Source organism: Mesorhizobium erdmanii USDA 3471 (assembly GCF_000472705.1).
Classification (GTDB): domain Bacteria; phylum Pseudomonadota; class Alphaproteobacteria; order Rhizobiales; family Rhizobiaceae; genus Mesorhizobium; species Mesorhizobium erdmanii.
In genome coordinates, this window is the sequence record NZ_AXAE01000011.1 from 1 (window position 1) to 56,904 (window position 56,904).

50 protein-coding genes and 1 pseudogene (1 of these 51 only partly in view) are annotated in these 56,904 nt (G+C 62.1%); 18 read left to right on the forward strand and 33 right to left on the reverse strand.

The features are described 5' to 3' along the window. Nucleotides 1-64 precede the first annotated feature (64 nt). Nucleotides 65-1,164 (forward strand): IS3 family transposase gene (locus A3AU_RS0105130; protein ID WP_154674525.1). Its coding sequence is split into 2 segments (ribosomal slippage): nt 65-317 and nt 317-1,164, totalling 1,101 coding nucleotides; the frame shifts between segments, so codons are not numbered across the junction. Nucleotides 1,165-1,302: 138 nt separating this feature from the next. Here A3AU_RS0105130 and A3AU_RS0105135 read toward each other — a convergent pair. The 9 genes and pseudogenes from A3AU_RS0105135 to A3AU_RS0105185 all read right to left on the reverse strand — a co-directional run bounded on the left by A3AU_RS0105135 (nt 1,303) and on the right by A3AU_RS0105185 (nt 13,835). Beyond that, nucleotides 1,303-1,632: a beta-barrel domain-containing protein gene (locus A3AU_RS0105135; RefSeq protein WP_027051828.1), complete on the reverse strand. Its 330-nt coding sequence runs from the start codon at nt 1,630-1,632 to the stop codon at nt 1,303-1,305. Between the two features lie 1,358 nt (nt 1,633-2,990). Next, complete coding sequence (locus tag A3AU_RS0105145; protein ID WP_027051829.1) at nt 2,991-4,361, reverse strand: sensor histidine kinase; 1,371 nt, start codon at nt 4,359-4,361, stop codon at nt 2,991-2,993. Further along, complete coding sequence (locus tag A3AU_RS0105150; RefSeq protein ID WP_027051830.1) at nt 4,351-5,022, reverse strand: response regulator transcription factor; 672 nt, start codon at nt 5,020-5,022, stop codon at nt 4,351-4,353. The genes A3AU_RS0105145 and A3AU_RS0105150 overlap by 11 nt, the downstream gene beginning before the upstream one ends. Before the next feature lie 679 nt (nt 5,023-5,701). Then, the gene (locus A3AU_RS0105160; RefSeq protein WP_154674526.1) at nt 5,702-6,094 is read right to left on the reverse strand and encodes a hypothetical protein; all 393 of its coding nucleotides are present in this window, start codon (nt 6,092-6,094) and stop codon (nt 5,702-5,704) included. Nucleotides 6,095-6,262: 168 nt separating this feature from the next. Next, nucleotides 6,263-6,690 (reverse strand): annotated as a pseudogene (tnpA, locus tag A3AU_RS1000000136775) (IS200/IS605 family transposase). 1,257 nt (nt 6,691-7,947) lie between these two features. Continuing rightward, entirely contained in the window at nt 7,948-11,214 is a 3,267-nt protein-coding gene (locus tag A3AU_RS01000000134935) for an efflux RND transporter permease subunit (RefSeq protein ID WP_051355281.1), read from the reverse strand. After that, complete coding sequence (locus A3AU_RS0105175; RefSeq protein WP_051355282.1) at nt 11,211-12,221, reverse strand: efflux RND transporter periplasmic adaptor subunit; 1,011 nt, start codon at nt 12,219-12,221, stop codon at nt 11,211-11,213. The genes A3AU_RS01000000134935 and A3AU_RS0105175 overlap by 4 nt, the downstream gene beginning before the upstream one ends. An 88-nt stretch (nt 12,222-12,309) precedes the next feature. After that, a complete protein-coding gene (locus A3AU_RS0105180) occupies nt 12,310-12,513 on the reverse strand; it encodes a YgaP family membrane protein (protein WP_027051833.1) in 204 nt (67 codons plus the stop codon). 29 nt (nt 12,514-12,542) lie between these two features. Continuing rightward, the gene (locus A3AU_RS0105185; RefSeq protein ID WP_027051834.1) at nt 12,543-13,835 is read right to left on the reverse strand and encodes an NAD(P)/FAD-dependent oxidoreductase; all 1,293 of its coding nucleotides are present in this window, start codon (nt 13,833-13,835) and stop codon (nt 12,543-12,545) included. Between the two features lie 125 nt (nt 13,836-13,960). Between A3AU_RS0105185 and A3AU_RS0105190 the strand changes: the two genes are divergently transcribed. Beyond that, on the forward strand, nt 13,961-14,290 hold the full coding sequence (locus tag A3AU_RS0105190; protein WP_032916921.1) for an ArsR/SmtB family transcription factor: 330 nt from the start codon (nt 13,961-13,963) through the stop codon (nt 14,288-14,290). A 115-nt stretch (nt 14,291-14,405) separates the two neighbouring features. Continuing rightward, nucleotides 14,406-14,735, forward strand: a complete 330-nt coding sequence (locus A3AU_RS0105195) for a rhodanese-like domain-containing protein (RefSeq protein WP_027051836.1) — start codon at nt 14,406-14,408, stop codon at nt 14,733-14,735. Between the two features lie 40 nt (nt 14,736-14,775). On the opposite strand, the gene cydX is transcribed toward A3AU_RS0105195, so the two are convergent. The 3 genes from cydX to A3AU_RS0105210 are packed head-to-tail and all read right to left on the reverse strand — an operon-like array spanning nt 14,776 to nt 17,684. Next, nucleotides 14,776-14,907 (reverse strand): cytochrome bd-I oxidase subunit CydX, encoded by a 132-nt coding sequence (gene cydX / locus A3AU_RS1000000137580; RefSeq protein ID WP_027051837.1) that lies wholly within the window; start codon nt 14,905-14,907, stop codon nt 14,776-14,778. Nucleotides 14,908-14,931: 24 nt separating this feature from the next. Then, complete coding sequence (cydB, locus tag A3AU_RS0105205) at nt 14,932-16,086, reverse strand: cytochrome d ubiquinol oxidase subunit II (protein WP_027051838.1); 1,155 nt, start codon at nt 16,084-16,086, stop codon at nt 14,932-14,934. Between the two features lie 23 nt (nt 16,087-16,109). Further along, on the reverse strand, nt 16,110-17,684 hold the full coding sequence (locus tag A3AU_RS0105210) for a cytochrome ubiquinol oxidase subunit I (RefSeq protein ID WP_027051839.1): 1,575 nt from the start codon (nt 17,682-17,684) through the stop codon (nt 16,110-16,112). Nucleotides 17,685-17,825: 141 nt separating this feature from the next. Here A3AU_RS0105210 and A3AU_RS01000000134940 point away from each other — a divergent pair, with 141 nt between their 5' ends. Together A3AU_RS01000000134940 and A3AU_RS01000000134945 are read left to right on the forward strand one after the other, a co-directional pair. Next, complete coding sequence (locus A3AU_RS01000000134940) at nt 17,826-19,430, forward strand: ABC transporter transmembrane domain-containing protein (protein ID WP_161633492.1); 1,605 nt, start codon at nt 17,826-17,828, stop codon at nt 19,428-19,430. Next, nucleotides 19,427-21,061 (forward strand): ATP-binding cassette domain-containing protein, encoded by a 1,635-nt coding sequence (locus tag A3AU_RS01000000134945; protein ID WP_051355285.1) that lies wholly within the window; start codon nt 19,427-19,429, stop codon nt 21,059-21,061. Before A3AU_RS01000000134940 ends, A3AU_RS01000000134945 begins: the two co-directional genes overlap by 4 nt. Before the next feature lie 54 nt (nt 21,062-21,115). Here the strand turns inward: A3AU_RS01000000134945 and A3AU_RS0105225 are convergent, their stop codons facing one another. The 3 genes from A3AU_RS0105225 to A3AU_RS0105235 all read right to left on the reverse strand — a co-directional run bounded on the left by A3AU_RS0105225 (nt 21,116) and on the right by A3AU_RS0105235 (nt 25,288). Further along, nucleotides 21,116-23,170 carry an SPFH domain-containing protein gene (locus A3AU_RS0105225; RefSeq protein WP_027051840.1) on the reverse strand — a complete coding sequence of 685 codons (2,055 nt, stop codon included), beginning with the start codon at nt 23,168-23,170 and terminating at the stop codon, nt 21,116-21,118. A 458-nt stretch (nt 23,171-23,628) separates the two neighbouring features. Further along, entirely contained in the window at nt 23,629-25,104 is a 1,476-nt protein-coding gene (locus A3AU_RS0105230) for a hypothetical protein (RefSeq protein ID WP_154674527.1), read from the reverse strand. A gap of 1 nt (nt 25,105) precedes the next feature. Beyond that, nucleotides 25,106-25,288, reverse strand: coding sequence for a hypothetical protein (locus A3AU_RS0105235; protein ID WP_027051842.1), 183 nt, complete (start codon nt 25,286-25,288; stop codon nt 25,106-25,108). Between the two features lie 259 nt (nt 25,289-25,547). Between A3AU_RS0105235 and A3AU_RS0105240 the strand changes: the two genes are divergently transcribed. Beyond that, complete coding sequence (locus A3AU_RS0105240) at nt 25,548-25,913, forward strand: YybH family protein (RefSeq protein ID WP_027051843.1); 366 nt, start codon at nt 25,548-25,550, stop codon at nt 25,911-25,913. A 117-nt stretch (nt 25,914-26,030) separates the two neighbouring features. Here A3AU_RS0105240 and A3AU_RS0105245 read toward each other — a convergent pair whose 3' ends face one another. The 8 genes from A3AU_RS0105245 to A3AU_RS0105280 form a co-directional block, all read right to left on the reverse strand. Next, a complete protein-coding gene (locus tag A3AU_RS0105245; RefSeq protein WP_027051844.1) occupies nt 26,031-26,333 on the reverse strand; it encodes a DUF982 domain-containing protein in 303 nt (100 codons plus the stop codon). Between the two features lie 118 nt (nt 26,334-26,451). Further along, the gene (locus A3AU_RS0105250) at nt 26,452-27,438 is read right to left on the reverse strand and encodes an ABC transporter ATP-binding protein (RefSeq protein WP_027051845.1); all 987 of its coding nucleotides are present in this window, start codon (nt 27,436-27,438) and stop codon (nt 26,452-26,454) included. Between the two features lie 8 nt (nt 27,439-27,446). Further along, entirely contained in the window at nt 27,447-28,406 is a 960-nt protein-coding gene (locus A3AU_RS0105255) for an ABC transporter ATP-binding protein (protein ID WP_027051846.1), read from the reverse strand. Further along, nucleotides 28,403-29,374 carry an ABC transporter permease gene (locus tag A3AU_RS0105260; protein WP_027051847.1) on the reverse strand — a complete coding sequence of 324 codons (972 nt, stop codon included), beginning with the start codon at nt 29,372-29,374 and terminating at the stop codon, nt 28,403-28,405. The genes A3AU_RS0105255 and A3AU_RS0105260 overlap by 4 nt, the downstream gene beginning before the upstream one ends. Beyond that, complete coding sequence (locus tag A3AU_RS0105265) at nt 29,374-30,390, reverse strand: ABC transporter permease (RefSeq protein ID WP_027051848.1); 1,017 nt, start codon at nt 30,388-30,390, stop codon at nt 29,374-29,376. The genes A3AU_RS0105260 and A3AU_RS0105265 overlap by 1 nt, the downstream gene beginning before the upstream one ends. A 41-nt stretch (nt 30,391-30,431) precedes the next feature. Next, nucleotides 30,432-32,093, reverse strand: coding sequence for an ABC transporter substrate-binding protein (locus tag A3AU_RS0105270; protein ID WP_027051849.1), 1,662 nt, complete (start codon nt 32,091-32,093; stop codon nt 30,432-30,434). An 18-nt stretch (nt 32,094-32,111) separates the two neighbouring features. After that, nucleotides 32,112-33,011, reverse strand: a complete 900-nt coding sequence (locus tag A3AU_RS0105275; protein ID WP_027051850.1) for a proline iminopeptidase-family hydrolase — start codon at nt 33,009-33,011, stop codon at nt 32,112-32,114. A 39-nt stretch (nt 33,012-33,050) separates the two neighbouring features. Beyond that, the gene (locus tag A3AU_RS0105280) at nt 33,051-34,565 is read right to left on the reverse strand and encodes a leucyl aminopeptidase (protein WP_027051851.1); all 1,515 of its coding nucleotides are present in this window, start codon (nt 34,563-34,565) and stop codon (nt 33,051-33,053) included. 260 nt (nt 34,566-34,825) lie between these two features. Between A3AU_RS0105280 and A3AU_RS0105285 the strand changes: the two genes are divergently transcribed. Continuing rightward, nucleotides 34,826-35,728, forward strand: coding sequence for a LysR family transcriptional regulator (locus tag A3AU_RS0105285; RefSeq protein ID WP_027051852.1), 903 nt, complete (start codon nt 34,826-34,828; stop codon nt 35,726-35,728). Between the two features lie 191 nt (nt 35,729-35,919). Beyond that, entirely contained in the window at nt 35,920-37,377 is a 1,458-nt protein-coding gene (locus A3AU_RS0105290; protein WP_027051853.1) for an NCS1 family nucleobase:cation symporter-1, read from the forward strand. A 34-nt stretch (nt 37,378-37,411) separates the two neighbouring features. Here the strand turns inward: A3AU_RS0105290 and A3AU_RS0105295 are convergent, their stop codons facing one another. From A3AU_RS0105295 to tpiA, 5 genes are all read right to left on the reverse strand, one after another. Then, complete coding sequence (locus tag A3AU_RS0105295; RefSeq protein WP_027051854.1) at nt 37,412-37,951, reverse strand: DUF1697 domain-containing protein; 540 nt, start codon at nt 37,949-37,951, stop codon at nt 37,412-37,414. Nucleotides 37,952-37,972: 21 nt separating this feature from the next. Next, nucleotides 37,973-39,610 (reverse strand): CTP synthase, encoded by a 1,638-nt coding sequence (locus tag A3AU_RS0105300; protein WP_081709448.1) that lies wholly within the window; start codon nt 39,608-39,610, stop codon nt 37,973-37,975. 214 nt (nt 39,611-39,824) lie between these two features. Beyond that, nucleotides 39,825-40,952 (reverse strand): L,D-transpeptidase, encoded by a 1,128-nt coding sequence (locus A3AU_RS0105305; RefSeq protein ID WP_027051856.1) that lies wholly within the window; start codon nt 40,950-40,952, stop codon nt 39,825-39,827. Between the two features lie 212 nt (nt 40,953-41,164). Next, nucleotides 41,165-41,635 carry a preprotein translocase subunit SecG gene (secG, locus tag A3AU_RS0105310; protein ID WP_027051857.1) on the reverse strand — a complete coding sequence of 157 codons (471 nt, stop codon included), beginning with the start codon at nt 41,633-41,635 and terminating at the stop codon, nt 41,165-41,167. 167 nt (nt 41,636-41,802) lie between these two features. Continuing rightward, a complete protein-coding gene (gene tpiA / locus A3AU_RS0105315) occupies nt 41,803-42,573 on the reverse strand; it encodes a triose-phosphate isomerase (RefSeq protein ID WP_027051858.1) in 771 nt (256 codons plus the stop codon). 143 nt (nt 42,574-42,716) lie between these two features. Here tpiA and A3AU_RS0105320 point away from each other — a divergent pair, with 143 nt between their 5' ends. From A3AU_RS0105320 to A3AU_RS0105340, 5 genes are read left to right on the forward strand one after another with little or no spacing between them, the layout of a single operon-like run. Further along, nucleotides 42,717-44,609, forward strand: coding sequence for a peptidyl-prolyl cis-trans isomerase (locus A3AU_RS0105320; protein ID WP_027051859.1), 1,893 nt, complete (start codon nt 42,717-42,719; stop codon nt 44,607-44,609). Beyond that, entirely contained in the window at nt 44,606-45,616 is a 1,011-nt protein-coding gene (gene trpD, locus A3AU_RS0105325) for an anthranilate phosphoribosyltransferase (RefSeq protein WP_027051860.1), read from the forward strand. Before A3AU_RS0105320 ends, trpD begins: the two co-directional genes overlap by 4 nt. A gap of 3 nt (nt 45,617-45,619) precedes the next feature. Then, complete coding sequence (gene trpC / locus A3AU_RS0105330; protein WP_027051861.1) at nt 45,620-46,432, forward strand: indole-3-glycerol phosphate synthase TrpC; 813 nt, start codon at nt 45,620-45,622, stop codon at nt 46,430-46,432. A 2-nt stretch (nt 46,433-46,434) separates the two neighbouring features. After that, the gene (moaC, locus tag A3AU_RS0105335) at nt 46,435-46,917 is read left to right on the forward strand and encodes a cyclic pyranopterin monophosphate synthase MoaC (RefSeq protein ID WP_027051862.1); all 483 of its coding nucleotides are present in this window, start codon (nt 46,435-46,437) and stop codon (nt 46,915-46,917) included. Then, entirely contained in the window at nt 46,917-48,122 is a 1,206-nt protein-coding gene (locus tag A3AU_RS0105340; RefSeq protein ID WP_027051863.1) for a molybdopterin molybdotransferase MoeA, read from the forward strand. The genes moaC and A3AU_RS0105340 overlap by 1 nt, the downstream gene beginning before the upstream one ends. A 46-nt stretch (nt 48,123-48,168) precedes the next feature. On the opposite strand, the gene A3AU_RS0105345 is transcribed toward A3AU_RS0105340, so the two are convergent. Next, nucleotides 48,169-48,999, reverse strand: a complete 831-nt coding sequence (locus A3AU_RS0105345; protein ID WP_027051864.1) for an alpha/beta hydrolase — start codon at nt 48,997-48,999, stop codon at nt 48,169-48,171. 40 nt (nt 49,000-49,039) lie between these two features. On the opposite strand from A3AU_RS0105345, the gene A3AU_RS1000000138790 reads away from it, so the two are divergent. The 3 genes from A3AU_RS1000000138790 (at nt 49,040) to kynA (ending at nt 51,772) form a co-directional block, all read left to right on the forward strand. Continuing rightward, nucleotides 49,040-49,210, forward strand: coding sequence for a hypothetical protein (locus A3AU_RS1000000138790; protein ID WP_154674528.1), 171 nt, complete (start codon nt 49,040-49,042; stop codon nt 49,208-49,210). A gap of 103 nt (nt 49,211-49,313) precedes the next feature. Next, entirely contained in the window at nt 49,314-50,939 is a 1,626-nt protein-coding gene (locus A3AU_RS0105350; RefSeq protein WP_027051865.1) for an AMP-binding protein, read from the forward strand. Then, entirely contained in the window at nt 50,936-51,772 is an 837-nt protein-coding gene (kynA, locus tag A3AU_RS0105355) for a tryptophan 2,3-dioxygenase (protein WP_027051866.1), read from the forward strand. The genes A3AU_RS0105350 and kynA overlap by 4 nt, the downstream gene beginning before the upstream one ends. Nucleotides 51,773-51,840: 68 nt before the next feature. Here kynA and kynU read toward each other — a convergent pair whose 3' ends face one another. Genes kynU through A3AU_RS0105375 form a run of 4 tightly spaced genes read right to left on the reverse strand, consistent with a single transcriptional unit; the run spans nt 51,841 to nt 55,858 of the window. Continuing rightward, nucleotides 51,841-53,088, reverse strand: coding sequence for a kynureninase (kynU, locus tag A3AU_RS0105360; protein ID WP_027051867.1), 1,248 nt, complete (start codon nt 53,086-53,088; stop codon nt 51,841-51,843). Nucleotides 53,089-53,106: 18 nt separating this feature from the next. After that, nucleotides 53,107-54,030, reverse strand: a complete 924-nt coding sequence (locus tag A3AU_RS0105365; protein WP_027051868.1) for an ABC transporter permease — start codon at nt 54,028-54,030, stop codon at nt 53,107-53,109. A gap of 5 nt (nt 54,031-54,035) precedes the next feature. Beyond that, the gene (locus A3AU_RS0105370; RefSeq protein ID WP_027051869.1) at nt 54,036-54,815 is read right to left on the reverse strand and encodes an ABC transporter ATP-binding protein; all 780 of its coding nucleotides are present in this window, start codon (nt 54,813-54,815) and stop codon (nt 54,036-54,038) included. Between the two features lie 56 nt (nt 54,816-54,871). Next, on the reverse strand, nt 54,872-55,858 hold the full coding sequence (locus A3AU_RS0105375) for an ABC transporter substrate-binding protein (RefSeq protein ID WP_027051870.1): 987 nt from the start codon (nt 55,856-55,858) through the stop codon (nt 54,872-54,874). Between the two features lie 153 nt (nt 55,859-56,011). On the opposite strand from A3AU_RS0105375, the gene A3AU_RS0105380 reads away from it, so the two are divergent. Both A3AU_RS0105380 and A3AU_RS1000000139715 read left to right on the forward strand, forming a co-directional pair. Continuing rightward, the gene (locus tag A3AU_RS0105380; protein ID WP_027051871.1) at nt 56,012-56,785 is read left to right on the forward strand and encodes a GntR family transcriptional regulator; all 774 of its coding nucleotides are present in this window, start codon (nt 56,012-56,014) and stop codon (nt 56,783-56,785) included. Between the two features lie 32 nt (nt 56,786-56,817). Then, nucleotides 56,818-56,904 carry the 5' portion of a hypothetical protein gene (locus A3AU_RS1000000139715; RefSeq protein ID WP_154674529.1) on the forward strand. Its footprint extends 57 nt past the window's final position, so the window shows 87 of its 144 coding nt (coding positions 1-87); it begins with the start codon at nt 56,818-56,820; the stop codon falls past the right edge of the window.

Genomic DNA, 56,904 nt, shown 5'->3' on the forward strand with positions numbered 1-56,904 from the left:
TGACCTGAGACCCTGAATCTCCTCCAGTTTTTGGTAGAGTCCGTCTGATCGAGGAGACGGACGAATGAAGCGTTCACGGTTCACGGAACAACAGGTCATCGCGATTTTGAAGGAGCAGGAGGCGGGGATGAAGACCGCCGATGTCTGCCGCAAGCACGGGATCTCGGAAGCGACGTTCTACAAATACAAGGCCAAGTTTGGCGGCATGGACGTTTCCGATGCGCGCAAGCTGAAGGCGCTGGAGGAAGAGAATGCCAAACTGAAGAAGCTGCTGGCCGAGCAGATGCTGGACAACGCCATCCTCAAGGATGTCGCTGCAAAAAAATGGTGACGCCCGATGCCAAGCGAAGCGCTGTGGTCCACGCCTGCGATCAGCATGGGGTGAGCCAGCGTCGGGCGTGCAAGGCTCTTTTCGTCGATCGCTCGAGCGTTCGCTACAAAAGCATCCGGCCCGATGATGCTGTCTTTCGAGCCGCGATGAAGACGGTTGCCGCGCAGCGGCGGCGCTTCGGCTACCGGCGCATCCACATCATGCTTGAACGGCAAGGGATGGTGATGAACCAGAAGAAGCTACGGCGGCTTTACCGGGAGGAGAAGCTGCAGGTTCGCAGGCGTGGCGGCCGCAAGCGGGCCCTGGGAACGAGAAGGCCGATGATCGTGCCGGGCCGGATGAACGAGCGCTGGTCGCTCGACTTTGTCAGCGATGCCTTCACGGACAGCCGGCGGTTCCGGGTTCTGGCCGTCGTCGACGACTTCACGCGGGAATGCCTGGCGCTGGTCGCGGACACGTCGCTGTCAGGCGCCCGCGTGGCCCGGGAACTGGACGCCATCATCGCCCATCGCGGCAAGCCCTGCACGATCGTCTCCGACAACGGCACCGAACTGACCTCGATGGCCATCCTCAAATGGTGCCAGGAGAGCGGCGTCGAATGGCATTACATCGCGCCCGGCAAGCCGATGCAGAACGGCTTCGTGGAAAGCTTCAACGGCCGGTTCCGCGACGAATGCCTGAACGAAACGCTGTTTTCCACCCTCGCGGAAGCACGGGCGGCGATCCAGCTCTGGAAGGAGGACTACAACCGGCACAGACCACACTCAGCACTGGGCAACATCACGCCGAGCGAATTCGCCATGAAAATGGCACTGGAAAAACAGGCCGCATGAGGCCAGAAATGAAACCCCGGACTCTCCACTGAGCTGGAGCAAAGATGGGTCTCAGGTCACACGCGTCATCCATCATATCCATCAGCGGGTCGAGGAGGAACTCCAGCACCTGCCGATTGCCCGTCTTCATATCCGGGGTCAGCACGACTTCCCTCCCCTCGACGCGTATCGATGTCTCATCGAGGGCCAGCGCACCGGAAACTCCAGCGGCCCGGCGGTGTCGCCCGCGGTCTCTTCCTTCGCCATTGAGGCCTGTTGCTGTGTGCCGGCAGGGATAGCGTCATTGGAGAGGGTCAGCACCTTGCCGCTGAGCGTTCCATATGTCGTAAAGGGAAAGGCCTCGAGCTTTACGCACACATTATGCCCCTTATGGACAAACCCCTTGTCGCGGTTGAGCAGCATGGCCCCGATCTCAAGTTTCGTGCCATCCGGCACGACCACCATTAGTTTCTGGCCGGTCTGCGCCACTTCGCGCGACCTGCAACTGCCCGGACGCGACCGGTGGTTTCAGCAGGCTGACGCGTCCGAACAGTTCGGCCTTCCAGCAATCACCTTACATTGCCAACCTGATGATAATCTGACGGACTTCCGGTACCGACGAATTTTTTGATGCTGCGGTATAGGTGCGCTGTTGGCGCAATTTGGTCTATGCTGCCCAGCATACCGCCGCAGAAACTCTACTTGGCCTTGCTGTCGCACTGGGGGGCGCCTTTCCAGGCGGTTTGCAGCCTCCGCGTGCCACCTGCTTGCGCTCGCTTGACGATGGCGAGACCTAGACTTGAACCACACGTGTGGGCTTGGATACTAAAAGAGGGATCGAGCAGACAGTCGCGATGCACGTCCTGCCCGCTCCGCGGTCGACCACGCTGAGATCGCTGGCCGCTCCACCGCGATGCAAGTGCCATAAGGCGAGCCAATTGCGAGCGAGGTTGGCAAAAGCCTCACCAATAGCAGTGGCCTTTCCCATCGTCATGCAGGGCGTTCCAGGCGGCTCAGTTGGATAGGGCCTGCCCTCGGCGATGGCCAGAGTTCGCGTTGCGGCGGTTATAGCGGATGCGGTTTGAGGATCATATCGTCCCCTCCTGGCAGGCTGGCAGATGACCAGCACCGGATGGGCCGCAGATCCAATAGGGGACCGGATGTAGAGTTATCATGATAATTGCGACGATCAGGTTCATCCTATTCCCCCATATTTTCTGCATGGGCAGCCTACACTACGTATCTGACGACAACCTGACCAGCTTCTAATTGCGGATACTTTTATTGCTCAGACCGCTGCCCTTACGTGCAATCTACGCGGTGCTCGAGACTAGCCGGAACAGCGCACCCACATTGGGGCCGTTTTCAGCCCCCACCCCACCACCACGCTGGCGTCGTTGCCGGTTTGGGAGATAGGGTCTGGCCGCTGCCTGCCGGCGTTTTATCGCAGCGCTGATACCAGACGAAGCCAGGGATTCCATCTGGCCCTTTTGAACGGCCCCCCGGCGTCGAGAAGACGAACTTTCGGCCGTGGTTTGTGTCGAACATATCTTACCGGCATGGAAATCGCATTTAGCCGGCTGCTCGTTAGGGCACCGCCGGCTCGGCGGCTTCTGCGGATTCCGGGGAACTGACACGCGTTCCAAACTGACAAAAAAAGGGCTCGCCCTATGAAGGGCAAGCCCTGGCCGTAAAGTCACATTGTTGGGTGTGCACTCGGCGGCTTGCGGAAACCTTTACAAGACGAAGCTGACGACCACCTGACGAACTCTGGAGTGCAGGGCGTTTTTTCTTCAATTGCCTTCAGAAGGTTAATATCTGGCCAGCAATTGTTACCTGATCTCCGGCTACGCCCTGAAGAGAAGCCGAAACAGTGCGCCACCCTCCTGCCGATTTTCAATCTCCACAGCGCCGCCATGCTGGCGCATGACCTCGTCGACGATGGCGAGGCCGAGGCCCGAGCCCCCCTTGTCGGCCTGGGTGGTAAAAAACGGCTCCAGCACGCGGTTGCGATGCCCGTCGGGAACGCCTTCTCCTTTGTCGGCTACATCGATGATCGCCGGCCGCTTCACCACGATATCGACGCAAGTGCCGGATGCGGTGTGGCGCAGCCCGTTGCGGATAAGATTGGCAAGCGCGTCGCGAATGGCGAGAGCATCCCCCGTCGTCGAACAGGGCGTTTCGGGCGCCTCATAGGAAAGGCTCTTGCCCTCGGCGATGGCGAGGGGCGCCATGGCAGTGACGGTCTGCTTTGCGACCGCCCTTAGATCCAAGGGAAAGTGAGGCTGAGCCACGGAAACAAGGCGAGATAGTTGCAGCAGTTGCTGGATCAGACTCTGCATGCGTCGGATATCAGCCCGCAGTGCTGGATCCGGATGCGATGGCCCGCCCTGCTCTATCCGGGCGGACAGCAGCGCCAGCGGCGTCAGCAATTGATGCGCCGTATCCGCAGTGAAGCGGCGCTGGCTGGTGATGGCCTGCTGCAGTCGGCCCGCCGCCTCGTTAACGGCTTCGGCGAGGTCGCGCAACTCGATCGGAAGGTCGGCCACTCCAAAGCGCGCGGCGGGGTCGGCTGGCCCGATCCTGTCCGCCTGTCGGGACATTCGACGCAGCGGCGCGAAGCCGTAACGGATGATCGTCAGGGTGGCGCCGAACGACAGCAAGCAGATCGGAATGGCGGCGATGCCGGCATCGCTCAGCAGCCGCCATTCGACGTTGCGCAGCAAGGCGTCCGCCATCGATGCCTGTTGACCAACGATGAGCAGGAGCGGTTCATGGCGCGACCCTTCCACCGGCTCCGACAGGAAGTAGAAGGCATTGGCAGGGCCATCCCTCGCAGTCGTATCGCTTTCACCAGGTGCCAGAGCCCGGAGGAGCGATAAACCGAAACGATCCTGCAAGGTCCTGGAGGACGTCACGACCAGCTCGCCAGCGGCATTGCGCAGCGCATAAAACCAGGTTGGCTGTTCTGCCTGGTAAAGGGCCGTACGCTCCGTGGGAAGTGCCGCAGTGGGGGCCGTTCCCGTCGTAAAATGTAGGGCCTGCCTTATTTCCAGTGCCCGCCTTTGCAAGCGCAGCAACCGAGCTGTCTCGTCGATATTGGAGAGCTGGTAGCCGATCAGGCCAGCGCAGGCCGCCGCGAAGAACACGAACAGCAGCGAGAGCTGGAGGCTGAGACGGATGCCGATTGAACCGAACAGGCGCTCACTAAGGCGCAAAGCAATAACCGATACCGCGAACGGTGTGGATATGATGGTCGGCCCCGAGATTGCTCAACGCACTCCGCAGCCGATAGACGCTTGCTTCTATGGCGTTGGGCGAGGCGCCTTCCGCGAAGCCGAACAGCTTGGCATCCAGGGCCTCGCGGGTGACGACCTGCCCCAAGCGGACGACCAACTGCTCTAGGAGCATGCCTTCCCGGCGGGCGATCAACAGTGGTTTGCCTGCGATCATTGCCGAACGCGTTGCCTTATCCAAGACGATATTGCCGGCCGTCAGGATCGAGGCGGCCAACTGTGGCGGGCGACGAAGCAGCGCTGTAGCACGCGCGACAAGCTCAGCGGCTTCGAAGGGCTTACACAAATAATCGTCGGCCCCGCGATTGAGTATGCTCACACGGTCATCGGTCCCGGAACGGGCCGTCAGGAACATCACTGGAATAGCCGATTTGGACCGGCGGACCAAATCAAGAAGCCGCACGCCGTCACCGTCGGACACGCGCCTGTCTAGCACTAGGAGGTCGTAGTCGGCTGCGCCTAATGCTTGGACCCCACCGGCAATTGTCTCGATGACATCCACCGCGTGCCCTGCCCGCTCCAGTGTGCTTTTAATATGCCGAGCCAGGATAGGCTCGTCCTCGAGAACCAGTAATCGCCCCAAGCCTACCCCCCGGTCGACGAGACATCGACAAAAACGTCCGCGTCGAGCGCATCCATGCCTTCGTGTTAGGCCCTTCCAAGCCGACGTCTACAGTGTCAGTCCCCGAAGCTTTCTGCTCGCAAACGCACAAGTCGTCTGTGCTGTCTGCGAGCATGATAAAACGTAACTACAAAGTCAACAGACCGATTGACCGTATACGATATTCTTGCGACGAAGTCATACTATGAATACGTTACTGACAAAATCAGGGCCCTTCCCCCACGACTGGAGGTCAGCATCCCTGACGCTTGCATTTCGAGGTGAAGGCGAGACGATGAGGCGTATGGCCGCCGAACAGCATAACGGGATTTCGTGCTGACGGTCACGACCAGCGCGGCAAGCGCGCCAGAAGGTCGAACCCCCCTGAGATTTCGCGCAATACCGAAACTATGACCCAATTTGTCCCATAAGCATATGCAATTCGGTCTGAGGCGCGACCCAGAAAAGTTCCAAAAGCCTCCAGGAAGCCCAGTCGGTTACAAATTGCTGAACCGATCAACGAACGCCTTGCGGAAGCCGACGGTCAGCTTGCTGTCGCCGAGAAAAGAGCGCGGCCCTAAACTCCACCAGCGGTCATCCAACATCTTCCTTCTTAGCGAAGGCCTAATCCCGCGATATGGATTGGCCCCAAGGCAGACATCTACCGGTAACTATCTGGGTCCTTGGCCTTCTCGGCTTGGCAATCGACCTTACTCAGAGCAGCCTTACGGTAAGCGCCTTCAAACACGCGGATAGCCCTCTCGAATTTGGCTGGATCAGGCGCCAAGTGTCTATCTAGCCCGTGGTACAAAAGAATGGAGACAGCCATCATGGCTTTTCCACTTTCGCTTGGTCTCAGCGCCCGGCATCTTTTCAATACACCATAGATGTTACCTGAAATTGCTGCAGCCCGATGCAATTTGCCATCTGCCATACGCCCCAAGTAATTGATGTTTTGCTCCTCTTGCCCGGCTGAAAAAGCCGATACTGTGAAGCACATTGATGCGATGAGCGTTAACAAAATGCGGCTCATAAATTTCGTTTCTACCTGCACTCAACTCGCCTACTAATCATCCGTTACCATAGCTTAGCATGAGCTTCAAAAGCTTGCCAACCGGCACCAGCGGGCATTACCACTGAATTCTCCACCGCCTGCAAGCGGTGGCTTCAAGTTACGGCTTAAAGCCAGATCGGTCCGCCCTTTGGCGGAGAGGGCGCTAACTCACGTCACGTTGAAGTAGTAGTCGGGCTCCGGTGGCGTCTGGTTCTTAATGTGCTCAACCCAGACCTCGTCGGTGACGTTCCCACTCGTTGCCGCCCAATAGCCCCTCGCCCAGAGATGCCGGCCCCAGTAGCGCTTGCGCAATGTCCCGAACTCGCTCACCAGTTTATGCGAACTGCGTCCTTTCAGGTATTACACGGCGCGCGATACCGGCAACCTCGGTGGGATCGACACAAGCATGTGCACATGATCTCGGTTGATCGACCCGTCATGCACTACCATTTCATGAACTTGTGCCGTCTCAGGCTGCGGTCACTGCACTGATTTCCAACGTCTCCACCAAGCACCGCGTAACGGCACTTCGTCACCCAAACCAAGTGATATTTACAATCCCAAACCGTATGGCTGCCGCGCTTGCACGCTTCCATCCAGCCAATCCACACTGCAAATCTCTGCGGGCCCTCCCTGCCGCCTAAAGGCGCCAGGTTTACAGATTCCCTATGGGGGACTCTAGAGCTCAGGTGCGAACCAGAGCCCGATGGACGAACTGTTTTTTGGTGGACAAGTTCGTCCCGGAAGTCCTGTAACGAAGCTTGCCGCGAGTCTTCTTCACCCCACAAGGTGCTTAACACGGCCGATGCTGCCCATCTTGATCCAAAAAGTGACCGTCGCTCGATACCGTTGGGCCCCCGCCCGGCGCGCTCCCGGACGTGCTTCCACAGCCGTTCAAGGGTGGTTGGCTTGAATATGAAAGCCGAGCCGACATACCGCCCTGTGGCCCATCAGCCATTAACGCGAAGGCGGGTTTTCTTGCCTCGCGCTCGAACTCGCCCGGACCATTCTTTCAAGGCGTCCAGCCATGCCGGGCAGCTCTACAAGTTAGTGGTCCTGAATGGCTCGCATTGGCCTTTCTCGTTTCGGGACCAAAATTCCGGCACCGTTCTTGCGCCCCAGAGGTTGCCTTCCATTAGTCCTGATCGGGACCAGGAAGTAAAACTTTCGCTGGGCTTGAGGTATCGGGGCACTCCGCCTGGCGAGTGTTCTTTCAATGCAGCAACCTTGCTGCCATTGGCCCTAGTCACACGTCAGTGAAATCTTGGCTATGCGGCCAGGCTCTGGCAACGATGACCGCTAGACCACGCCGATCACCCCAGCACGAGAGGTCTGAGCTGAATACGCCTTACCCAGACCTGGAGTTGACGGATACTCCTGCGAAGATTCGCGTCCGAGCTGCCAATTTAGCAAGGAAAAGGGCCCCCGGAAGGGGCTGTCGGCGGCTCTTTCGTGGGAACGAAAAAAGAAGAGAAGCAGAACTTTCCTGTGCAATTTTTGCACATGACGTCTCGTAACTGACTGATATTATTAAGCTATACTCCCAGTCCATCATCGGGGCCACGGCCACTTTATGATATTTATTTCTCATCATTTTTGTTTAACATCAAACTGTTAGAAGCTGCCGACTGCACACGAATTTACGCCAGGATACGCACGGCGCTGGGCGACCAAAACCGAGCGCCAAGTCAATCGCGGTGGGGCACCGACTAAGTCCCGTATCGCGCGCCTGAATACTTCGGCGAACTTATCGACCTTCATATCAACGACATGTGCGATGTAGGCAAGTCCCCTTGCCGCTCCAAGGCCGCGGCCCTCTATATGCTTCAAAGTCCCATATCAGCCGATCGAGTTCAGCCGGGAGCTGCGGTTGGTTCATTGGTCGTCGTAGGTTCTGGCGGCGCATCGCTGACCGTCTCCTGCTTCGAGCCGCCTCGAAGAGCAACGTAGATGGCGGGAATCACGAGCACTGTCAGCAGCGTCGACGAGGCGAGGCCAAACAGCAGCGAAATTGCCAAGCCCTGGAAAATCGGGTCGGTCAGGATGACTGCCGCCCCGATCATCGCTGCGATCGCGGTCAGCAGGATCGGCTTGAAGCGAATGGCGCCGGCCTCGAGCAAAACGTCGACCAGAGGCCTGTCGGTGCCCTTGGAGTGGCGAATGAAATCCACCAGCAGGATCGAGTTGCGCACGATGATGCCGGCAAGCGCGATGAAGCCGATCATCGAGGTGGCCGAGAACGGCGCGCCGAAGGCCCAATGGCCGAGCATGATGCCGATCAGGGTCAGCGGGATCGGCGTCAGGATAACCAGCGGCAGCCTGAACGAACCGAACTGCGCGACGACGAGAATGTAGATGCCCAGGATAGCCACTATGAAGGCCGCGCCCATGTCGCGGAAGGTGACCCATGTCACTTCCCACTCCCCGTCCCACAGAAGTGTAGGTTTGGATTCGTCGTCCGGTTGCCCGTGCAACGCGATCGTCGGTTTCGGCAGGTTACCCCAATCGGCCTTGGCAATGGCATCGTTGACGGCGAGCATGCCATAAACCGGCGCTTCGAACGCGCCCGCGAGTTCTCCCATTACCATCTCCGCGGGCCGGCCGTTGTGGCGAAAGATCGGGTAGGAGGCCGGCTCGCGCGTCACCCCCACGACATCGCCGAGTTCCACCACGTCGCGCGCGCCGGGCAGCGCGTTCGCCGGCACCGGCGTCGTCAGGGCGCGCTGATCGACCACGCCACCGCTCTTCGAGAGCGCCACACGGATCGCGATCGGTTGGCGGCCGCCGCCGCGGTGTGAGTAGCCGATCGTGGTGCCGCCATAGAGGTAGCTCAGCGTGTCGTATACGTCGGACTGCTCGACCTTGTAGTATTCGAGGTTGTCCTGATTGATCGCCAGCCGCACGCGCTGCGGCTGGTTATGGAAGCTGTCGTCGACGTCGACGATAAACGGGATGGAGGCGAACGTCTCGCGCACCTTTGCCGCGACCGCGCGGCGCGTCTCGGCGTCAGGCCCATAGATCTCCGCGAGCAATGTCCCAAGCACCGGCGGACCAGGCGGCGGCTCGACCACCTTGAGTACTGTGCCTTCTGGCATGGCAAGGCCTCTCAGCCGTTCGCGTAGATCGAGGGCGATGGCATGGCTTGGACGACTGCGCTCCCCCTTCCCCGCCAGGTTGACTGCGACGTCGCCCTGCTCGGGTCCGGAGCGAAGGTAGTAATGGCGCACCAGGCCGTTGAAGTTGAACGGCGCTGCCGTGCCGGCATAGGTCTGGAATGAAACCACCTCGGCCACGTCGGCGAGACGATCCACCACAGCCTGTAACAGCCGGTTTGTGTCTTCGACCGAGGAGCCTTTGGGCAGGTCCGCAACCACCTGCAATTCGGTTTTGTTATCGAACGGCAGGAGCTTCACCGTGACGTGCTTGGTGTAGATGAGCACCATGGAAGCCATGGTCGCGGCGCCGACGACAAGCAGGAAGGTCCATGACCGGAACCGCGACTTCAGGATGGGCCTTGCGACTGCGATATAGGCGCGGCCGAGCGCGCCACCGGGGCTACTGGCGTCATGGGCATGCGCCGAGCCTTGGCCCTTCTTGCCGAATTTCATCATCAGCCACGGCGTCAGCGTCACCGCGACGAAGAAGGAGAACAGCATTGCCGCAGAGGCGTTGGCCGGGATCGGGCTCATATAAGGGCCCATCAGGCCAGACACGAACAGCATTGGCAGGAGCGCCGCGACCACTGTGAGCGTCGCAACGATGGTCGGATTGCCGACCTCAGCCACGGCGTCGATCGCCGCCTGCTTGCGGGATCGCCCATCATCCATGGCCCAATGCCGGGCAATATTCTCGATCACCACGATCGCATCGTCGACGAGGATGCCGATGGAAAAGATCAGCGCGAACAGGCTGACGCGGTTCAGCGTGTAGCCCATGATGCGCGAGGCAAACAACGTGAGCAGGATCGTCGTCGGGATGACAACGGCCACCACCAACGCCTCTCGCCAGCCGATAGCGACTGCGACCAGCACGACGATGGAGATCGTGGCAAGGCCGAGGTGGAAGAGCAGTTCGTTCGCCTTCTCGTTCGCGGTCTGGCCGTAGTCGCGTGTCACGACCATCTGGACGTCCTTGGGGAATATTTCACCCCGCACCTGGTCGAGACGTTTGACGATCGTATCGGCGATGACAACGGCGTTCGTGCCCGGCCGCTTGGCAACCGCCAGCGACACGGCCGGGGCCCGTTCAAGTCCCTTGTCGGACTTGACGATGTTGGTGACCCGGTTCTCGGCCGGCGACGTCGCCAACACGATTTTGGCCACGTCGCGCACATAGACCGGCCGCGCGTCCCGCGCGGTCAGAAGCAGATTGCCGATGTCGGCGAACGTCTGCAGTGTCTGGCCGGCGATCAGCACCCGCTGCTTGCCTTCGTCACGCACCGTGCCGATCTGGAAGGATCTGTTGGCGCCGGCGACCTTGGCCGTCAACTGCTGCAGCGTGATGCCGTAAAGAGAGAGTTTTTCCGGATCCGGCTCGACCTGGATCTCTTCCGGCTGTTCGCCGACGATATAAGTCAGGCCAATATCCGGCAGCTTGGCGACCTCGACCTGAAGTTCATGCGCCAGCCGCGTGAGATCGGCCGAGGAATAGCGGCCGGCTGCCTCCGGCGTCGGTGTCAATGTCACCACCACAATCGCGACGTCGTCGATGCCACGCCCGACGATGAGCGGTTCGGGGATGCCGACCGGGATGCGATCCATATTGGCGCGAACCTTGTCGTGAACGCGCAAAACGGCGGCGTCGGAACTGGTTCCGACCTTGAAGCGTGCCGTCACCAGCGCGCCGTCGTCCACGGTTTGCGAATAAACGTGCTCGACACCGTCGATGCCCTTGATGATGGTTTCCAGCGGCTCGGTCACGAGCTTGACCGCATCCTCCGCCTTCAGCCCGTTGGCCGCGACATGGATGTCCACCATGGGCACGGAAATCTGCGGCTCCTCTTCGCGTGGCAGCGTGGCGAGCGCCACAAGCCCCAAGGCCAGCGCCGCCAACAGGAAGAGCGGCGTCAGCGGCGAGGCGATGAACGAGCGGGTGAGCCCGCCGGCAATGCCCAGTTTCATGGCAGGACGACCTTGTCGCCTTCGGCGAGGCCGGTCAGGACCTCGACCCGTGGCTGTCCGCCATCCTGGTATCGCTCGCCCAGCACGACTGCGACGCTGAGTGGTCCGTTAGCCGTAGCGACGGTGATGTAGTCGATCCCATGCACCGTGCTGACCGCCTGCGGCGGCACGCCGAGGATGGTCCGCTTCGCCACCGGGATAGACACCAGCGTACGCTCGTTGACAAAGAAGTTGCCGATGTCGGCGACCTCTACGTCGGCGATGACGCGGCCGTTCTCGATCTCCGGATAAACCTTGGCGATGCGGCCCTGGCGGGCCTTGATGAAGACGCCATCCGTACCGGCGCCGCGTTCGGCGATATCGACCTGGGCTCCCTGCGCGATCTCGGTCGCATGCCGCTCCGGCAGCGACAGTCGCAGATAGTATTGGCCCGAGGCCACCCGGGCGACCGGTTCGCCCGCCATGATCACAGAGCCGGCCGTCACCGGAACCGTCAGCACTCGACCGTCGGCCGGTGCAAGGGTGTCGCCTTCCTTGGCGCTCTGCTGGGTAACTGCCTTTTCGGCAACCGCGGCCGCCAGCTGGGCAGTGATGACGTCGAACTGGGTCTGAGCCGCATCGACCCGGCTCTGTGTGGCGGCACCTTTGGCCAGCAGATCCTGGGCGCGCTGCAGATCGGTCTTGGCATTCTCCATCTGGGAATTGAGGGCACCGATCTTTGCATCGGCCGCACGAAGCTGCAGAGCTATCTTGTCGTCGACGACGGTGGCGACCACGTCACCTTTCTTGACGACCTGGCCTTCCGTCACCCGCACCTGGGTGATGGTACCCGAAATGCGAGCGCGTGCCGGCACGATCGTGCGGCTCTCGACCTGGCCGAAGACAGCCTTCATTTCGGTGATGGTGGCGACCGCGACAGTGAAGTCCTCGGCTAGAGCGCCACCGCTGGCGAGCAGCGTGATGCCGAGCAGAAGCCCGTTGGCCAGGAAGAACCGTACGTATCTCATGGCAATGTGCCGCCCTCGGAACGAGTTGAAAGGACGGGAGGCGCGAGGGCACCTCCCGTATGGGACGCCAATCCTGGAAAGTCGGGGGCTACTTGAAGGCGACGCCGCTCTTGCAGCCGACTTTCTTGAAGACGATCGCCGCCGGGCACCAGCCCGTCACAGAAGCCTGCACCATATTGAGTCCGGCAAAGGCGGTTAGCAGGAACCAGTAGGGCGAATAGTAATAGCCGAGCGCGACGGAGATCAGCACCATGAACCCCGCGAACATTAGAACAGCCTTGTCGATCGTCATAATCTCGTCTCCTGAAATCTGCGCCGTGCCTATTCGGCAGGCTCCATGTGAATGGCCTTGAGCTTCTTGATCCCGAGCAAGTCGAGTGCCAGTCCCTCGTAGAAGGTCTCGCTCTTGCCCTGACGGACCTTGTGCAGGAAGTATTTCTCGAACCCCACTTTGGCTGCGTGCACCCATTTGCCCTGCGACGACCAGTTGACGTTGCGTGGCGGGATCTGCGGCTGCGCCACGAAGGCGATGCCTTCGTCGCCGAAGTCGGCCAGGCAGACCGCATTCCAGGTCGCGACAGCCCGCGGTTCCTCGCCGCGTAGCAGTGCGCCAATGTTTTCCGCCGTCGCCGTGACCATGGATTCGATCATGAAGCCGGTTTTTGGAACACCAACCGGCAGCGGCGTCTTGCCGACTGGAGGAATGGCGACGCAGACGCCGATCGAAAAGACGTTCGGATAAGTCTGGTTCCGCTGATGCTTGTCGATCGTGACGAAGCCGCGCGGATTGACCAGGCCCTCTATGTCCTTCACCGCCGGCACGCCACGGAAGGCCGGAAGCATCATCGAGAAGGCGAACGGCAGGTCGTGCTTGGCCCTCACCGAACCGTCCTCGTTAACTTCCTGCACATGCATGGTTCCAGTGTCGACTGACGAGACCTTGGCGTTCGTGATCCATTTGATGTGCCGATCGCGCATGGCACTCTCGAGCAGGCCCTTGGTGTCGCCGACGCCGTCCAGGCCGAGATGCCCGATATAGGGCTCCGGCGTCACGAACGTCATCGGCACCCGGTCGCGCACCTTGGCCCTCCGTAGCGCGGTGTCGAGGATGAAGGCGAATTCGTAGGCGGGTCCGTAGCAGGATGCACCCTGCACGGCGCCGACGATGACAGGGCCCGGATTACGGACGAGTTCATCGACCTTCGCCTTGGTGGCGGTCGCATGGTCGATATGGCAGATCGACTGAGTATATCCGGCAGGTCCCAGGCCGGGCACCTCATCGAACGCGAGGTCCGGCCCGGTTGCTATGATCAGGTAGTCGTAGTCGACAAACGTACCGTCATTGAGTTCGATCCGGTTTTCCTTCGGATAGACTTTCTTGGCGCCCTCGGATTTGAGCGCGATGTCGCGTCGTTTGAAAACTGCGGCGAGATCGACGGTGATGTCGTCGCGTTTGCGCCAGCCGACCGCCACCCAGGGATTGGAAGGCACAAAGGAATAGGACGTGCCGAGATTGACGACAGTGAGGCTGTCCTCGCGGCGCAGCTTCTCTCGCATTTCATAGGCCATGATGGTTCCGCCAAGACCGGCTCCAAGGACGACGATGTGTGACATGGGGTTCCTCCCGATGTTTCTCGTTCCAGCAATCTGACAGCAAGGCAGCAGGCTTGTGTTGATCTGGCTCAATTTGCCAAGGCCACGATTGTAGGTCGTTCCGTTCGCAAGCCAGGCTGATGGGCTTGCAATTAACATTCAAAGATTATAAATTCAAGAGTATGAATGTAAGAGAGATGATCCCGGCTTCGGGAAAGGCAGCGGATCTGCTCAGGAGCCTATCCCATCCCCAACGGCTTCTGGTCCTTTGCGCGTTGGGGAAGGATGAGCGCTCGGTGGCGGAGTTGCGCGAACTGCTGGGCATTGACCAGGTGCCGATGTCGCAGCAGCTCATGCGGTTGCGCGCTGACGGCTTGGTTGAATCGCGCCGCGATGGCACGACCGTCTACTACCGCATCACCCGGTCAGAAGTCCTGACAGTGGTCGAAGCGCTTCACTCGGCTTTCTGCTCGTGACGATAAGCGATGGCGAAGGACCTTCGCCGTCGCTCGCGTCGTCCAATTGAGCCGAAGGCCTCGAAGATCTCAAAGGCGGCACCAGGTCGGATCCGCAAGAAACAGGAGAATTACAATGTTTGGATTTGGAAGGCGGTCGACAGCCAAGACCCTGACCCCGACGCAAGTGCGCCAGATGGGCGATGCCGTTACGCTCGTCGACGTCAGGGAAGACGGCGAGTGGGCGTCTGGGCATATAGCCGGCGCCATTCATATCCCTTTGGGCAGGCTTCGGGACGAGATGGACCGCATTCCATCCGGCAAACCCGTCGTATTTTATTGCCACGCTGGCGGTCGGTCATCGCAGGCGATTGCCGTCGCCATGGCTGCGGGACAGCCGCACGATACGCATATGGGCGGCGGCATCAGTTCCTGGCGTGCCCAAGGGTTCCCGTCGTCAAGCTGATAGCGACGGGGTTTCCGTTCGGAGGTTTGATTTCGACGCCTCACGGTACTTCCAAGTGCTCAATCTGTTCGGAGGGCTGCGCACGAACCGCACGTAACTCATACCAAAGGGCATTCAGGATGCCGACCGTGGTGGCCAGTCCGAGGCCCAGGATCCAAGCGAAGTACCACATCGTTGCAAATCTCCAGTCTCTGATTCAATAAGCGGAGGAACCGGCGCCGCGCAAGGAAGCTTCGCTGACCTTCCCCCAAAGCACGCTGTAGACCCACGCCGTGTAGGCAAGTACGAGCGGAAGGAAGATCACTGTTGCGATCAGCATGTTGCGCAGCGTCGCCCGGCTTGAGGATGCGTCGAACACGGCAAGCGAATGGCCCGGATTCGTGCTCGACGGCAGGATGATCGGGAACATCGCCAGACCGACAGTCGCGATGATGCAGAAAATGCCAAGTTTCGACGCCAAGAAGGTGAGGCCTTCGCGTCGCGCCCTGAACCCGGCGGCGGCGAGCAGCGGCGCCACGATGCCGAGCACGGGCACCAGGCACAGAGCCGGCGTCGCGTAGAAGTTGCGCAGCCAGCCGTTCGCGTTTGCGATCACGGTCTTGCCAAGCGGATTGGACGGGCCATCCCAGACGATGGCGCTCGTGACCTCATAGCCGCCGAGCAGCCCGAGCCAAACAAGCACGCCGCCGCCGGCGAACAGGACAGCAGCGGCCAGCGCGGCCTTGCCGCCAATGATGCGGGCGCGGTCAGCCACCGGCCCTTCCGCCTTAAAGGCCAGCCACGCCGCGCCGTGCATGACAAGCATGGAAAGCGAAACAAGGCCGCAATAGAGCGCCACCGGATTGAGCAGGCCAAACAGGGTACCCTCGTAGGACGGGCGCAAGTCGGTGGAAAAATGGAACGGCACGCCTTTCAGGGCATTGCCCACCGCCACGCCGAAGACGAGCGCCGGGACGGCGCCGCCGATGAACAGCGCCCAGTCCCAGTTCGAACGCCAGCGGGCGTCTTCCCGCTTGGAACGGTACTTGAAGGCAACCGGTCGCAGGATCATCGCGAACAGAACTAGGAACATTGCGAGGTAGAAGCCGGAGAAGCTCAACGCGTAGAGCGCCGGCCACGCGGCGAAGATGGCGCCGCCACCGAGCACGAACCAGACCTGATTGCCCTCCCAGACCGGTCCGATGGTGTTGATGGCAACACGACGCTCGATATCGGTTTTTGCGACGAAAGGCAGCAATGCCCCGACACCCATGTCAAAGCCGTCGGTGACCGCGAAGCCGATCAAAAGGATGCCAAGCAGCATCCACCACACAATCCGCAGCGTTTCATAGTTGAAGAGAAAATCGATCATCGTCATTCTTCCTTGCAGGGGGCTTATCGGACGGCCGCGAGTCGGATCCGTGTGCGATCGCCAACGGGAAGCGCGATGTCCGCGCCGACAGCCGGACCTTTTGCTATCGCCTGCAGCATCAGCCGCACCTCGATCACGGCCAGCACCCCGTAGACGACGGTGAAGCCGAGGATGGTGATCAGGAGGTCAGGGATGCCGAGCTCGGACGTCGCCAGGAAAGTCGGCAGCGTCCCCTCGATGATCCATGGCTGCCGGCCAAATTCAGCAACAAACCAGCCGACCTCCGCGGCAATCCATGGCAGCGGCATCGCGATCAGCGCCATGCGCAACAGCCAGCGCGGCGCCTGCGTCTCGCGCATCGTGTGCCAGAGCGAGAGCGCAAAGACGGCAACCAGCAGGAAGGCGCACAACACCATCAGACGGAAAGTGAAGAAGATCGCCGGCACTTCCGGCACGGTCGACCATGCCGCCTGCTTGATCTGGTCGTCATTGGCCAGCCGCGGATCCTCGATGTAGCGCTTGAGCAGCAAGGCGTAGCCAAGATCCTTGCTTGTCGCGTCGAAGCTTGCGCGTGCCGCCGTGTCGCCATGGTTGACCTTGAGCTTCTCAAGCGCATCATAGGCGGTCAGCCCATTGCGGATGCGCCCCTCGGCCTTGTGGACGAGTTCGAAGATGCCAGGGATTTCCTTGTCGATCGAGCGTGTGCCGATAAGGCCCATGACCCAAGGGATATGCACGGCGAAATGGGTCGTGCGATCGCTCATGCTGGGAATGCCGAATGCGGTGAACGAGGCGGGAGCCGGCTCGGTCTCCCACATCGCCTCCATGGCGGCGAGCTTCATTTTCTGGTTGTCGGTGATGGCGTAGCCGCTCTCGTCGCCGAGCACGATGACGGACAGCGAAGATGCGATGCCGAAGGCCGAGGCGATAACGAAAGAACGCTTGGCGAGATCGACGTGCCGTCCGCGCAGCATATAGAACGCAGAGACGCCGAGCACGAAGACGGCACCGCAGACATAGCCCGCCGAAACCGTATGAACGAATTTAGCCTGCGCGACCGGGTTGAAGATGACGGCGACGAAGTCGGTTACTTCCATGCGCATCGTGTCGGGATTGAAGACCGAGCCGACGGGATTCTGCATCCAGCCATTGGCGATCAGGATCCACAGCGCCGAGAAATTGGTGCCCAGCGCCACAAGCCACGTGACTACGAGATGCGCGCGCGCCGAGAGCCTTTCCCAGCCGAAGAAGAACAGGCCGACGAAAGTCGCCTCCAGGAAGAACGCCATCAGCCCTTCGATTGCCAAGGGCGCACCGAAGACGTCGCCGACATAATGGGAGTAATACGCCCAGTTCATGCCGAACTGGAATTCCATGGTAAGGCCGGTGGCGACACCGAGCGCAAAGTTGATGCCGAATAACACGCCCCAGAACTTCACCATGTCGCGCCAGATGGTGCGACCGGTCATGACGTAGACCGTCTCCATCATCGCAAGCATGATCGACAAGCCCAGCGTCAGCGGGACGAACAGGAAGTGGTACATGGCCGTCAGCGCGAATTGCAGCCGCGACAGTTCCACGAGCAATGGGCTGGTCATGCGAGAACTCCATTAAAGCATCACCTCCGATAACTCCGTTCTGGTGCCGAGCCTTTGACGTGCATCAATTCGCTCATGGCCTTGGCATGAGATTGAACTGTCATGCTCAAGGCCACTCTGATTCGTCGCGACGAACGTCCAATGGCGGTAGCCAATTCCGAGGCGCTCACTGCGGGCAGGACGCTGTGCGTCGCGCACGGCCTGGCCGCCCCCGGCTTGCGTTCCGCCCTTGCATTGCAAGCAGCACGCGCCGTGCTGCGGCTTGCAATGATCGGCCTGGCGGCCATATTCGTGGGTGAGATGATCTCTGGCCGAGCCAACTGGCCGATGCTCGGCGCGGCCTTGGCCAGCGTTATCCTCGGCTCGTTGATCGGCCTGGTGGCCGACCGCGCTATTGCCAATACGGAACTGAAAGTCGCCAACGGCCTGCTTGAGGCGGTGCGCGGCGCCCTCGCCGCGGCTTCTCCAGGCGACATCCAGGCGATGCCACCCGGAACATTGATCGCAGGACTTCAACGCTATCCGCAAGCCGTGGCTGGCCTGGCGGTCGGACATCGCCTTGCGTCGATCATGCTGGGGTTGGGGCCCCTACTTGCCGCAGCCGCGATCATGGCCATCTCGTGGGAGGCGGCGTTGGCGCTCATCTTGCTGACCCCTGTGATGATTGTCTTCTTCGTCCTCATCGGCGGTGCGATCCGCAGCGGCGCCGAGGCGCAGGAGAAGGCCTTCGGTCGCCTCGCCGCCCAGTTTGCCGATCGCATCCGCACCTTGCCGACAATCTTGGGGAACCATGCGCTGATGCGCGAAAGGCGCAAGCTCGCGGCGCGGCTGGACACTTATGCCTCAGGCACGATGAGCGTGCTCAGGATCGCATTCCTCAATACCGGCATCATCGACTTCTTCTCGTCGCTGTCGATCGCAATCCTCGCCGTGTTTCTCGGCCTCGGACATCTCAAGCTCACCAGCGTCCCAGGCTTTGCCGGCCTTGAGCTCTGGCAAAGCCTGTTCATCCTCATGATCGCGCCGGAGTATTTCGTCCCGTTCCGCCGTTATGCCGAACAGTATCACGCCAAGGCTGAGGGCATCGCTGCGGCGACCGCGCTCGACACGCTTGTGCTGGCACGTCGTCAGCAATCCCCGGCTTTCGAAGCCGCCAAAGCCGCCCGCGACCTGGCCGATGCGACATCGCCCCTGCCACGGACCGGACTGGTGGCCATCACCGGACCGAGCGGATCGGGCAAGTCCACCCTGCTGCGCCATCTAGCCGGGATCGGCCCCGCGCCATCCATCGATCCGGAGGTCGATGCCCCGCCGGACGTCGCATGGTGCTCTACCGATATCTATGTACCGGAAGGCACGCTTGACGCCGCCATCGCGTGGCAAAACGGTCCCTGTTGCCGAACCCGGCTGCTGCTTGCAGCAGGCAATGTCGGCCTTCTCGACGACATGCTTCTGCCGGGCGGGCTTGATGCGTCGATCAAGGCTGGCGGTGAAAACCTATCTGGTGGGCAACGGCTGCGTATCGGCCTGGCGCGCGCACTGATTTCGGGCCGCGCTATCTTCGCCGACGAGCCGACCGCCAAGCTTGACCCCGCCAATGCCGCGATGGTGCGCCAGGCGCTCGTGGAGGCAGCGCGCACCCGGCTCGTCCTGGTGGCCACGCACGACAGGAGCCTGGCCTTGCTTGCCGGCAGAACGATCGACCTAGAGATGGGCAACAGGCAAACACGGGAGCGAGCCGGATGAATGATAGCACGTCTCCGATCGTCCCCGAAACCAAGACTGGCCCGCTGGAAGAAGCCAGCCGGCATAGAGTTCCGTGGCGGCTCGCCCTTGTTCTTGCGTTTGCCTCCCTGGCGGGCGGAATCCTGCTGACCGGCGTGTCCGTCTGGTTTCTCGGCGCTGTCGCGCTGGCGGGCCTGACGCCCGCCGCCTTGACGTTCAACTTCCATGTGCCGGCCGCATTCATACGCCTGTTCGCCCTGACGCGGACGGCGGCCAAATATGGCGAGCGCGTTGTCGGCCATCGGGCGGCGCTCACCGATCAGGTTCTGCGCCGCTCGACGTTGTTCGCCGCGATGGCGGCGGCACCGTCCGTGCGCAAGGCTGGCTGGCAGCTCGGCAATCAGGACCGTCTTGCCGACTATCTAGACGACGTCGAGGACGTGGATTATGCGCGCCTGCGCGTCAGCCTGCCGGTAGCGACGCTTGGCATGGCCATTCTATTGCTTATCGCCGCGACTTTATGGGTGGCACCGCTGGCGATGGCGCCGATCCTGCTCCTCATCGCCGTAAACATGTTCGGGGTGCGCGTCCTGGCAAGCCGAACCGACGCCGATCTGGCGGCCATGCGCCAAAGCAGGCAACAGGCCTCCCGCCTGCTCGGCTCCGCGATACAGGCCGTGGTGCCACTGCAGGGCGAACGCCGCTGGGGCCCGTTGCTCGACGAGCCGTTTGGCGGTTACGCCAATGCCCAGACGCGCGCGTTGGTGCTTCGCCACCGGCAGGCACTGCTCGACACGCTGGCCAACTGCCTTGCGCCATGTGCAATGCTCAGCATTCTGGTGTCCGCCTGGTTGTCAGGTCTGCGTGGCGAGGCACTGTTGCCGCCTGCCCTACTGGCCTTCGCCTGGCTGGCCGTCGCTGAATCCGTGCTGGGTGCATCGAAGATCGTCGTCGCCTTCGTACGCGAGAAAACTGCTCGGTCGGCTCTGGCTAAATGGAACACGCTGGACAGCGTAACGCGCCAGCATGTCGCGGAACGGATTTCGTCGTTGACGTTGGACCGATTGCCACGCCGCGCACCGGATGGCCGGCTGATCGGCAGGCCAATCAGCGCGACCCTCAAGGCCGGCAGGCCAACTGTCCTGCATGGCGCCAGCGGTTGCGGCAAGACCTCCCTGTTGAAACAGGTCGCTGGCTGGCTCGACGGCGGTGACGACTTCGTTCTGGGCGATGGCATCGAGCTCAACGTGGATGTGCGCCGCTCCATGAGTTGCTTCTGCGCCCACGACGCCACGGTTCTGGCCGACACCGTGCGCGAGAACCTGTTTGCCCCGCACGCCGGCGACGCTGAGTTGTGGCGCGCGCTGGACGCAGTCGAACTCCAGGGCCGGATCAGGGCCGCTGGCGGCCTTGATGGATGGATCACGCAAGATGTGCTGTCACTCGGTGAGGCGCAAAGGTTGAACCTCGCCCGCGCATGGCTTTCCGACAGGCCCGTCATGCTCCTGGACGAACCGACCGAGCATCTCGCGGCCGAACAGGGCCAGCGCATCCTCGACGCGCTGCTGCTGCGGCTGCGGCAACGCATCGTCATCCTTTCCAGCCATGACGAACTGGCACCGAGCGGAGCCACGGCGGTTAGGTTGCAATGACGGCGAATGGCTCCGGTTGAAGGGCCGGTACAACCGGCCCATTTTCAATCAATCCTACTCAACGGATTCCTCCTCGGCGGGTGCCGGGGTCTCATCCGGTAGGATTTGCGGTCCGACCCGGTCGGCAACGAGCATCGAAAGCATCATCTCGACGAGGCCATTGGCGGCCCCCTTCTCGCCACCGGTCGCGCCGATCTGGATTTGCGGCACAAGCGGCAGTCGGCCATTCTCGATCGCCTCGGCGAAGCGCATCAGAACCTGCGAGTTGAGCTGATAGTCCGGGCCGCCGAAGGCCGCGACCTTCTTCTGCGTGGCCTCGGCCTCCGCCAGGCCTACGGCGCGCACCCTCTCGGCATCCGCAAAACCGGTCGCCTTGATGCGTTCGGCATCGGCAAGCGCGATAGCCTTGATCATGTCGGCCTCGCCCTGGCCGGCGAGACGCACCTTCTCGGCTTCCGCCTTGGCAGTGACCTGAATGGTTTCCGCCTGCTGGCGGGTGCGGGCGAGTTGCGCCTTGCCCTCGTTCTCACTGATCTCGATGGTAAGAGCCGACGTCGTGATCTTGGCTTGCTGTTCGGCGAGCGCCTCCTTCTCTCGCAACGTGCGCTCCTGAATGGCCGCTTTCTCCTGCAATTTGTAAGTCTCGACCTTTTCGACTGCGATCTGGCGCTCGCGCAGCTGGATCAGGATCTGCTCTATACTGTTCCGGCCATTGGCGGCACGGGGCGTGCCGATCAACACTTCCTGCAGTTCGAGGCTGTAGGAATTGAATTTTTCGCGCATCTCCTCGCCCGATTTGCGCTGGATATCGCTACGCTCCTGCAGAAGCTGGATCAGCGTCTTTGTCTGGGCGATATTCTTGAAGTAGGCGGAAACCATCGGATCGAGCGTTTGTTCTACCAACCGCTTGATGTCACCGAAACGCTGCACCACAAGCGGCGCCTTCATATAGTCGATATGCACGACGACGGAGAGCGGCAGCACGGGCTCGAACGCGTCCTTGGCGATCAACGACACTTCAGACAGGTTCTCATCCAGCCTGTGTTCGCCGAACTGCTCCTTCGTCCATTTGAGCACGAAGTTTGTGGTCGGCACCGTGATGATATTGCCGGCATAGGTATTGAATGCGTACTTGCCTGGCAGCAGCGGTGTCGACCAGACGCCGCGTGCGCCGATCTCGACCAACTCGCCGTGACGGTATGCCTGCCCGGATATGTCCGTGCCGTGGCGACCGTTGTAAGAGACGACGACACCCACCGTGCCAACGTCAATGATCGTCTTTTCGACCAGTTCGACGGTCGCGAAAATGCGGTTGAGGAAGTAGCTGCCGTCGGCCAGCACCTGCAATTGCCGGCCACGGTAGCCACCGGCACCAAGAAACTTCTCCGGGTCCTGGAAATTGTTGTGGAAGTTCGGGTCGTTCGGATCGTTGGCGACGGTCGGTGCGATGATCTCGCCGTCCGGCAGGGCCGGACCGTCATGGATGGTGACGATACCGATCATGTCCTCGGCATTATGGATCACGACGGGCTCAAAGCCGCCGCGCTCCGAGATCATGCTGGACATATTGCTGAAAAGGTTCTGTTCCGACGAGCTCAGATTGACGGCATAGATCGACTGAGCGGTCAGCACGATGAATTGCGCGAGATTGATGGCATAGGTGCCTTCACGCAAGATCTTGCGTTGCGGTCCTTTCTGTCCACCTTTTTCGAGAAAACCGCGCACATCCTGGAAATCATCGGCGTCAGTGTTGGAAGCAAGTGTCTGCGTCGGAGGCAGCGGCTTGCCATCACGGGCAAAGACGTAGCCGATCTGACCCTGCGGGATGGTGACCAGATTGGCGCGATGCATCGAATATTGGAACGGCATGAAGAAATGCAGGCCACCGCGCACGACTTCCGGCTGGTAGCCTGCCTCACGGTTGAGCGCAATGAAGCCATTGCTGACGGAGCCGCGAAAACTCCATAGTTTTTCCAGGATGCCGAGCCTGTCGTTTGGGATGTAGCGGACCACGCCGCTCCACCAGAACAGGATTGCCAGCACGATGACGGGCACGGCTATCTCGATCGCCATCCATTCCATTGGGCCGAGATATTGCAGGGCTTCCATCTTTCTCTCCTATGGGGCGCGCGGGTTCGTTCACCCGAGGGCCACCCGGTTGGTGTTGATTCATGAAGCGGGGAGATTGCGCACCGACACGCTCGACGCACCAAGGGCGTGCCGAACGTTAGGGCTGCTCATTGTATGGGAAAATGACCGCGCGTCCCGAGTCCCCAGTGAGGGGTGTGGCCGCGAGCTATGTCACATCGTGGTTGCCTTGATAGACATTACAACAAACGAAGTAGGGATCGCGGCTACAGGTTTAAAGATATTGCGCGTGAAAATCGTATAAGTATTTTCAATGCTTTCTCTATTTCGAAAGCGTGGAAGTTGGCTTTTCGAAGTTGGCTGTATGAGTTGGCAGGGCGCGAAATGGCGCCGCGTTGAAAACTGAACGGCATGCTGTGTTTAAGGTTATGATTCGACAAGAGCGGCGATTTACCAAATCCATCAAGCCAGGAACGTACTCAGTCCCGCCGTCGATAAAGTGTCCAATCAATGCCCGAAAAGCCCCAGGCTGTGGCGGCGTCGGTTCGTTCAAAGGCGAGGACACAGCTCGACGAAGGTTGGACATATTGGAACTGCTCATGAGCGCCACCTTCGAGGATGAGCCAGTCTGGAGGTTGGGAGCACATTTTGTCCGCGGGCACCAATGATGCCTGGCGCCCAAGACGGCCGGCGAAATAATCGACGACAATTCCGGTTCGCAGATCATGACCGCTGGCGTAGGTGGTGTCGCCGTTAGGCGTCATCTGGCCTACCATCCTGGAATAGGAGCCGCGGCCGTGTTCATAGAATTGAAGCAGCGAGCTTGTATTGCCGACCAACATTGCCGCCAGGGCGGCTGCGGAAACTAAAAAACCCCTTCCCCCCGCCTGGAAGCCACGCCCCAGCAATTCGCCGACGACAAGAAGCAGCAGCGTCCCGCTGACGAGAAAGTAGCGCGGAAACCCGACATTCGGCAGATGCGCGGCTGCCATCAGCAAAGGCAGCCCGACGGTCCCTATCACATAAAGGCTGGTCCGGCGATCGCGCCAAAGGCAGGCGGAAACAAGCACCAGACCGCAAGCCGTGCCTATACAAATCCAGTCACTCATCAACGACGGCAGGCCGAACAAATAGCGGATCATTCCGCCGTATCCCTGCGCGAATGTCTGCAGCGAAAACGATGAAACGCCGCCGAATTGGAACCCGTACACCTGGCTGCCAAGGAGCACGCAAGCGGCGAGCGGAAGTACCGCCAAAAAGGCCGGTGCGAAAATCAGACCAACCTCGAGATTGGCGGAGGCAAGGCTGCCGGTGCGTGACCACGCAAGCCATGAAGCCCAGGCCACTAGGATCACCACCGTTTCCGCCATGGTCAGATGAGACAGGAAGCCGACTAAGACAATCGCGGCGAAACCGATGGCTGACCCGCGATTGTCGAGCCGGCGTTCCAGAAACAGCACGGAAAGCAGCGTGAACAACACGAGGCCAGCATAGCCTCTCGCCTCGGAACCGTAGTGGACCATCGGGTAGCTCGTCGCAAACAGCACGCTGGTAACGATGGCTGTGCGCCAACCGCGTGACGCCGCCAGCAGGCCGGCGGCAAGGACAGCGCCAACGCCCAAGGCCACCGACAGGCCACGTTGAAGCAATGACGAGGCGTCGGGGCCGATCAGATACAGATAGGCTGAGTTGAGGAAATGATTGTTGTCGTGATTTATGCGCCAGAATATCTGGTCGATCGAGGTTAGCGGCTCAAGCAGCGCAAAAGTCCAGATCTCATCGAGCCAGAGATCGCCGCGCGCGCCCAACAGGCGCAAGACCAAAGCCGCCGCCGCGATCACCAGCATTGCCAGCACTGACCCGGCGGACCATCGCTGGACGACGCCGGAGGAGGTTTCAGGGCCGCGAGCATCTCCCGCATCGGCTGGAATTGAAGCCTGTCCCAAGGCGCTCATGTCAGTCTTCCCGGAATGCGCGCGTCCGTTTCTCCAGTTCGTTTGGCGGCAGGCTGCCTCGAACCGTGTTGAAGTCCGCGCCGCTGCGCTCGTCGACGCCGTCGATGCCCTGCGGGGAGATGCGGGCCGCGACGGTCAGATCATCCGCCACCGGCACCATCGCGTTTCTGGGCTTCGGCAACATTGCCACATCACCCCGTTGCCAGCAGCGGTAACATATCCGTGATGGTCTGATAAGGGATTGCGAAGATACAGATCAAGAAAATCTTCTCTCTATTTGTAAGCAGTATCTAATTTACACTTTGATGTATTGTATATGTATGGGTATGATTCCCCTAGCCCTCATCGGAACAGATAATTCTGCGGCGAGGCCAAGTATGCGCATGACCGGACAAGCCGAAGCCGATCGAGATAGGCTGCATCCCAACAATGGAGATACCGCCATGAATGCGCCGAGCGCAGGAAAGACCGCCTACGACCCACAGCAATTGGAACCCATGCTGATAGCGAGACAGCATGCGGGCGATATCGATGGCATGGTCGCCCTGTTCGAGGCGGATGCGGTGATCGACCGCGGCGACGGACGTTTTCTACGCGGCCGCGAAGCCATTCGTGACTATTATGCCGAAGTCGTTGCGTCAGGACGGAAGTTTGCCGTGGGAGAACAGCGGCCTGCGCTCGTTTGCGGCGACCTCGCGCTCACCTCTACCCGCCTTCCCGATGGAGACACAACTGCCGAGGTTGCGAGGCGTCAAAGCGACGGCACCTGGCTTTGGGTGATCGACCGCTATTGCGTCGCTTGGGATTAGCTGATCGGCCGGGGACCATAAGTTCCGCAGTTCGCGAAGTCCTGCCACTGCTCACACAACAAAAACCCCTGCGTCCGCTGAGAACGCAGGGTATGGTGTTCGGCAATCCGATGCGGGCTACCGCCGCAGCGCGTATACGCCCGCCATGGTCTCGCCGGCGACGGGCAGCGCCATGTCGTCGTCCAGAAGCCGCGTGATCCGGGCAAAGCCGGTGAATGCCTTCCTGGCCTCTTCCGCCGACATCTGTCCCGACAAAGCGGCCGAGCAGCAATTCAGCGCGCACTGATACACAGGCCCACGTCTCCCCGTTGGCCATTTACGCAAGAAAACCATCGCCTCGGCGACACTATCCACTTCTTCTACAGGATGCCCTTGCCCGCGCGAGATTCGCACGGGGGAAAAGAAATGCAGGTAGTCCATCGGTTCCTCCCGGTCGATCGCGATGCCGCTCGATCGAACCCAATGAAACGCGCCGCACAGCACTTGGTTCCGCCCAGAAAACACAATCTTTCAAAATCTTTTGATCGATGGGTGCCGGCTAAACGGTCGGGAAATGACAAGCAACTTTGCGGCCGGGTCGATACTCCCTCAACTCCGGCCGCTCGGTGCGGCATCGCTCGACCGCGATCGGGCATCGAGGATGAAAACGGCAACCGGATGGCGGCTTGAGCGGGCTCGGCACGTCGCCACTGAGGATGATACGCTTGCGCGTCCCGGTGGGGGTCGTCTCGACGACGGGAACCGCCGAGATCAATGCCTGGCTGTAAGGATGGGCTGGCGCCGCGAACACCTCCTCCGCCGGCCCTTCCTCGACGATCGAACCGAGATACATGACCGCGATGCGCGTCGACACCTGACGCACCACCGACAGGTCATGGGCGATGAAGATGTAGGTGAGGTTCAGTTTTTCCTGCAGGTCGGCGAGCAGGTTGACGATCTGCGCCTGCACCGACACGTCGAGCGCCGAGACCGGTTCGTCCAACACGACGAGATCGGGATTGAGCGCTATCGCCCGCGCAATGCCGACGCGCTGGCGCTGGCCGCCGGAGAATTCGTGCGGATACCGCATGACATGGTCGGGTAGCAGTCCGACGAGATCGAACAGTTCAGCGACGCGGGCGGTGATCTCGCGGGACGACAGCTTGCCATGGATGCGCAGCGGCTCGGCCACCAGGTCGCCGACGCGCCGGCGCGGATTGAGCGAGGCCGACGGATCCTGGAAGACCATTTGCAGGCGCCGCCGCAGCGGTCTGAGTTCGGACAGCGATTTCGAGGTGATGTCGTCGCCTTCGAACAGCAGCGCGCCGTCCGATATGTCGTAGAGCCTGACCAGGCAGCGCGCCAGCGTGGACTTGCCGCATCCGGATTCGCCCACCAGCCCGACCGTCTCGCCGCGCCGCACGGTCAGGGAAACATTGTCGACCGCATGGACGGTTCGCAGGCCCTCGGCGGAAAAACGGGTGCCGATCGAAAAACGCTTGCCCAGCGAACGCGTCTCGAGGATCGGGCGGTCTTTGTCGGTCATCGGCCCGCTCATGCCTGCGCCACCCGGAAGCACGCCGCGGCGTGGGTGCCGATGCCGAGGTCGGGCTTGCTGGTCGCGCAAGGTTCGTAGTGAACCGGGCAGCGCGGACCGAAAGCACACCCTTGCGGCAACCGCAGCAGCGATGGCGGTGAGCCGGGAATGGCAGGCAGGCGGCGCGGCTTTTCGCCGGTCAGCGGCGGGATCGAACCGAGCAGCGCCCGCGTATAAGGATGTCGCGGGTCGGAAAACAGCTCCATGCGGCTGCCGCGCTCCACCACGCGCCCGGCATACATCACCATCACGCGGTCGGCGAGTTCGGAAACCACGCCCATGTCGTGCGTGATGAAGACCACCGCCGACTTGTGTGTCGCGCGCAGCTTGCGCACGAGATCGAGGATACCGGCTTGAACGGTGACGTCGAGCGCCGTGGTCGGCTCGTCAGCCACCAGCAGCGCCGGATTGCACGACAGCGCCATGGCGATCACCGCCCGTTGCCGCATGCCACCGGAAAGCTGGTGCGGATAGCGCGACATCGCCTCGTGCGGGTTGGGAAAATTCACCTCGGCCAGCAGTTCTTCGACGCGCTCCATCGCCTTGGCCTTGCTGATGCTGCGATGCGCGCGGATCTGTTCGGCGATCTGCCAGCCGATCGTGTAGACCGGCGTCAGCGCCGTCATCGGATCCTGGAAGATCATCGCAATCTCGTTGCCGCGCAGGCGCCTCAGTTCGCGTGGTGGCAGTCCCACCAGCTCGCGGCCCTTGTAGCGGATCGAGCCTTCGATGCTGGCGTTGGGATCGGTGATGAGCCCCATGACGGCCAGCAGCGAAACCGTCTTGCCGGAGCCGGATTCGCCGACGACGCCGAGGATCTCGCTTTCGCCGAGGTCGAAGGACACGCCGTCGATCGCCCGCACCAGCCCGGCATCGGTGCGGAAGGAGACTTTGAGATCGCGCACCGACAGTATCATGAAGTCCTCAGGCGCGGATCGAGAAGAATGTAGACGAAATCGACGACCGCATTGGCGATGACCACGAACATGGAAGCGTACATCACCGTCGCCATGATCATCGGCAGATCGAGGTTCTGCAGCGCGTCATAGGTGAGCTTGCCGATGCCATGCAGTCCGAACACCACTTCGGTCAGCAGCGCCGAGCCGCCCACCAGCGCGCCGAAGTCAAGGCCGAACAAGGTGACGAAGGCGATGAGTGACGTGCGCAAGGCATGGCGCAGCAGGATGCGCGTTTCCGACAGGCCCTTGGCCCGCGCCGTGCGGATAAAATCCTCCTGCAGGGATTCGATGATCGCCGCGCGCAACACGCGCCCGTAAATGCCGATATAGAGAATGGCCAGCGTGATCCACGGAATGACCAGGGTCAGAAACCAGCCTTTCGGGTCGTCGGAGAAATTCTTGTAGCCGAGCGGCGGCACCCAGGAGAACGCCCAGCTGTCGTGGTAGCGGCTCTGGGTGATCAGGTTCATCACCTCGCCCAGCCAATAGACCGGCATGGAGATGCCAAGCAGGCCAAGAGCCATCAGCAGCTTGTCCAGCCAGCTGTCGCGCGTGGCGGCGGCGACGATGCCGATGACGATGGAGACGACCACCCACAGGATCGCCGCGCCGAACACCAGCGAGAGCGTGACGGGAATGGAATCCATCACCGCCGGCACCACCTTCCAGCCGCGGTTGACGAAGGAAGTCAGATCGCCGGTAACGAAGATCTTCTCCATCATCGTCACATATTGCACGTAGAGCGGCCGGTCGAAGCCAAAGGAGTGGCGCACCGCTTCCAGCACTTCGGGCGAGGCGTTGCGGCCGGCGATGCGCGCCGCCGGGTCGGCACCCGGCGTCGCGAAGAAGATCAGGAAGACGATGACCGAGATGCCGAACATCACGAACAGCATCTGACCGAAACGGCGCAGGATGGCATAAAACATCAGTCGCGCCCCAGCCGAACCTTGGAGCGCGGATCGAGCGCGTCGCGCAGGCCGTCGCCGAAGACATTGAGCGCCATCACCGAAACGGCAATCGCCAGGCCTGGAACCAGCGCCACCAGCGGCCTGGTGTAAAGCAGCGCCTGTCCGTCCTGGATGATGGTGCCCCAGCTCGCGGCCGGCGGCTGCACGCCGATCGACAGGAAGGACAGCGCCGATTCCGTCAGCATGTTCAGCGCCATCATCAGCGGCACGAAGACGATGAGCGTGGTGGTGATATTGGGCAGGATATCGCGCCACAAGATGCGCCATCCCGGCACACCCAGATTGATCGCGGCGAGCACGAACTCGCTGTGGCGCAGCGACAGAACCTGCCCGCGTATCGGGCGCGCGACGTAAGGCACATAGACGATGCCGATGATGATGATCGGCAGCCACAAGCTGCCGGATTCGATATCGATCGGTCCGATCCTGATGCCTTGCGAGATGGTGACGATGGAAAGCGAAATCGCCAAGAGATAGATTGGGAATGCCCAGAGAATGTCTAGCAGGCGCGACAACACCGTGTCGGTGATGCCGCCGAAATAGCCGGCGATCAATCCGGCCAGCGTGCCGATCATCAGCGTGAAGAGGGTGGCAGCCCCGGCGATCAGCAGCGAGCTCAGCCCTCCATAAAGCATTCTCGCCATGACATCGCGGCCCTGGCTGTCGGCGCCGAGGAAATAGTTGCCGAGCTGCCAGGTTGGGCCGATCGGCGTATAGCCGAGGCCTAGCCCTTCGGTCGACGGCTCCATTACGGGAAGGTCGGCGCCGTCGACCTGGATGACGGCGTCGAGCGTCGAGGCGAAGGGGTCCGTGCCCGCCCATTTCGCATAAAGAGGTGCGCTGAAACAGGCGATGACGATCAGCGGGAACACGGCCAGGCACGCCATAGCGGCCCTGTCCGTTGCCAGCTTCGCAAACGCGACGGCCCAGGGCCCTCGCGTCTTGCGCGGCATGGCGTCGACTTGGTTGGACACGGGTATGTGCCTTGCGCGGTTCGTTACTGCACCCAGGCCCCTTACTGCACCCAGGATTGGGTGACAATCCAGTTGAACTGCGGGTTGAACTTGAAATTGCCGATGCGCTTGCTGACGAAATCAAGCCGCTTCGGCGTGAACAGGCCGACGGCGGCCGCCTTGTCCGTGACCTGCCTGTCGACTTCGGCCCACAATTTGTCGGCCGCCTTCTGGTCGGTCACGCCGAGATCCAGCGCCTTCTGCATCTTGGCGTCGATATCCTTGTCGCAGAAGCCGGAGATGTTGATCGAAGCGTCAGAGCCTTCGCGGTAGGACGCGCAGGAGAACAGGATGTTCAGGAAGTCCGAAGCCGCCGGATAGTCCTTGTACCACTGGGTGAGGGACATCTGCACCTTGTTGTTGGTGTTCTGGATGTAGGTGAACTGCAGATTGGACGATATCGGCTTGACGTCGGCGACATAGCCGATGCTGGTCAGCACGCTCTGCAGATAGACGCCGATCGACCGTGAAATGGCGGTGTCCTCGACGATGATGGTCACCTTCTGGCCCTTGGTGCCGGAGTCCTCGACGAGCTGCTTGGCCTTGTCGAGATCAGGCGCCGACCATTTGGCACCGGGATCCTTGGTGAAGGGGCAGTAGTCTTCGTGGCCGGGGAAGTCCGGCGGCAGCACCTGGCAGACCGGCGATGCCAGCACCTTGCCACCGAACAGCTTGACCAGCGTGTTGCGGTCGACCGCAAAGGCAACGGCCTGACGCGCCTTTTCATTGTCGAACGGAGCCATGCGGGTGTTCAACGGTGCGTACCACCATGCCGAAAGGGGCGAGATGTGCAATTGGTCCATGGACTTGCTGCCAAGTTCGCCGAGGCGGTCGCTGGGCAGCGCGTCGAACATCCAGTCCGCCTCGCCGTTCTGGATCGCGGTGACGGCCGCCTCCTCGGACAGGCCGAAATCATATTGTACGACATCCGGGTAACCGTCCGGCTGGGCTTCCTCGCTCCACTGCTTGAAATTGGGGTTGCGGGAAACCGTCATGCCCTTGTTGGGGTCGAAGGCGGAGATCATGTAGGGACCCGTGCTCGGGATGGGCTTGGAGCCCATGTCTTCCGTGGGCGTGTCCGCCGGCAGGATCACAGCATGCGGCAATGCCAGCTTGTAGAGGATCTCTGCGTCCGGCTTGACGAGATTGAGGGTAATGGTGCCCGCCGCTTCGTCGGCGACAATGCCGCCTTCAAGCGTGCAGCTCTTGGTGTCGGCCAGGCATTTGTCGGCTCCGACAATACCGGCATAGAAGGTGCCGGAGGTCGGCCCGGAGACCTTGAAGATGCGCTGGAAGGAAGCGACGACGTCCTTGAGGCCAAGCTCCTGGCCGTTGGAGAACTTGATGCCCTTGCGCAGCTTGAAGGTGAAGGTCTTGCCGTCATTGCTGACTACAGGCAACGCCTCGGCCAGGTCGGCAACTACGGAGAAGCCGTCCTTGCCCTCGGCTTTGCGGAAGGTGACCAGTCCGTCATACACCGGCTGGTACATCTGCCAGCCCTGGTCCGTGTAATTGATATGCGGATCGAGTGTTCCGGCCGCCGATCGGGCGAGCAGGCGAATGGTGCCGCCTCGGTGTTCCTTGAGGTATTCGGCTTGTGCCGGAGCGAGCCATGCGCCGGCCAGCAATGCAGCGGCCGATGCCGCCAAAAGCAGTTTCTTCATGTCGTTATTCCCCTTTTCTCAGTTGTCGTTGTCGTCCAGAAAATCTCCCACCACCTGCATGCATGCCTCTTGCTCCTCGACATGCGGCATGTGGCTGGAATGCTCGAATATCTCCCAGCGCGATCCCTTGATGCCGTCCTTGAAGGGCTGCACGGTCGCAGGCGTGGCCTCGTCGTGGCGCCCGGAGATGATCAGCGTGGGAATCTCGATGGCCTGCAGGCGATCGACGATGCTCCAATTCTTCAGGGTTCCGATGACGTGAAACTCGTTCGGCCCGTTCATCAGATGATAGACGGTCGGATTGCGTGCGATCTGGGCGAAGGTCTCGGTCACTTCGGGCGGGAAAGGCACGCGGCAGACATGCCGTTCGTAGAACCGCATCGTGGCTTCCTGGTAGGCCGGGTCGTCCGTCGTGCCGGCCTGCTCGTGGCGGGTCAGCGTCTCCTGCACATCCCCAGGTAGGTCGGCGCGCAACCTGTTGGCCTCTTCGACCCACAGCTTCATGGAAGCCGGTGAGTTGGCGATGGTGAGCGACCTCAAGCCCTTTGGCCGCGTAACCCCATATTCGGCGCCCAGCATGCCACCCCAGCTCTGGCCGAGCACGTGGAAGCCGCGGCGGATGCCGAGATGGTCGACCAGGTTTTCAAGCTCGTCGATGAACAGTTTTGGCGTCCAGAACTCGGCGCCTTTTTCAGGCAGCAACGTCGAATTGCCGCAGCCCAGCTGATCGTAATGGATGACGGCGCGGCCCTGTTGGGCGAGCAGCTTGTAAGCATCGACGTAATTGTGAGCGGCGCCCGGCCCGCCGTGCAGGATAACGACCGGAGCCTTGTCGGCATCGAGCTCGCCGCAGATGCGATACCAGGTTTCGTAGCCGCAGAAAGCGGCCCGCCCTTCCTTGCCTGCGATTTCGGACATTGCGGTTCCCTGCGTGGTTGAAGACATGCTGTTTGCCGCCTAGCTCGCAGTCCGGCCGGACTGCACCCACTCTTCCAGCATCTGCACGCCGAACGCCGTCGCGCCTTCCCTGCCCAAGGGCCGATCCTTGTCGGCCAGCTCCTTGCCGGCGATGTCGAGATGCACCCAGGGGCGGTCTTCGGTGAAATGGCGCAGGAAGGCCGCCGCATAGGGAGCGTCGCCATCTTCCATGTCCTTGGCGTGGTGCCGGAGATCGGCGAATGGCGATTGCAGGCCCTCGTCATAGGCCCGGTCGAGCGGCAACTGCCAGAACCGCTCGCCGACGTTTTCGCCTGCAGCGATCATTTGCGAGGCGATGGCATCGTCGGTGCTGAACAGGCCGGCAAAGATCGATCCGAGGCCGCGCATCACCGAATAGGTCAGCGTCGCCAGATCGACGATCACCGAGGGGTTGAAGCGCGAGGCGGCGTAATAGAGGCAATCGGCCAGGATCAGGCGCCCTTCGGCGTCCGTGTCGAAAACCTCGACCGTCTGTCCCGACGCCGTCGTGATGATGTCGCGGGGCTTGAGCGCGGTGCCGGACGGCATGTTCTCGGCGATGCCAAGGATGCCGACGGCGTGTACCGGGCTGCCTTGCCGGGCGAGCGCGATCAGCAGGCCGACCACCGCCGCCGCCCCGCCCATATCGGCCTTCATGTCGAACATCTGCTCGCCGCGCTTGATGCAGAGCCCACCGGAATCGAAACAGGCGCCCTTGCCGACGAAAGCCATCGGTTGGGAAGGAGCACCCTTGCCGCGATAGCGCAGCACCGCCACGCGCGGCGGTCGCACCGAGCCGGAGCCTACGGCCAGGATCGCATTCATCCCGAGTTCCTTCAGCCCCGCCGGATCGAGTATCTCGACATCGATGCCTGCTTCGCGCAGCGGCTCCAGATGATCGTGGAAACTGTCGGGGTGGAGATGGTTCGGCGGCAGGTTGACCAGCGTACGCGCATATTCGACGCCATCGGCAATGGCATTGATCCGCACCAGCGCTGGGGTCAGGTCCGTGCCGGCTGCCCCGATCAGCTGCACCCGCAACGTCCGATCCGAGCCCGCGCCCTGGCGCCGGTTGCGCATGTCGAAACGGTAGCGCCGCAGCCGCATGCCAAGCGCGACGCGCGACAGGATTTCCGCACCCGGCAGGTCGACGCCAGCGATTGGGTCCAGGACAAGCGTGGCGCCGCATTCGCCCTTGCCTTCCAGATGCGCGGCAAGCAAACCGCCGGCGCGTGCCAGTGAGAGGGCGCTCACGGCTTCGGCTTTGCCCAGGGCCAGGACGATGACCCGCCGGGCCGACACGGCCTGCGGGGCGATGAGATCGATGCAGGTTCCGGAATCGGCCAAGGCCGCCGAATCGGAGCAGGCACGCGACAGGATCCCGCCCATTTCAGCGTCCAGTGCCGCCGCCCGCGGGCCAAAGCCTGTCTCAGCGGTTTGCAGGATCACGACGACGGAGGTTTCCGCGGAAATCCCGTCAGCCGCTTCAAATACCGGCACTGGCGATTGAGGCATGGACTGGCATTCTCCCGTTTGCTGATGACTCCGGCCTCGGCGCGGCATGCATTGTGCGCAAAGCTTCGCCCGCCGACGGCTAAACCGGTCTCGCCGGTCTCTGCCGTTGGTGGAATGGTGCCGGAGGCCCCAAATAATTGTTTTCAGATGGCGACTTAGTCGCTCTTGCCTTTGGGTAGCGCCGAACGGCCCAGGCGATCAAACGCCAATTTTGCCCAAGTCGATTGACAAAAACTCAACCGACAATTCATGATCGGCCAATGGCCCTACCCTCACTCAACGGCATGCGCGCTTTCGAGGCCGCCGCACGTCTCGGCAGCGTCAAGGATGCGGCCGAGGAATTGCATCTGACGCCCTCCGCCATCAGCCGCCACATCCGTGCGCTCGAAAGAAATCTCGGCCAGGATCTGTTCGAGCGCGGGTTTCGCCAGATAACGCCGACCATCCGGGGCTCCTACTATGCGCGCAGCCTCTCCGAAGCGTTCGAAGCGATCTGGCGCGCCACCGACGATGTCAGCCTTGCCGATGGTCCGAGCCACGGCAGGACGCAACGCGTCCGGGTCCTGTGCGTCCCTGCCGTCCTGAACCTTTGGCTGGCGGACCGCTTGCCGAATTTCCGCCGGCTGCATCCGGCGGTGGAACTGGAGATCTCGACGTCAGGCAAGCGCGCCAACTTCTATTTGGCCATTGTCGACGAGTTCGTCTACAAGGCCGGCCCGGCTTTGACCCTGCTGATCCCGCTGGTTCTGACGCCGGTCTGTGCACCCTCATTGCTCGATGGGCCCGTGCCGCTGCGATCGCCCGCCGATCTGGTCAACCATCATCTTATCCATGAGTGCGAGAGCATGAGATGGAAGAGGTGGCTGGAGCAGGAAGGCGTTTTGGACACGACACCGAAATCCAGCACGACGCTGGATGACTGCACGCTGATCATGCGCGAGGCGATCAATGGCGCGGGAATTGCGCTTGCCGACACGATGATGGCCCAGGATTTTCTTGAGCAAGGCAAACTTGTCGCGCCGTTTCAGGCCCGTCATACCTATCCGGCCGGGATCTACCTGCATCAGCGCCGCAGCATCGGAAACAAGCCGGGCACCGGCCTGTTTCAAGACTGGCTGTTGTCGGAAGTCGAGGACCACAAGCGGGTGATGGCTGTCGCCTAGGTAGCTGCGATCCGAATCACCGCCCCGTTCAACAGTGACCCACCATCGCGGCCCCTCGATAATCGTGGTTCGCATTGAATATCTTTAAGGTCAAAGCCGGCAAATCAGTTGCTTGTCGGTTCCCCAGCGTCAGGCGTAACCTCCGCGGTCATCGCGTGGAGGCGCGTGGCAATCAAGGGGAGGACATCGCAGTGACCATACAAGGCGCATCGCCTGACCTGTACAACGAGGATCTGGCTCCGGCCAAGGTTCGCAACTGGGGACCGTTCTCGATCTTCAACGTCTGGACGTCGGACGTCCACAGCCTATGGGGCTATTATCTCGCCGCCAGCCTGTTTCTGTTCTGCGGCGGCTTCGTCAATTTCATCATCGCCATCGGCATCGGCTCGCTGATCATCTACGCGCTGATGAACATGGTCGGCTATGCCGGCGTGAAGACCGGCGTCCCCTACCCCGTGCTTGCCCGCGCTTCCTTCGGCATCTGGGGCGCCAACATACCGGCACTCGTGCGCGCCATCGTCGCCTGCTTCTGGTACGGGGCGCAGACGGCCGCCGCATCGGGCGCCATCGTGGCATTGTTGACTCGCCTGCAATGGTTCGACGAATTCAACAAGACATCACATCTTCTCGGCCATTCCACCCTCGAAGTGATCTGCTTCGTCATCATCTGGGCGCTGCAGTTGCTGATCATCCAGAAAGGCATGGAAACGGTGCGCCGCTTCCAGGATTGGGCCGGACCGGCAGTCTGGGTGATGATGCTGCTCCTGGCCATCTATCTCTGTGTCAAATCGGGGAGCTTCGCTTTCACCAGCGACATTCCGATGGACGTGCTGCGCGAAAAGACCGCCGATGCCGGCATTCCCGGCGATCCAGGGTCGTGGACAGCACTCTTCGGGGTCGCGGCGATCTGGGTGACCTACTTCTCGGCGCTCTATCTCAACTTCTGCGACTTCGCCCGCTACGCGCCGGACAAGGCCGCATTGCGCAAAGGCAACATCTGGGGCTTGCCGATCAACCTGATCCTGTTCTCGCTGGTTGCCGGCGTCACCACCATCGCTGCCTATGACGTCTACCATGAGGTGCTGCTGCACCCCGACCAGATCTCGGCCAAATTCGACAGCTGGTTCCTGGCGGCGCTCGCTGCCCTGACCTTCGCTGTGGCGACGCTCGGCATCAACGTCGTCGCCAACTTCGTCTCGCCGGCCTTCGACTTCTCCAACGTCTTCCCACGCCAGATCGACTTCAAGAAGGGCGGCTACATCGCCGCGGTGATCGCGCTGGTGCTCTATCCCTTCGCGCCCTGGGAAGGCAGTGCGGCGCATTTCGTCGGCATCATCGGCGCGACGATGGGACCGATCTTCGGCGTCATGATGGTCGACTACTATCTCATCCGCAAAGGCGAGGTCGACGTCGAGGCGCTTTATCGCGAGGACGGCGAGTTCCGCTTCCAGGGCGGCTGGCATGTCAACGCCTTCATCGCCGCCGGCATCGGCGCCGTGTTCTCGTCTATCCTGCCGAACTTCACCAACTGGCTGCCGTCCTGGTGGGGCGTCTACGGCTGGTTCTTCGGCGTCGCCATTGCCGGCGTCATCTACTACGTGCTGCGCACCGCGGCGGTGGGTGCCAGCGCGAAGACGGCAAAGGCGTGAAATGAGGGAGTAGGGAATAGCACCTCCCTACTCCCTACTTTCCGACCATCTCCGCCAGCTTGCGAACCGTGTTCCAGTTGCGCGAGGTGCCGATGCCGAGGCGCTTGTGGTTCATTGCCGCGAGCAGCCGTGATGTTGGCCTCTCGCGAGAAAAGAACACCCAGATGTCGCCGTCGACCCAAAGTATTTTCTCGTCCTCGGCGGCACGCGCCTGGAGTGCCGCAACGGCGACCGCCGGTGCGCGCTCCCGCATCACCCGCACCGCGACCTGATCGCCGGCTTCGGCGGATTCAGTGGAAAACGGATTGGCGGCGGCGAGCTTCAGCCAGCCTCCAGCGTCACGCACGATGATGTCGACATGGCGGCCAAAGGTCTTTTCAAAGGCCGTCTCCAGCCGTTGCTCCAGACTGGAAATCCTGGCTGCTCGTGCCTCGAACACGAGATTGCCCGTGGCCACCAGCGTGCGGGGATTCTTGAAGCCCAGCTCGTAGGCCATGGCCTTGAGGTCGGACATGACCAGACGCCGACCGTCGCCCAACCCGATGCTGTAGAGCAGCGCGACGTAGGTTTGCATGGCGGCGCGGCCGGTATCGGCCTACACCAGCCGCGACTGTTCCACCGCCGCCTCGATGAAGCTAGCGAACAGCGGATGCGGATCGAGCGGCCGGCTCTTCAACTCGGGGTGATACTGCACGCCGATGAACCAGGGGTGGTCGGGATATTCGACCGTTTCCGGCAGCACGCCGTCTGGCGACATGCCGGCAAACACCAGCCCGCAATCCTCGAGCCGCTCCTTGTAGTCGATATTGACCTCGTAGCGGTGGCGATGGCGCTCGGAAATCTGCGTGTCGCCATAGATGTCGGCGATCTTCGAGCCCTTGGCGAGCTCGGCCTGATAGGCGCCGAGCCGCATCGTGCCGCCGAGATCGCCGGTCTCACGCCGCTTCTCCAGCATGTTGCCTTTCAACCATTCGGTCATCAGGCCGACGACGGGCTCCTGGGTCGGGCCGAACTCGGTCGAAGACGCGTGCTCGACGCCCGCCAGCGACCGTGCCGCCTCGATGCAGGCCATCTGCATGCCGAAGCAGATGCCGAAATACGGCACCTTGCGCTCGCGCGCGAACTTCGCCGCCAGGATCTTGCCTTCGGAGCCTCGCTCGCCAAAGCCGCCGGGAACCAGGATGCCATGCACCTTCTCCAGCCACGGCGTCGGATCCTCCTTTTCGAAGATTTCCGATTCGATCCAGTCGAGCTTGACCTTGACGTGATTGGCCAGCCCGCCATGCGAAAGCGCCTCGATCAGCGATTTGTAGGCATCCTTGAGGCCGGTGTATTTCCCGACGATGGCGATGGTCACCTCGCCTTCCGGATTGTGGATGCGGTCCGACACCTTCTGCCAGGGCTCCATGCGCGGCTTCGGCGCCGGGTCGATGCCGAAGGCGGCAAGCACTTCCGAATCGAGGCCTTCCTTGTGGTAGGCCATCGGCACGTCGTAGATGTGCGGGACGTCGAGCGCCTGGATGACCGCGCTTTCCCTGACATTGCAGAACAGCGACAGCTTTCTGCGCTCTTCCTTGGGAATGGCGCGATCGGCACGCACCAAAAGGATGTCGGGCGCGATGCCGATGCCGCGCAATTCCTTGACCGAATGCTGGGTCGGCTTTGTTTTCAACTCACCCGCCGTCGGGATGTAGGGCATCAGCGTCAGATGCACGTAGACGGCGTTGTTGCGCGGCAGATCGTTGCCGAGCTGGCGGATCGCCTCGAGGAACGGCATCGCCTCGATGTCGCCGACCGTGCCGCCGATCTCGCACAGCACGAAATCATAATCGTCATTGCCATTGAGGACGAAATTCTTGATCTCGTCGGTGACGTGCGGAATGACCTGCACGGTGGCGCCGAGATAGTCGCCACGCCGCTCGCGCTCGATGATGTTCTTGTAGATGCGGCCGGTGGTGATGTTGTCCTGCTGGTTGGCCGAGCGGCCGGTGAAGCGCTCGTAATGGCCAAGATCGAGATCGGTCTCGGCACCGTCATCGGTGACGAAAACCTCGCCATGCTGGTACGGCGACATCGTGCCGGGATCGACATTGAGGTAAGGGTCGAGCTTTTTGATGCGTGCGCGATAGCCTCGCGCCTGCAGGAGAGCCCCAAGGGCCGCTGCGGCAATGCCTTTTCCAAGTGAGGAAACCACGCCGCCTGTGATGAATACATATCGCGCCATGGGAGTCATCGCTTAACGCGGCCGGATTGATTCCGCCAGAGAAAAAACCGCCGCGAAGGCTTTTTCCCAAGATGGCGCTCGGACCGAGATCCTGAAAGTGGATTCCGGTTTCGGACAAATGTTTTCCGTTTGTCCTGGGATCACGACCGAACAGGCCTGGTCGTGGGCAAGGCAAAACAAAAGGGCCGGCTGAGCCGGCCCTTTCGGCATGTTGATGAAAACGTCAGATGATGACGACTTTGGTACCGACCCTGACGCGGCTGTAGAGGTCCATGACGTGCTCGTTGATCATGCGGAAGCAGCCATTGGAGGCGCTGGTTCCGATCGACTGCGGCGCGATGGTGCCGTGGATACGCAGATGCGTGTCCTTCTTGCCGTCATAAAGGTAGATGGCGCGGGCGCCGAGCGGATTCTGGCCACCACCGTTCATGCCGTCCTTGAACCGGCCGTAGTGATTGGGCTCGCGCTTCTGCATGTCCAGTGTCGGGATCCAGCGTGGCCATTCCTGCTTGTCGCCGACCGCGACCGTGCCCTTGAACTGCAGGCCCTCGCGGCCGACAGCGATGGCGTAGCGCCGAGCCGTCGTCGAGGATTCGACGAGATAGAGCCGGCGAGCGCTGGTGTCGATGACGATGGTGCCAGCATCGTAGCCAGTGAATTCCACGTCCTGCGGCACGAATTCGGGCTTCACCTTGAAGGGCTTCTTGGAGTCCTTCTTGGCGAGCGCGGCGTCGAGCGCGCGTGTCTCGGGCAGATATGAGATGGACGAGGAGGAAGACGTACCGCCGAAGAGGCCGGCGAACAGGCCGCCGCTCGACTGCTTCTGACCGATGACTTCGCTGCGCAACTCACCGTCATTGCCCGTCGCCGCGACGTTCATCGCCTCGGGCGTAATCGGCTCTGCCGACTGGATCGGCTCTATCGGCGCCACCGGTTCGATCACCTTGGTGGTCTTCTTGGCCGGCTTGGCCTCGGCCACTTCGGTTGCCGGAGCAGTCTTGCCCTTCGCGGCCAGGAAGGCCTGCCGGTCCGCCTCGGCCCTCGCCTTGGCTGCTTCGCGCATGGCCAGCTTCCTGGCTTCAAGCGCCTTGGCCTTGGCGTCCTCCTTGTCGGCAACGATCTTGGCTTCGATCTTCTTGATCTGGGCGAGATCGTCCGGTGTCGGGTTTTTCTTCTTCTTGAGAAGCTTCAACTGCGTTGCGTCGCTTTTGACGGCGACTCTGATGGCGTCGGTTCTTTCAAGCGATACCGACTGCTGTGCGGCCATGTTTACCGGCATGCCGGCGAAGGCCGGGGAGCTCAGGCCGACCACGGCGCAAAGTCCCAGGAAAATGAAGCTGCGAAGCTGCATGGCGAAGATCCGATCGTTCAATGCTTGTTGCCCACGGCGTCGCCCGGCGTCCCCCAAGGACACCGAAGTTGCCGCGTGCAATCTATAGTCGAATAAGGGCGTATGCCTCAAGCGGGGGGCTGCAACAGCCCCCGTCGAATCTTCGTGAACGCGCAGCATTTGCCGCGACTGTGTTCAAACGATCACAGGTCGCGGGTTGGACCAGGTGCGGCTTACTTGTTCGGGACCTGCGGTGCCGCCGGCGCGGTGTTGGTGGTGCCGTTGCTTGCCGGGGGCGTCGTGCCGGCGGCAGGCGCGGTGGCCGGAGCCGCGGGCGTCGTTGCGGCGTCGTTGCCGGACGGCGGCGTCGGCTTGGTGCTGCCGGCGGGTGCCGGGGTCGTCGTGCCCGGCAGCTGGTTGAGCACGCCTTTGCCGGCGCCATCCGACGTCGCCGGAACGCGGTCGAGAATGTCGATCGGCTTCTCGCCATAGCGGGCAATGATTGACAAGGTCAGCGACGTCACGAAGAAGGCCGCCGCCAAGATCGCCGTCGCCCGGGTCAAAGCGTTGGCTGCGCCACGCGCCGTCATGAAGCCCGATCCGCCACCAATGCCAAGGCCGCCGCCTTCGGAGCGTTGCAGCAGCACCACGCCGACAAGGGCGAGCACGACCATGAGATGGATGACGATCAGTACGGTTTGCATAGTTTATCCTGGCAAGGCCTTGCCCGGCCGTGGACACGACCGGTGAATTGGAGGCGGCTCAATACAATGCTTTCACGGCATTTCCAAGCCCGTGGCCGGAATATGGGAAGCAACGCGCCCTTTGCAACGACTTTGGACGGGACGAGCCCCGCCCATCGTCGTGTATCTCAGCCTGAAATGCTGCGATAGGCTTCGGCGATACCGAGGAAATCGGCCGCTTTCAGGCTGGCGCCGCCGACCAACGCGCCATCGACATTCCGCACACCCAGCAGTTCCACCGCATTGGACGGCTTGACCGAGCCGCCGTAGAGAATGCGCATCTTGGCGGCTGCCGCACCAAGCTTCTCCGCAAGCTTTTCACGGATATGCGCATGCGCTTCGGCCACGTCGGCCGCGGTCGGCGTCAACCCGGTGCCGATAGCCCATACCGGCTCATAGGCAATGACGGTGTTGGACGGCGTGGCACTTGGCGGCACCGACCCGTCGACCTGGCGCGCCAGCACGTCGAGCGTGGCGCCCGCCTCGCGCTGCTGCTGCGTTTCGCCTATGCAGACGATGGCTACAAGCCCGGCGCGCCATGCGGCGGCGGCCTTGGCCTGGACCGTCGCATCGTCCTCGCCACGCTGTTCGCGGCATTCGGAATGGCCGACAATGACATGGCTCGCGCCCGCGTCCTTCAGCATCTCGGCCGAGATGCAGCCGGTGTAGGCGCCAGTTTCCTTGGTGTGGCAGTCCTCGCCGCCGGCATGGACGGGCGTGCGCGACAGAATCTCCGCGGCGTGCGAAAGCAGCGTCGCGGGAACGCAGACCAGTGCTTCGGTCTCCGCGTCGAGCCCGCTCATGAACCCGTTGCCGATCATCCTGAGTTCGTTCAGCGAGGCGCTGGTGCCGTTCATTTTCCAGTTGCCGGCGACAAGCGGGCGAATTCCAGGCGTCATGGTCTGCTTCTCCGGGCAATATCAAGCTGTGGCCCTCACTACCAAAATCAGGCCACAAAGCAATCGACAGTGGACCGGAAGGGCGCTATTGCGCTTGTTTCAAACTCGGCGCATGCGAAAATGCGCATAAATCGGAAGTAACGATGCTTGGTGTATTGAGAAGCGCGGCGGGTACCTGGGTCGCGAAGACATTGCTTTCGCTACTGGTGGTCAGTTTTGCCGCCTGGGGCATCTCCGGACGGCTGATGGGCGGCTTTGCCGGCCATGATTCGGTGATAACGGCGGGTGGCACCAAAGTATCGATCAACGAATACCGCCTCGCCTATGATCGCCAGCTCGCCGTCATGTCGCAGCAGTTCGGCCAGCGTCTTACCCATGAACAGGCGAAGGCGCTCGGCATCGACAACACGGTGCTGTCGCAACTCGTTTCCGGTGCCGTTCTCGACGAACAGGCGCGCAAGCTGGGGCTGGGGTTCTCCAAGGACAAGCTCGCGGAACTGACGCGGGAGGAACCCGCTTTCCGGGGGCCGGACGGCCAGTTCGACCGCAGGGTCTTCGAGGGACGGCTTCGCGATCTCGGCATGCGGCCCGAGGACTATTTGAAGAACAAGGCCCAGGTCGCGGTGCGCCAGCAGATCGTCGAGGCGGTTTCGGACGGCCTCAAGGCGCCGGATACATTCTTCAAGGCGGTGGCGCTCTACCGCGGCGAAGACCGCACCGTCGACTATCTGACGCTGCCGAAGACGCTCGTCGAACCGATCGAGGCGCCGAGCGACAGCGTGCTTCAGGCCTATTTCGAGGCCAACAAGAAAACCTACGCGGCACCTGAATACCGCAAATTCTCTTATGTCCGCCTCGAGCCGGTGGACATCGCGGATCCGACCGCCGTCACCGACCAACAGGTCAGCGACGACTACAACAAGAACAAGGCGCGCTACACCACGCCCGAAATGCGCACGATCGAGCAGCTTGTGTTCAAGACCCCGGATGCGGCCAAGGCGGCGCTCGATTCGCTCAAGGCCGGCGCCACTTTCGAAAAGCTGGTGACCGCCGAAGGCAAGACCCCGGCTGACACGCTGCTTGGCACCCTCGCCAAGGACAAGATCGCCGACAAGGCGGTTGCCGATGCTGCCTTCGCGCTGAGCGCCAATGAAGTCAGCCAGGTCGTTCAGGGTGCCTTCGGTCCGGTGTTGCTGCGCGTCACCGAGATCAAGCCCGAAGTGGTGAAGCCGCTCGCCGAAGTGTCCGGCCAGATTCGCAAGGATCTGGCTCTTGGCGAGGCAAGCCGCATCCTTTTGGATGTGCATGACAGTTACGAAGACACCCGCGCTTCCGGAAGTTCGCTGGCCGACACGGCCGCCAAGCTGAAGCTGAAGGACATCACCATCGAAGCCGTCGACCGCAGTGGCCTCAGGCCGGACGGCTCCATCGTCAAGGACCTGCCGGAATCGCCGCAGCTGATCAAGGCGGTCTTTGAAGCGGAACCCAACACCGAAAACGAAGCGCTGACCACGGCCGACAACGGCTTCGTCTTCTATGAGGTTGCTTCGGTCACGCCGGCTCGCGACCGGACACTGGACGAGGTTCGCCAGAAGGTTGTTGCCGACTGGACGGCGGCGGAGACCACCAAGCGCCTTGCCGCCAAGGCGGGAGACCTTGAAAAGCGGCTCAAGGCCGGCACCACGCTCGACGTCATCGCCGGCGAGCTCAAGTTGGAAAAACAGACCAAGCGCGGCCTGAAGCGCGAAGCCGACGACGCCGATTTCGGCAAGGAAGGTGCTGCCGTGATGTTCGGCGTCGGCGAAGGCGGCACCGGCTTGATCCCCTCGCCCACCGGCGACGGACAGATCCTGTTCAAGGTCGCCGAAGTGTTCGAGCCTGCCGGGGCCGATGCCAGTTCGGTGCCGGAGGACGCACAGAAGTCCTTCACCTCCGGCATGTCGGACGATCTGCTCGACGAGTTGGTGGCGCAGTTGCAGACGCAATACGACGTCCGCATCGACCAGGCCGCCGTAGCCCAAGCCTCGACAAGATGAGCGCGTTGAAAACCCATATCGCCAAGGTCGCGGCCGGCACCCCGCTTTCCTTCGAGGAAGCGCGCGAGGCCTTCGACATCATCATGTCGGGCGACGCGACCCCCGGGCAGATCGGCGGCTTCCTGATGGCGCTACGCGTGCGCGGCGAGACGGTGAGCGAGATTTCGGGCGCCGTCGCCACGATGCGCGCCAAGATGCTGCGCGTCGAGGCGCCAGCCGGTGCCATCGATATCGTCGGCACGGGCGGGGACAACTCCCACAGTGTCAACATTTCGACCGGTTCGGCATTCGTCATCGCCGCCGCCGGGGTGCCGGTCGCCAAGCACGGCAATCGCGGCCTGTCCTCGCTGACCGGCGCGGCTGACGTGCTGATCGCGCTTGGGGTCAAGATAGACATTGCGCCGGAGACGATTGGCCGCTGCATCCATGAAGCCGGCGTCGGCTTCATGTTCGCGCCCGCGCACCATCCGGCGATGAAACATGTCGGACCGACCCGTGTCGAACTCGGCACCCGCACCATCTTCAACCTGCTTGGCCCCCTCTCCAATCCGGCCGGCGTCACCAGACAGATGGTCGGCGTGTTCCTGCCGGAATGGATCGTGCCGGTGGCAGAGACATTGAAGGCACTGGGCACCGAGCATGCCTGGGTCGTTCATGGCGACGGCTATGACGAAATCACCACCACCGGCGAGACGCAGGTGGCGGAACTGATCGGCGGTGAGATCCGCAGCTTCACGCTGACTCCGGAAGAGGTTGGATTGAAGCGCCACACCAAGGACGAGCTGCGCGGTGGCGACGCCGCCTACAACGCCAAGGCATTGCGCGATATGCTGGGCGGCGCGGCCGGCGCCTATCGCGACACCGTGCTGATGAATGCCGGCGCCGGGCTGGTGATCGCGGGCAAGGCAACGACGCTTGGCGACGGCATCGCGCTTGCCGCGCAAGCCATCGACAGCGGCCGGTCGCTGCAGGTGCTCGATCGTCTGGTCGAAATCTCGAACGGGTGAACCGTGTCTGACATTCTGCGCAAGATCGAGGCCTACAAGCGCGATGAGATCGCGGCGGCCAAGGCACGCGTGCCGCTGGCCGAGATCAAGGCGCGCGCGAAAGATGCCGACGCGCCACGCGGCTTTCTCGCCGCGCTCGAGGCAAAACACAGGTCGGGCAGCTTCGCCCTGATCGCCGAAATCAAGAAGGCGAGCCCCTCCAAGGGGCTGATCCGTGCCGATTTCGATCCGCCGGTACTGGCGCGGGCCTATGAAGAGGGTGGCGCCGCGTGTCTTTCGGTGTTGACCGATGCACCGTCCTTCCAGGGCGCGCCGGAATTTCTCACCAAAGCAAGGGCGGCCGTCGCCCTGCCCGCGCTGCGCAAGGACTTCCTGTTCGATCCCTATCAGGTCCATGAGGCGCGCGCCTGGGGCGCCGATGCCATCCTGATCATCATGGCCAGCGTCGACGATGCCTTGGCGAGCGAATTGGAAGCAACCGCATTCGAACTCGGCATGGACGCTCTGATCGAGGTGCATGACGAGGCCGAGACCGAGCGCGCGCTAAAACTTTCGTCGCGGCTGATCGGCATAAACAACCGCAATCTCAGGACGTTCGAAACCAGCCTTGAAACCTCCGAGCGGCTGGCGCCGATGGTGCCGGGCGGCCACCTGCTGGTCAGCGAGAGCGGCATTTTCACCCACGATGATTGCCTGAGGATGCGCAAGACCGGCATCGGCACATTCCTGGTCGGCGAGAGCCTGATGCGGCAACACGATGTCGCCGCGGCCACGCGCCTGCTCTTGACGGGCAAGGTATCGGCCAAGGCTCTCTGACGATGACATCAGCCCTCACCCATCTCGGCGCGCAGGGCGAGGCCAACATGGTCGATGTCGGCGACAAGCAAGAGACGACACGAACCGCGATCGCCGAGGGTTTTGTTTCGATGCAACCCGAAACGCTGAACACCATCCTCGCCGGCAACGCCAGGAAGGGCGACGTGCTCGGCACCGCGCGCATCGCCGGCATCATGGCGGCGAAGAAGACGCATGAGCTGATCCCGCTCTGCCATCCGCTCCTCCTCACCAAGGTTTCCGTCGACATCGAGCCCGACCATGCGCTGCCGGGCCTGAAAGTCACCGCGCTGGCGCGTGTCACCGGCAAGACGGGCGTCGAGATGGAAGCGCTGACCGCGGCATCCGTGGCCTGCCTGACCATTTACGACATGGCCAAGGCGGTAGACCGCGCCATGGTCATTTCCGGTGTTCGCCTGGTGGAAAAGACCGGCGGCAAGTCCGGCGACTACAAGGCTGGCGCCTGATGGCGCTGGTTCCGGTCGCGGAGGCGCTCGAACGCCTGTTGGATGGAGCCGCACCCCTGGCCGGCGAAAGCGTCTCTCTCTTGGAGGCGGTCGATCGTGTGCTGGCCGAGCCTGTCGTGGCACTGCGCACACAGCCGCCTTTCAACGCTTCGGCCATGGATGGCTACGCGGTTCGCGCCGCCGATGTCGCTTCGGTGCCGTCGAAACTCTCGGTGATCGGCATGGCGCCGGCCGGGCGCGGCTTCGACGGTACGGTCGGCGAGCGCCAGGCCGTGCGCATCTTTACCGGCGCGCCGCTGCCGCAAGGCGCCGACACCATCGTCATCCAGGAAAACGTCCGGGATGTCGGTGACGGCACGATCGAGGTGATCGAGCCCACAGCCGAGTGGCGCAACATCCGCCGCGTCGGCCTCGACTTTTCCAAGGGCGACGTCTTGCTGGAAAAAGGCCGCCTGCTGGATCCCGCGGCATTGTCGCTGGCGGCATCCGCCAATCATGCTCAGGTGACCGTGGTCAAACGGCCGCTCGTCGCCATCATCGCCACCGGCGACGAGTTGTTGCCGCCCGGCAGTGAGCTGGGGCCGGACCAGATCATCTCGTCCAACGCCTATGGCGTCGCCGCCACCGCGCAATCGGTTGGCGCCCGTGCCCTCGATCTCGGCATTGCCGCCGACCGGCAGAAGGCCATCGCAGCCCTGGTGAAGAAGGCGGTTGCGGCCGGCGCGGATGTCATTGTCACGCTTGGCGGCGCCTCGGTCGGCGACCATGATCTCATCCATGACGTGATGACCGGCGAAGGCATGACGCTCGGCTTCTGGAAGATCGCCATGCGCCCCGGAAAGCCGCTGATGTTCGGCCGGCTCGGCGCCATCTGGTGCATCGGCCTGCCCGGCAATCCGGTGGCCAGCCTGGTCTGCTCGCAATTGTTCTTGAAGCCGCTGCTGGCGCGGCTCGGTGGCCGAAATCATCGTCAGGACATACGTCAGGCCCGGCTGGGCGCCGCAATGCCGTCCAATGATCTGCGCCAGGATTACGTGCGGGCGGTGGTCAAGGAAGACGATGGCGGGCTGGTGGCAACCCCGTTCGGCATTCAAGACTCTTCGATGCTGAGAATGCTGGCGGACGCCAACGGGCTGGTGGTGCGCGCGCCGTTTGCACCTGCGTCCGGCGTTGGAGACTCCTGCAGCGTGCTGATGCTACGCTGAAGAATCGCCACCTAAGCTGCTGATAACGGAATAGAAAAACGACCGACTACTCCGAGATCAAGGTCCGCGTCAGCGGATGCGCCGGATCGGCAAGGCCATCGACGATGTCGAAATGATGCCGGTCGGGCTCGACCACGCAGCTGGTCGTGGCGCCAAGGCCGGTCCAGATGTTGGCCAGCAGCGCGTTCTGGCGCAGGAACTCCGAACGCTCTCCACCGCCGGCCCAGCAGGTGATGCGAACACCATCCATGGGCCGCAGCAAAGCCGGGCTTTCCGCCAGGGCTTCGGCCTCATCGATCGCCAGAGCCGCATTGTGTCCGGTGAACATGAGCGGACGCAAATCATGCAGACCCGAAATCGAAACGACATGGCGTACGCGCTTTGCCACATCGGATGCCAAAGGCGTCGATATGGTCACCATGCGGCTGGCGAGATGTCCGCCGGCCGAATGTCCGGTCAGCATCAGCGGTCCGCCGACCATCGCCGCCGCCTTGCTGATCGCCGCGCCGATTTCACGGGCAATTCCGGCGATGCGTATGTCCGGGCACTGCGTGTAAGACGGCATCGCCACGGCATAACCGTTCTCGACCGCGCCCTTGGCAAGGTGTGACCAGTCGCTCTTGTCGGACTCAAGCCAGTAACCGCCATGGATGAACACGACGAGCCCCTTGGGCGCCGCCTTTGGAAAGAAGAGATCGAACCGATTGCGCTGTCGCTCGCCATAGGCGATGTCGATGCGCGCCCGCCCTTCAGCCGACAATGCGTCACGAAACGCTTGTGCCGGTTCCGCCCACGCCGCCGGCCAGCGGTTGCTGCCGGCAATATTGGCGCCGTTGGCGTAGGCATTGTCCCAATCGGCAATGCGATGTCCAGGCATCGGCACCCTCCCCCGCAGTGTCATCGTTTCGGCGCTAGCGATGGCCGCCACCATGCCATGCGTCAATGCCTCGGGCAAAAACATTTTAGGCTTGAAACAAATTTCGACTGGTGCGATCCTGCCTGACGAACAGCCGACGATGGGAGGTCTGCTGTGCTGTCCAAGCCTGCGGATGTTCACCGCGTCCGGTGGCATCTCCCAACAGGTCTAGCTGGCTGCACGAAGCCTCTCGCGAAAAGACGGGAACTTCAGATCCACTACCGCGGACATGTGCTTCGCACATTGGCCAAGGCAGCAAATGGGATGGCGGCGACATGCTTGGGCCTTCAGCGCATATCGACACGTTCACGCGCGATCATCTGCCGCCCCCGGATCAGTGGCCTGATATACTGCTTGACGGCTTCGATTATCCCGAACGCCTCAACGCCGGCGTGGAGCTGACCGACAGGCTGGTCGAGAAGGGTCTCGGCGATCACACCGCACTGATCGGCAATGGCCGCCGCCGCACCTATAAGGAACTTTCCGACTGGACGAACAGGTTGGCCCACGCGCTGGTCGAGAATTACGGCGTCAAACCGGGCAACCGGGTGCTGATCCGCTCCGCCAACAATCCGGCGATGGTCGCCTGCTGGCTGGCCGCTACCAAGGTCGGCGCCGTGGTCGTCAACACCATGCCGATGCTGCGCGCCGGGGAGCTTGCCAAGATCGTCGACAAGGCGGAAATCACGGTTGCCCTTTGCGACACCAGGCTGATGGACGAGATGACCACCTGCGCCAAGGACAGTGCATTCCTTAAGCAGGTCATCGGCTTCGACGGCACAGCCAACCATGATGCCGAACTCGACCGCGCCGCCCTCGACAAGCCGGTCACCTTCACCGCCGTCGACACCGGCCGCGACGATGTCGCGCTGCTCGGTTTCACCTCGGGCACGACTGGCGTGCCGAAGGCGACCATGCATTTCCACCGCGACCTCTTGATCATCGCCGATGGGTATGCCCGCGAAATCCTGCAGGTGACGCCGGAAGACATCTTCGTCGGTTCGCCGCCGCTCGCCTTCACCTTCGGCCTTGGCGGCCTCGCCATCTTTCCGCTGCGCTTCGGCGCGGCGGCGACGCTGCTTGAACAGGCGACGCCGCCCAACATGATCCATATTATCGAGACGTACAAAGCGACCATCTCCTTCACCGCGCCGACCGCCTACCGCGCCATGCTGAAGGCCATGGATGAAGGCGCCGACCTATCGTCGCTGCGCGTTGCCGTCTCGGCCGGCGAGACATTGCCGGCCCCGGTCTTCGAGGAGTGGACGCAAAAGACCGGCAAGCCGATTCTCGACGGCATCGGCGCCACCGAAATGCTGCACATCTTCATCTCCAACCGTTTTGACGACCGGAAGCCTGCGTCGACCGGCAAGCCGGTCGGCGGCTATGAGGCGCGCATCGTCGATGATGAGATGCGGGAGCTGCCGCGCGGCGAGACCGGGCGGCTGGCGGTACGCGGACCGACCGGCTGCCGTTATATGGCCGATGACAGGCAAAAGGACTATGTGCGCGACGGCTGGAACCTCACCGGCGACACCTTTACGCAGGACGAGGACGGCTTCTTCCATTTCGCGGCGCGTTCCGACGACATGATCGTCAGTGCCGGCTACAACATTGCCGGGCCAGAGGTCGAGGCAGCACTCCTGTCGCATCCAGATGTCGCCGAATGCGCGGTCATCGGCGCCAGGGATGCCGAACGTGGCGAGATCGTCGAGGCGCATGTCGTGCTGGCGCAAGGCGTGGCGCCCGACGCGCTGACCGTCAAGCGCCTGCAGGACCATGTCAAGGCAACGATCGCGCCCTACAAATATCCGCGCTCGGTCAAATTCATAGCCGCCCTGCCCAAGACCCAGACCGGCAAGATCCAGCGCTTCCGGCTGCGCATGGAGAAAATCAATTGAGCGAGCCCTACGATCCGGCGTCCGAAGGCGCGCAGATGTCGTTCAAGGAGCGCATGTCCTACAGCGACTATCTGCATCTGGAGAAAGTGCTGGAGGCACAGACGCCGCTGTCGCCGGCGCATGACGAGATGCTGTTCATCATCCAGCACCAGACTTCGGAACTGTGGATGAAGCTCGCACTGCATGAGATCGGCGCCGCCATACGCTCCATCCGCGCCGACCGGCTGGAGCCGAGCTTCAAGATGCTATCGCGCGTCGCCCGCATTTTCGAGCAGTTGAACAACGCCTGGGACGTGCTGCGCACGATGACGCCTAGCGAATACACCGAATTCCGCGACGCGCTGGGCCAATCCTCTGGTTTCCAGTCATGGCAGTACCGGGCCATCGAGTTCATGGCCGGCAACCGCAACCTGGCCATGCTCGGACCCCACAAGCATCGGCCTGACTTGAGCGGCAAGCTGGAGGCGATCTTGGCAGAACCGTCGCTCTATGACGAAGCGCTGCTGCTTTTGGCACGCAACGGGTTCGACATCGGCGCCGATGCCAGGCGCACCGACTGGCGCGAAACGCGGACCGAGAATGAACAGGTCCTGGTCGCCTGGCAAACCGTCTACCGCGATCCGCAGCGCTACTGGATGTTGTACGAACTGGCCGAAAAACTGGTCGATTTCGAGGACTATTTCCGCCGCTGGCGCTTCAATCATGTCACCACGGTCGAGCGCATCATCGGCCTGAAACGCGGGACCGGCGGCACATCAGGAGCTTCCTATCTGAAGAAGATGCTCGAGGTCGTTCTTTTTCCGGAACTTTGGACTGTCCGCACCCGGCTCTGACTCTCTCTTTGGCGCAATTGCCCTGCGGGAAAACCGCTTCGCACTTTTCCAGGTATTGCGCTGACTGCTCAAGTAACCGCCGTCTTGACCGCGAAGCGTGCGTCCTGCCAGGCGCCGGTGCGCAATATGTCCTCCAGCACCTCGACCGCCTGCCAGACATCGTGATAGCCGACATAGAGCGGCGTGAAGCCGAAGCGGATGGTCGAAGGGGCACGGAAATCGCCGATCACGCCGCGCTCGATCAAGGCCCGCATCACCTGGTAGCCATGTGGGTGAAGGAACGACACCTGGCTGCCGCGCGCGTTGCCGTCGCGCGGGCTTTCAAGTTCGAGGCCATAGGCGCCGCATCTGGCTTCGACGAGCTCGATGAACAGGTCGGTCAGTGCGATGCTCTTCTTGCGCACCGCCGCCATGTCGACATCGTCCCAGATATCCAGCGCCCCTTTCAGCGCCCGCATCGACAACACCGGCTGCGTGCCACACAGGAACCGGCGAATGCCGCTGCCGGCCGCAAACCCCTGTTCGAAGGCAAACGGCCGCGCATGGCCCCACCAGCCGCTCAGCGGCTGATGGACATCACCGTGATGACGCGTTGCGGCATAGATGAAGGCCGGCGCGCCCGGACCGCCATTGAGATATTTGTAGGTGCAGCCGATGGCGAAATCCGCATTGGCGCTGTCCAATTCGACCGGCAAGGCACCGGCCGTGTGGCAGAGATCCCAGACGATCAGCGCGCCGGCCTGGTGAGCCTTGTGTGTCAGCGCGGCCATGTCGCGCAATTGCCCGGATTTGTAGTTGACGTGGTTGACCAGGATGACGGCGACGCGCTCGTCGATCAGCTCTTCAATGGTCGTAGCATCGACGCCTTCGAGCCGCAGCACCGTGGCCGGCCGCGTCGAGGCCACACCTTCGGCCATATAAAGATCGGTCGGAAAACTATCGCCCTCGGCGACGATGACCGAGCGGTCCGGCCGCATCCCAAGGGCGGCATGCAGCACCTTGTAGATGTTGATCGAGGTCGTATCGCAGACCACCGTCTGGCCCGCCGCCGCGCCGATGAGCCGTCCCAACTGATCGCCAAGCGCCACCGGCATATCGAACCAGCCGGCGGTGTTCCAGGCGCGGATGAGGTCCTGCGCCCATTCCTGTGCCGCCGCCTTTTGCAGCTCGTTGAAGACGGCGGGCGCCGCGGCGCCCAGCGAATTGCCGTCGAGATAGATCACGCCTTCCGGCAGGATGAACCGGTCGCGCATGGCGCGCAGCGGATCCGCCGCATCCATGGCTTCGACTGCTGCGAGATCGAGCGTTGCACTCATGGTTTGTGACGTCCTCACTTATTCACGGATGGCTTCGCGCGCCGGTGCCGATCCCCGGCTGCGCTTGAGGCTGGGCAGGGCAAGCATGGCGAGCACGAACAGGCCCGTGGCAAGTTTCAGGTCGGGAGGCGGCATGCCGGCGGCGAGGCAGAACGACACCAACTGGTAGTAGATGATCGCGCCGGCAAAGGGCGCCAGCAATTGCCGCCAGACCGTCTGCTTGCCGACGACCGCCTCGCCGATCATCAGCGCCGCAAGGCCGTTGATGAGGATGCCAAGTCCCATATTGACGTCGGCAAAGCCCTGCGACTGCACCATCAGGGCGCCGCTCGAAGCCGAAAACGCGCTCGCCAGCCCGACGCCGCCGATGGTCGCCGCCCAAACATTGATGCCTTGCGCCTCGGCCATATCGGGATTGGCGCCGACGGCGCGCACGGCCGTGCCCTTCTCGGTCCTGAAGAACATGTAAAGCGCCAGGAATACGACGAGCGCGAGAAGGCCGGCGACGGCGATCTTGCTGGCCGGAAAACCTGGCCGCGTGAACGGCACCCAGTCGAACACGGCTGGCGAGCCGAAGACGGAGAGATTGGACTTGCCCATGATGCGAAGGTTGATGCTGTAGAGCATCGTCATCATCAGGATACCCGCAAGCAGCGTGTGGATGCGGAAGCGCAGATGGATGAAGGCGGTGCAACAACCCGCCGCGAAGCCCACGGCGAATGCGACCATGATGGCGACGAGCGGCGATGCGCCGGCAGCCAGCAGCACGCCGCAGACGCAGCCGCCCAGCGGAAAGGCGCCTTCGCTGGTGAGATCGGGAAAATTCAGCATGCGAAACGGGATCATGATGCCGAGCACGACAAAGGCCAGGATCAGGCTTTGCGCTAGCGTGACCGGTATGATCGCCACGAAGCTGGTGAGAACGTCCTGGACAAAACCCATGATGATCAGCTCGCCAGCAACATGCGGTCGGTCTTGACGGAGAAATGCCCGATCAGATCGAGAACCGTGACCCTCGCCTTCTCTTCGCCGGTGATCTCCAGAAGGACCCGGCCTGCGTCAAGCATGATCACCCGGCTGCCATAGTCGACGGCGTGCTGCATGTTGTGGGTCACCATCAGGGTGGTCAGCTTCAGCGCGTTGACGGCACGCACCGTCGCCTGCATGACGATCTCGGCGGTGCGCGGGTCGAGGGCCGCGGTATGCTCGTCGAGCAGCAGCAGGTCGGGCGATCCGCCGACCGCCATGATCAGCGACAGCGACTGCCGCTGGCCGCCCGAGAGCAGGTGGACGCGCGTATCGAGGCGATTTTCAAGGCCGAGGCCCAATATCGACAACCGCTCCCTGTACGACGCAAGCCTCGTGGCGTTCAGCCCTTGCCGCAATGTGCGTTTTTGGCTGCGCAGATCGGCGAGCAGCATGTTCTCCGCCACGGTCATGCTGGCGGCGGTGCCGCGCATCGGATCCTGGAAGACGCGCGCCAATCTTGTCGCGCGCTTGTGTACCGGCATGGCCGTCACATCGGCGCCATTGATCAGGATCTTGCCGGAATCCAGCACAAGAGCTCCGGAGATGGCGTTGAGCATGCTGCTCTTTCCCGCGCCGTTGGAGCCGATGACGATGCCGAACTCGCCTGTGGCCAACGACAGGCTGAGACCGTCCAGCGCGACTTTCTCGTCGGCCTGGCCCTTGTAGAACACTTTGCGCGCGGATCGGATCTCGAGCATCGTTCCTCCCTGGCCTGAGGTGATAGCGCCCACGCCGTCACCTCGGCAGCCCGATGTCAGTCGACGATGCAGCCGCAATCGGCCATCGAGGCCGGTATCTCGATGCCGAACACGGCCATCGTCTTGCGGGAAATCGTTGCCATGTGATCCTTGTAGGCCGGGCGCGAGGGCGCGATCGTCTTGGGATCCTTGCCTTTGAGGATCTCGGCGGCGATGTTGCCGGCATTGATGCCGACCTGCGTGTAATTGACCGCGAAGCTTGCCGGTACGGTGCCGTTGCGGACAGCGCTGTCATCGGAGTTTACGACCGGGATACCAGCCTGGCGAGCGGCAGCCGAGACAGCGGCGATCGCCGGCTGGATAAGGTTCGAAGCCGGGCCGTAGATCACGTCGGCCTTGCCGGCAAGCGAAGCGATGCGCTGCTGGATATCATTGACGTTGTCGATGCCGACTTCCACGACTTCGAAGCCGGCCGCCGGTGCGGCCGCCTTGATCTTCTCGACCAAGGCAACGTCATTGGCCTCGCCTGGATTGTACGGCACGCCGAAGCGTTTGGCGTTCGGAAGCAGCTTCTTGGTGAAGGCCATGACAGCTGCGACGTCCTGCAGGTCGCTGGCGCCGGTCATGCCTTCGTCTCCGGCGTCCCACGATGGTACCAGCTTCGCCGCCACCGGATCGGTGACAGCGGCAAAGACGATCGGAATGCCGGAGCCGGCAAGCGCTTTCTTGGCGATCTGCGAGACTGGCGTGGTGATGGTGTAGATCAGCTTGGGCTGCTCCGCCTGCAGCTTGGCGATCATCTGCGGCACCAGCGATGCGTCGAAATTGGTGTGGCTTTCCGTGTAGACGACGTCCTTGCCCTCGACGAAACCATTGTCGGTCAATGCCTTCTTGAAGCCGGCTATGGCGGCGTTCAATTGCGGATGCTCGCCGAAATTGGCGATGCCGACACGGATCTGATCGGCCGCGGCGCTGCCGACGCCGACCATCAATGCGCTTGCCAGCGCCAGTCCCGACAGCCAAGCGGATTTCGACTTCAACATCAATTCCTCCCAGATTTGATCAGCGCCGCTCATCGGGCGGCAACTGCCGCGATCATGGTCAGTCGCTCGCCGCGTGTCAAACATTATATATAATTCTTGCCATACGTCCCCATGATATATAATTTTCGCAAGCCCGATGATGGACGGATCGTGATGCAGGATCAGAACAATTCCACGAAGACGGAAGCCGCCTATCAGCTGCTGCGTCGCGATATCCTGACTACCCGCCTCATGCCGGGGGCACCGCTCAAGCTGAGTGCGTTGCGCAGCATATACGGCGTCGGCTGGACGCCGTTGCGCGAAGCATTGTCCCGGCTTGAAGCCGAGCGCCTCGTCACCGCCATCAGCAATCGCGGCTTTGCCGTCGCTCCCGTGTCGCGAGCCGAGCTCGAGGATTTGGCGCGCGCGAGGATGGTTGTCGAAATGCCGCTGTTCCTGGAATCGATCGCGAACGGCGGCAGCGAATGGGAGGACGCGGTTGTCACCGCTCACTACCGGCTCTCGCGCTGCAAGACCGCGGTCGACGACCCTTCCGATGCGGCAGTCGACAAGTGGGACGAGAGCCACGAGGCATTCCATGCGGCGCTGCTGAGTGCGGCGACGTCCAACTGGCTGTTGCGATTCCGCTCGACGATCGCCGACCAGCTGCGGCGGCATCATCGTTTTCTGGGCCTGGCGCCGACATTGCGAGCGGCGGCCGGCCTCAAGGACGGTTACGGCGAGGCAATGGACGCACTTCGCGAGGCGATCGCCATCGAGCATCACACCGCCATCATGGAGGCGGCGCTTGATCGCGATGTCGAGCGGGCAAAGGCGCTGATGACGGCACATATCGGCTACACGCTGCACGTGTATGTCCACAGCGAAGACAACGGCGCCAACACCTACACCGCGCGCGCCGGCAGCCTGAAAGCCGTTTCCGGATGATTTCAGCGCGTCCGCGTCGAAGGCAAGGATCGTTGCAGAAGCTGCCGGTTGCCCGGCCCGCCGCTGTTCTGCGCGGCGAGAAGGCAACCGGCAACGTCGTCTGCGTTATCTCCTGTGGC

What these genes read in the sequence shown, in the direction of transcription:
- A3AU_RS01000000134935 (WP_051355281.1), bottom strand. Translation starts at nt 11,214, where the DNA reads ATGAAACTGGGCATTGCCGGCGGGCTCACCCGCTCGTTCATCGCCTCG.
- A3AU_RS0105175 (WP_051355282.1), bottom strand. Translation starts at nt 12,221, where the DNA reads ATGAGATACGTACGGTTCTTCCTGGCCAACGGGCTTCTGCTCGGCATC.
- A3AU_RS0105180 (WP_027051833.1), bottom strand. Translation starts at nt 12,513, where the DNA reads ATGACGATCGACAAGGCTGTTCTAATGTTCGCGGGGTTCATGGTGCTG.
- A3AU_RS0105185 (WP_027051834.1), bottom strand. Translation starts at nt 13,835, where the DNA reads ATGTCACACATCGTCGTCCTTGGAGCCGGTCTTGGCGGAACCATCATG.
- A3AU_RS0105195 (WP_027051836.1), top strand. Translation starts at nt 14,406, where the DNA reads ATGTTTGGATTTGGAAGGCGGTCGACAGCCAAGACCCTGACCCCGACG.
- cydX (WP_027051837.1), bottom strand. Translation starts at nt 14,907, where the DNA reads ATGTGGTACTTCGCTTGGATCCTGGGCCTCGGACTGGCCACCACGGTC.
- cydB (WP_027051838.1), bottom strand. Translation starts at nt 16,086, where the DNA reads ATGATCGATTTTCTCTTCAACTATGAAACGCTGCGGATTGTGTGGTGG.
- A3AU_RS0105210 (WP_027051839.1), bottom strand. Translation starts at nt 17,684, where the DNA reads ATGACCAGCCCATTGCTCGTGGAACTGTCGCGGCTGCAATTCGCGCTG.
- A3AU_RS01000000134940 (WP_161633492.1), top strand. Translation starts at nt 17,826, where the DNA reads ATGGCGGTAGCCAATTCCGAGGCGCTCACTGCGGGCAGGACGCTGTGC.
- A3AU_RS01000000134945 (WP_051355285.1), top strand. Translation starts at nt 19,427, where the DNA reads ATGAATGATAGCACGTCTCCGATCGTCCCCGAAACCAAGACTGGCCCG.
- A3AU_RS0105225 (WP_027051840.1), bottom strand. Translation starts at nt 23,170, where the DNA reads ATGGAAGCCCTGCAATATCTCGGCCCAATGGAATGGATGGCGATCGAG.
- A3AU_RS0105230 (WP_154674527.1), bottom strand. Translation starts at nt 25,104, where the DNA reads ATGAGCGCCTTGGGACAGGCTTCAATTCCAGCCGATGCGGGAGATGCT.
- A3AU_RS0105235 (WP_027051842.1), bottom strand. Translation starts at nt 25,288, where the DNA reads ATGTTGCCGAAGCCCAGAAACGCGATGGTGCCGGTGGCGGATGATCTG.
- A3AU_RS0105240 (WP_027051843.1), top strand. Translation starts at nt 25,548, where the DNA reads ATGAATGCGCCGAGCGCAGGAAAGACCGCCTACGACCCACAGCAATTG.
- A3AU_RS0105245 (WP_027051844.1), bottom strand. Translation starts at nt 26,333, where the DNA reads ATGGACTACCTGCATTTCTTTTCCCCCGTGCGAATCTCGCGCGGGCAA.
- A3AU_RS0105250 (WP_027051845.1), bottom strand. Translation starts at nt 27,438, where the DNA reads ATGACCGACAAAGACCGCCCGATCCTCGAGACGCGTTCGCTGGGCAAG.
- A3AU_RS0105255 (WP_027051846.1), bottom strand. Translation starts at nt 28,406, where the DNA reads ATGATACTGTCGGTGCGCGATCTCAAAGTCTCCTTCCGCACCGATGCC.
- A3AU_RS0105260 (WP_027051847.1), bottom strand. Translation starts at nt 29,374, where the DNA reads ATGTTTTATGCCATCCTGCGCCGTTTCGGTCAGATGCTGTTCGTGATG.
- A3AU_RS0105270 (WP_027051849.1), bottom strand. Translation starts at nt 32,093, where the DNA reads ATGAAGAAACTGCTTTTGGCGGCATCGGCCGCTGCATTGCTGGCCGGC.
- A3AU_RS0105275 (WP_027051850.1), bottom strand. Translation starts at nt 33,011, where the DNA reads ATGTCCGAAATCGCAGGCAAGGAAGGGCGGGCCGCTTTCTGCGGCTAC.
- A3AU_RS0105280 (WP_027051851.1), bottom strand. Translation starts at nt 34,565, where the DNA reads ATGCCTCAATCGCCAGTGCCGGTATTTGAAGCGGCTGACGGGATTTCC.
- A3AU_RS0105285 (WP_027051852.1), top strand. Translation starts at nt 34,826, where the DNA reads ATGGCCCTACCCTCACTCAACGGCATGCGCGCTTTCGAGGCCGCCGCA.
- A3AU_RS0105295 (WP_027051854.1), bottom strand. Translation starts at nt 37,951, where the DNA reads ATGCAAACCTACGTCGCGCTGCTCTACAGCATCGGGTTGGGCGACGGT.
- A3AU_RS0105300 (WP_081709448.1), bottom strand. Translation starts at nt 39,610, where the DNA reads ATGACTCCCATGGCGCGATATGTATTCATCACAGGCGGCGTGGTTTCC.
- A3AU_RS0105305 (WP_027051856.1), bottom strand. Translation starts at nt 40,952, where the DNA reads ATGCAGCTTCGCAGCTTCATTTTCCTGGGACTTTGCGCCGTGGTCGGC.
- secG (WP_027051857.1), bottom strand. Translation starts at nt 41,635, where the DNA reads ATGCAAACCGTACTGATCGTCATCCATCTCATGGTCGTGCTCGCCCTT.
- tpiA (WP_027051858.1), bottom strand. Translation starts at nt 42,573, where the DNA reads ATGACGCCTGGAATTCGCCCGCTTGTCGCCGGCAACTGGAAAATGAAC.
- A3AU_RS0105320 (WP_027051859.1), top strand. Translation starts at nt 42,717, where the DNA reads ATGCTTGGTGTATTGAGAAGCGCGGCGGGTACCTGGGTCGCGAAGACA.
- trpD (WP_027051860.1), top strand. Translation starts at nt 44,606, where the DNA reads ATGAGCGCGTTGAAAACCCATATCGCCAAGGTCGCGGCCGGCACCCCG.
- moaC (WP_027051862.1), top strand. Translation starts at nt 46,435, where the DNA reads ATGACATCAGCCCTCACCCATCTCGGCGCGCAGGGCGAGGCCAACATG.
- A3AU_RS0105340 (WP_027051863.1), top strand. Translation starts at nt 46,917, where the DNA reads ATGGCGCTGGTTCCGGTCGCGGAGGCGCTCGAACGCCTGTTGGATGGA.
- A3AU_RS0105345 (WP_027051864.1), bottom strand. Translation starts at nt 48,999, where the DNA reads ATGCCTGGACATCGCATTGCCGATTGGGACAATGCCTACGCCAACGGC.
- A3AU_RS1000000138790 (WP_154674528.1), top strand. Translation starts at nt 49,040, where the DNA reads ATGGCCGCCACCATGCCATGCGTCAATGCCTCGGGCAAAAACATTTTA.
- A3AU_RS0105350 (WP_027051865.1), top strand. Translation starts at nt 49,314, where the DNA reads ATGCTTGGGCCTTCAGCGCATATCGACACGTTCACGCGCGATCATCTG.
- kynU (WP_027051867.1), bottom strand. Translation starts at nt 53,088, where the DNA reads ATGAGTGCAACGCTCGATCTCGCAGCAGTCGAAGCCATGGATGCGGCG.
- A3AU_RS0105365 (WP_027051868.1), bottom strand. Translation starts at nt 54,030, where the DNA reads ATGGGTTTTGTCCAGGACGTTCTCACCAGCTTCGTGGCGATCATACCG.
- A3AU_RS0105370 (WP_027051869.1), bottom strand. Translation starts at nt 54,815, where the DNA reads ATGCTCGAGATCCGATCCGCGCGCAAAGTGTTCTACAAGGGCCAGGCC.
- A3AU_RS0105375 (WP_027051870.1), bottom strand. Translation starts at nt 55,858, where the DNA reads ATGTTGAAGTCGAAATCCGCTTGGCTGTCGGGACTGGCGCTGGCAAGC.
- A3AU_RS0105380 (WP_027051871.1), top strand. Translation starts at nt 56,012, where the DNA reads ATGCAGGATCAGAACAATTCCACGAAGACGGAAGCCGCCTATCAGCTG.